At 64.6% G+C, this 56988-nt stretch carries 51 protein-coding genes, 1 tRNA gene and 1 other RNA gene (2 of these 53 running past the window's edge); 30 read left to right on the top strand and 23 right to left on the bottom strand.

Translation table 11 applies throughout. The features are described 5' to 3' along the window. Window positions 1-130, top strand: the 3' portion of a protein-coding gene (locus E3O65_RS11285) for a DUF3145 domain-containing protein (RefSeq protein WP_134363810.1). It extends 392 nt beyond the left edge of the window; the window shows 130 of its 522 coding nt (coding positions 393-522); the start codon falls outside the window, past its left edge; its stop codon occupies window positions 128-130. Between the two features lie 95 nt (window positions 131-225). Here E3O65_RS11285 and E3O65_RS11280 read toward each other — a convergent pair whose 3' ends face one another. The 6 genes from E3O65_RS11280 to aceE all read right to left on the bottom strand — a co-directional run bounded on the left by E3O65_RS11280 (window position 226) and on the right by aceE (window position 7867). Then, entirely contained in the window at window positions 226-1461 is a 1236-nt protein-coding gene (locus E3O65_RS11280) for a beta-ketoacyl-[acyl-carrier-protein] synthase family protein (RefSeq protein WP_134363809.1), read from the bottom strand. Window positions 1462-1551: 90 nt separating this feature from the next. Continuing rightward, window positions 1552-1800 (bottom strand): acyl carrier protein, encoded by a 249-nt coding sequence (locus E3O65_RS11275; RefSeq protein ID WP_134363808.1) that lies wholly within the window; start codon window positions 1798-1800, stop codon window positions 1552-1554. Between the two features lie 62 nt (window positions 1801-1862). Next, complete coding sequence (locus E3O65_RS11270; protein WP_134363807.1) at window positions 1863-2867, bottom strand: beta-ketoacyl-ACP synthase III; 1005 nt, start codon at window positions 2865-2867, stop codon at window positions 1863-1865. A 12-nt stretch (window positions 2868-2879) separates the two neighbouring features. Beyond that, entirely contained in the window at window positions 2880-3806 is a 927-nt protein-coding gene (locus E3O65_RS11265) for an ACP S-malonyltransferase (protein ID WP_134363806.1), read from the bottom strand. 120 nt (window positions 3807-3926) lie between these two features. Continuing rightward, entirely contained in the window at window positions 3927-5132 is a 1206-nt protein-coding gene (locus tag E3O65_RS11260) for a PucR family transcriptional regulator (RefSeq protein WP_134363805.1), read from the bottom strand. 8 nt (window positions 5133-5140) lie between these two features. After that, on the bottom strand, window positions 5141-7867 hold the full coding sequence (gene aceE, locus E3O65_RS11255) for a pyruvate dehydrogenase (acetyl-transferring), homodimeric type (RefSeq protein WP_134363804.1): 2727 nt from the start codon (window positions 7865-7867) through the stop codon (window positions 5141-5143). Window positions 7868-8123: 256 nt separating this feature from the next. Between aceE and E3O65_RS11250 the strand changes: the two genes are divergently transcribed. The 5 genes from E3O65_RS11250 to E3O65_RS11230 all read left to right on the top strand — a co-directional run bounded on the left by E3O65_RS11250 (window position 8124) and on the right by E3O65_RS11230 (window position 10681). Continuing rightward, the gene (locus E3O65_RS11250; protein WP_134363803.1) at window positions 8124-8591 is read left to right on the top strand and encodes a peroxiredoxin; all 468 of its coding nucleotides are present in this window, start codon (window positions 8124-8126) and stop codon (window positions 8589-8591) included. An 83-nt stretch (window positions 8592-8674) separates the two neighbouring features. Continuing rightward, a tRNA-Val gene (locus E3O65_RS11245) sits at window positions 8675-8747 on the top strand. 88 nt (window positions 8748-8835) lie between these two features. Beyond that, window positions 8836-9507, top strand: coding sequence for a GAF and ANTAR domain-containing protein (locus E3O65_RS11240; RefSeq protein ID WP_134363802.1), 672 nt, complete (start codon window positions 8836-8838; stop codon window positions 9505-9507). Between the two features lie 9 nt (window positions 9508-9516). Further along, window positions 9517-10233 carry a GAF and ANTAR domain-containing protein gene (locus E3O65_RS11235; RefSeq protein ID WP_134363801.1) on the top strand — a complete coding sequence of 239 codons (717 nt, stop codon included), beginning with the start codon at window positions 9517-9519 and terminating at the stop codon, window positions 10231-10233. A gap of 109 nt (window positions 10234-10342) precedes the next feature. Continuing rightward, window positions 10343-10681 (top strand): hypothetical protein, encoded by a 339-nt coding sequence (locus tag E3O65_RS11230; protein WP_134363800.1) that lies wholly within the window; start codon window positions 10343-10345, stop codon window positions 10679-10681. Between the two features lie 451 nt (window positions 10682-11132). Here the strand turns inward: E3O65_RS11230 and E3O65_RS11225 are convergent, their stop codons facing one another. Next, the gene (locus E3O65_RS11225) at window positions 11133-12044 is read right to left on the bottom strand and encodes a universal stress protein (RefSeq protein ID WP_134363799.1); all 912 of its coding nucleotides are present in this window, start codon (window positions 12042-12044) and stop codon (window positions 11133-11135) included. 141 nt (window positions 12045-12185) lie between these two features. Between E3O65_RS11225 and E3O65_RS11220 the strand changes: the two genes are divergently transcribed. From E3O65_RS11220 to rnpB, 7 genes are all read left to right on the top strand, one after another. Next, entirely contained in the window at window positions 12186-13451 is a 1266-nt protein-coding gene (locus tag E3O65_RS11220; protein WP_134363798.1) for a sensor histidine kinase, read from the top strand. Next, entirely contained in the window at window positions 13448-14128 is a 681-nt protein-coding gene (locus tag E3O65_RS11215) for a response regulator (RefSeq protein WP_134363797.1), read from the top strand. Before E3O65_RS11220 ends, E3O65_RS11215 begins: the two co-directional genes overlap by 4 nt. After that, the gene (locus E3O65_RS11210; protein ID WP_134363796.1) at window positions 14125-14628 is read left to right on the top strand and encodes a DUF427 domain-containing protein; all 504 of its coding nucleotides are present in this window, start codon (window positions 14125-14127) and stop codon (window positions 14626-14628) included. Before E3O65_RS11215 ends, E3O65_RS11210 begins: the two co-directional genes overlap by 4 nt. Then, window positions 14625-15524 carry a DMT family transporter gene (locus E3O65_RS11205; RefSeq protein ID WP_241985587.1) on the top strand — a complete coding sequence of 300 codons (900 nt, stop codon included), beginning with the start codon at window positions 14625-14627 and terminating at the stop codon, window positions 15522-15524. The genes E3O65_RS11210 and E3O65_RS11205 overlap by 4 nt, the downstream gene beginning before the upstream one ends. 82 nt (window positions 15525-15606) lie before the next feature. Beyond that, entirely contained in the window at window positions 15607-16428 is an 822-nt protein-coding gene (locus tag E3O65_RS11200) for a Nif3-like dinuclear metal center hexameric protein (protein WP_134363794.1), read from the top strand. Window positions 16429-16496: 68 nt separating this feature from the next. Next, entirely contained in the window at window positions 16497-17234 is a 738-nt protein-coding gene (locus E3O65_RS11195; protein WP_134363793.1) for a zinc ribbon domain-containing protein, read from the top strand. Window positions 17235-17278: 44 nt separating this feature from the next. Further along, window positions 17279-17656: RNase P RNA component class A (gene rnpB, locus E3O65_RS11190), an RNA gene on the top strand. 94 nt (window positions 17657-17750) lie between these two features. Here rnpB and ppgK read toward each other — a convergent pair. Together ppgK and map are read right to left on the bottom strand one after the other, a co-directional pair. Then, on the bottom strand, window positions 17751-18515 hold the full coding sequence (gene ppgK / locus E3O65_RS11185) for a polyphosphate--glucose phosphotransferase (protein WP_134363792.1): 765 nt from the start codon (window positions 18513-18515) through the stop codon (window positions 17751-17753). 17 nt (window positions 18516-18532) lie between these two features. Next, a complete protein-coding gene (map, locus tag E3O65_RS11180) occupies window positions 18533-19399 on the bottom strand; it encodes a type I methionyl aminopeptidase (protein ID WP_134363791.1) in 867 nt (288 codons plus the stop codon). Window positions 19400-19411: 12 nt separating this feature from the next. Between map and E3O65_RS11175 the strand changes: the two genes are divergently transcribed. Further along, the gene (locus E3O65_RS11175) at window positions 19412-19600 is read left to right on the top strand and encodes an SPOR domain-containing protein (RefSeq protein WP_134363790.1); all 189 of its coding nucleotides are present in this window, start codon (window positions 19412-19414) and stop codon (window positions 19598-19600) included. Between the two features lie 16 nt (window positions 19601-19616). Here the strand turns inward: E3O65_RS11175 and panB are convergent, their stop codons facing one another. Next, complete coding sequence (gene panB / locus E3O65_RS11170; protein ID WP_134363789.1) at window positions 19617-20489, bottom strand: 3-methyl-2-oxobutanoate hydroxymethyltransferase; 873 nt, start codon at window positions 20487-20489, stop codon at window positions 19617-19619. Between the two features lie 101 nt (window positions 20490-20590). Here panB and E3O65_RS11165 point away from each other — a divergent pair, with 101 nt between their 5' ends. Continuing rightward, window positions 20591-21928: a glutamine synthetase family protein gene (locus tag E3O65_RS11165; RefSeq protein WP_134363788.1), complete on the top strand. Its 1338-nt coding sequence runs from the start codon at window positions 20591-20593 to the stop codon at window positions 21926-21928. Window positions 21929-21949: 21 nt separating this feature from the next. Further along, window positions 21950-24985, top strand: a complete 3036-nt coding sequence (locus E3O65_RS11160) for a bifunctional [glutamine synthetase] adenylyltransferase/[glutamine synthetase]-adenylyl-L-tyrosine phosphorylase (protein ID WP_134363787.1) — start codon at window positions 21950-21952, stop codon at window positions 24983-24985. 102 nt (window positions 24986-25087) lie between these two features. On the opposite strand, the gene glnA is transcribed toward E3O65_RS11160, so the two are convergent. Next, window positions 25088-26512, bottom strand: coding sequence for a type I glutamate--ammonia ligase (glnA, locus tag E3O65_RS11155; protein ID WP_134363786.1), 1425 nt, complete (start codon window positions 26510-26512; stop codon window positions 25088-25090). 143 nt (window positions 26513-26655) lie between these two features. Between glnA and E3O65_RS11150 the strand changes: the two genes are divergently transcribed. Next, complete coding sequence (locus E3O65_RS11150; RefSeq protein WP_134363785.1) at window positions 26656-27096, top strand: RDD family protein; 441 nt, start codon at window positions 26656-26658, stop codon at window positions 27094-27096. Window positions 27097-27134: 38 nt separating this feature from the next. On the opposite strand, the gene E3O65_RS11145 is transcribed toward E3O65_RS11150, so the two are convergent. The 3 genes from E3O65_RS11145 to lipB are packed head-to-tail and all read right to left on the bottom strand — an operon-like array spanning window position 27135 to window position 29515. Next, complete coding sequence (locus E3O65_RS11145; RefSeq protein WP_134363784.1) at window positions 27135-27845, bottom strand: DUF4191 domain-containing protein; 711 nt, start codon at window positions 27843-27845, stop codon at window positions 27135-27137. 48 nt (window positions 27846-27893) lie between these two features. Further along, a complete protein-coding gene (gene lipA / locus E3O65_RS11140) occupies window positions 27894-28883 on the bottom strand; it encodes a lipoyl synthase (protein WP_174722296.1) in 990 nt (329 codons plus the stop codon). Continuing rightward, a complete protein-coding gene (gene lipB, locus E3O65_RS11135) occupies window positions 28880-29515 on the bottom strand; it encodes a lipoyl(octanoyl) transferase LipB (RefSeq protein WP_134363782.1) in 636 nt (211 codons plus the stop codon). Before lipB ends, lipA begins: the two co-directional genes overlap by 4 nt. Before the next feature lie 32 nt (window positions 29516-29547). On the opposite strand from lipB, the gene E3O65_RS11130 reads away from it, so the two are divergent. Further along, window positions 29548-31179 (top strand): protein kinase domain-containing protein, encoded by a 1632-nt coding sequence (locus tag E3O65_RS11130; protein ID WP_134363781.1) that lies wholly within the window; start codon window positions 29548-29550, stop codon window positions 31177-31179. 48 nt (window positions 31180-31227) lie between these two features. Here E3O65_RS11130 and E3O65_RS11125 read toward each other — a convergent pair whose 3' ends face one another. The 3 genes from E3O65_RS11125 to E3O65_RS11115 all read right to left on the bottom strand — a co-directional run bounded on the left by E3O65_RS11125 (window position 31228) and on the right by E3O65_RS11115 (window position 35673). Then, a complete protein-coding gene (locus E3O65_RS11125; protein WP_134363780.1) occupies window positions 31228-32628 on the bottom strand; it encodes a 2-oxo acid dehydrogenase subunit E2 in 1401 nt (466 codons plus the stop codon). 86 nt (window positions 32629-32714) lie between these two features. After that, window positions 32715-34085, bottom strand: coding sequence for a dihydrolipoyl dehydrogenase (lpdA, locus tag E3O65_RS11120; RefSeq protein ID WP_134363779.1), 1371 nt, complete (start codon window positions 34083-34085; stop codon window positions 32715-32717). A 100-nt stretch (window positions 34086-34185) separates the two neighbouring features. Then, entirely contained in the window at window positions 34186-35673 is a 1488-nt protein-coding gene (locus E3O65_RS11115; protein WP_134363778.1) for a leucyl aminopeptidase, read from the bottom strand. A 95-nt stretch (window positions 35674-35768) separates the two neighbouring features. Between E3O65_RS11115 and E3O65_RS11110 the strand changes: the two genes are divergently transcribed. The 5 genes from E3O65_RS11110 to E3O65_RS11090 all read left to right on the top strand — a co-directional run bounded on the left by E3O65_RS11110 (window position 35769) and on the right by E3O65_RS11090 (window position 41630). Next, entirely contained in the window at window positions 35769-36692 is a 924-nt protein-coding gene (locus E3O65_RS11110) for a proteasome assembly chaperone family protein (protein WP_134363777.1), read from the top strand. Window positions 36693-36751: 59 nt separating this feature from the next. Next, window positions 36752-38086, top strand: a complete 1335-nt coding sequence (locus tag E3O65_RS11105; RefSeq protein ID WP_134363776.1) for an MFS transporter — start codon at window positions 36752-36754, stop codon at window positions 38084-38086. Window positions 38087-38317: 231 nt separating this feature from the next. After that, window positions 38318-39628: an RNA polymerase sigma factor gene (locus tag E3O65_RS11100; protein WP_241985588.1), complete on the top strand. Its 1311-nt coding sequence runs from the start codon at window positions 38318-38320 to the stop codon at window positions 39626-39628. Window positions 39629-39636: 8 nt separating this feature from the next. Then, on the top strand, window positions 39637-40899 hold the full coding sequence (locus tag E3O65_RS11095) for a Mur ligase family protein (RefSeq protein ID WP_134363775.1): 1263 nt from the start codon (window positions 39637-39639) through the stop codon (window positions 40897-40899). A 2-nt stretch (window positions 40900-40901) separates the two neighbouring features. Next, window positions 40902-41630, top strand: coding sequence for a type 1 glutamine amidotransferase (locus E3O65_RS11090; RefSeq protein WP_134363774.1), 729 nt, complete (start codon window positions 40902-40904; stop codon window positions 41628-41630). A 61-nt stretch (window positions 41631-41691) separates the two neighbouring features. On the opposite strand, the gene E3O65_RS11085 is transcribed toward E3O65_RS11090, so the two are convergent. Further along, the gene (locus E3O65_RS11085) at window positions 41692-41928 is read right to left on the bottom strand and encodes a DUF7455 domain-containing protein (RefSeq protein WP_134363773.1); all 237 of its coding nucleotides are present in this window, start codon (window positions 41926-41928) and stop codon (window positions 41692-41694) included. Between the two features lie 172 nt (window positions 41929-42100). Between E3O65_RS11085 and E3O65_RS11080 the strand changes: the two genes are divergently transcribed. Next, window positions 42101-44182: a DNA gyrase/topoisomerase IV subunit B gene (locus E3O65_RS11080; protein ID WP_134363772.1), complete on the top strand. Its 2082-nt coding sequence runs from the start codon at window positions 42101-42103 to the stop codon at window positions 44180-44182. A 17-nt stretch (window positions 44183-44199) separates the two neighbouring features. Here E3O65_RS11080 and E3O65_RS11075 read toward each other — a convergent pair whose 3' ends face one another. After that, a complete protein-coding gene (locus E3O65_RS11075; RefSeq protein WP_134363771.1) occupies window positions 44200-44898 on the bottom strand; it encodes an SDR family NAD(P)-dependent oxidoreductase in 699 nt (232 codons plus the stop codon). A 37-nt stretch (window positions 44899-44935) separates the two neighbouring features. Continuing rightward, complete coding sequence (locus E3O65_RS11070) at window positions 44936-47419, bottom strand: DNA gyrase/topoisomerase IV subunit A (RefSeq protein ID WP_134363770.1); 2484 nt, start codon at window positions 47417-47419, stop codon at window positions 44936-44938. A gap of 91 nt (window positions 47420-47510) precedes the next feature. Here E3O65_RS11070 and E3O65_RS11065 point away from each other — a divergent pair, with 91 nt between their 5' ends. Then, complete coding sequence (locus E3O65_RS11065) at window positions 47511-48656, top strand: alkaline phosphatase family protein (protein WP_134363769.1); 1146 nt, start codon at window positions 47511-47513, stop codon at window positions 48654-48656. A gap of 17 nt (window positions 48657-48673) precedes the next feature. Here E3O65_RS11065 and E3O65_RS11060 read toward each other — a convergent pair whose 3' ends face one another. Then, entirely contained in the window at window positions 48674-49270 is a 597-nt protein-coding gene (locus E3O65_RS11060; protein WP_338419185.1) for a DUF3043 domain-containing protein, read from the bottom strand. A 37-nt stretch (window positions 49271-49307) separates the two neighbouring features. On the opposite strand from E3O65_RS11060, the gene E3O65_RS11055 reads away from it, so the two are divergent. The 5 genes from E3O65_RS11055 to ctaF all read left to right on the top strand — a co-directional run bounded on the left by E3O65_RS11055 (window position 49308) and on the right by ctaF (window position 54452). After that, window positions 49308-50729: a dipeptidase gene (locus tag E3O65_RS11055; protein WP_134363768.1), complete on the top strand. Its 1422-nt coding sequence runs from the start codon at window positions 49308-49310 to the stop codon at window positions 50727-50729. 136 nt (window positions 50730-50865) lie between these two features. Then, entirely contained in the window at window positions 50866-51222 is a 357-nt protein-coding gene (gene erpA, locus E3O65_RS11050) for an iron-sulfur cluster insertion protein ErpA (protein WP_134363767.1), read from the top strand. A gap of 176 nt (window positions 51223-51398) precedes the next feature. After that, window positions 51399-52286 (top strand): aa3-type cytochrome oxidase subunit II, encoded by an 888-nt coding sequence (gene ctaC / locus E3O65_RS11045; protein ID WP_134363766.1) that lies wholly within the window; start codon window positions 51399-51401, stop codon window positions 52284-52286. Window positions 52287-52289: 3 nt separating this feature from the next. After that, window positions 52290-54029, top strand: a complete 1740-nt coding sequence (gene ctaD, locus E3O65_RS11040) for an aa3-type cytochrome oxidase subunit I (RefSeq protein WP_134363765.1) — start codon at window positions 52290-52292, stop codon at window positions 54027-54029. Next, a complete protein-coding gene (ctaF, locus tag E3O65_RS11035; protein WP_134363764.1) occupies window positions 54030-54452 on the top strand; it encodes an aa3-type cytochrome oxidase subunit IV in 423 nt (140 codons plus the stop codon). A gap of 367 nt (window positions 54453-54819) precedes the next feature. Here ctaF and E3O65_RS11030 read toward each other — a convergent pair whose 3' ends face one another. Then, a complete protein-coding gene (locus tag E3O65_RS11030; RefSeq protein ID WP_166785728.1) occupies window positions 54820-55476 on the bottom strand; it encodes a methyltransferase domain-containing protein in 657 nt (218 codons plus the stop codon). Between the two features lie 205 nt (window positions 55477-55681). After that, window positions 55682-56988, bottom strand: partial view of a cytochrome bc1 complex cytochrome b subunit gene (gene qcrB, locus E3O65_RS11025; protein WP_174722294.1) — the 3' portion only. It continues 313 nt past the right edge of the window; the window shows 1307 of its 1620 coding nt (coding positions 314-1620); the start codon falls outside the window, past its right edge; its stop codon occupies window positions 55682-55684.

Below are 56988 nucleotides of genomic sequence, written 5' to 3'. Positions count from 1 at the left end.
GGGGGCGAACGCTTTCGAGTTGCACCGGGAACTGCGGGTTGCGCTTGGACAGGCCTGGGACGACGAGCTCGAACCGTTCCGTCACGCGAGCGATTTCACATCCGTGGTCTGGCTGCATCAGGTTGGCTAGTAGTGGACGAGACGATCCCGGGACCGCAGGCTGTCCCACAGCCAGGGAGACCCCGCGCGGAACCGCTTGGGGTTCTCCCTGAGTTTCCGTCGCGCCTAGATCGAACGGAAGGCAACGACGGCGTTGTGGCCGCCGAACCCGAACGAGTTGCTGAGCGCAAGCAGGTCGCCTGACGGCAGCGTGCGCGGCATCGTCACGACGTCGAGCGGGATGCTCGGGTCCTGGTTCGCCAGATTGATCGTCGGCGGCGCCATGCGCTCCGCCAAAGCGAGAACCGTGAAAAGGGCCTCGATCGCACCCGCACCGCCGAGGAGGTGGCCGGTGGACGCCTTGGTCGCCGACACCGGGATGCCGTCGAGCAGGGAGCCGAACACACGGCGCAGAGCGTTGTACTCTGCGATGTCACCCACGGGCGTGCTGGTCGCGTGCGCGTTGATGTGGGAAACATCCGCGAGGCTCGCGCCGGCGTTGTTGATCGCGGTGATCATCGCGCGAGCCGCCGCCGAGCCCTCGGGGTCCGGAGCTGTGATGTGATAAGCGTCGCTGGTCACGGCGCCGCCGAGGAGCTCGGCGTAGATGCGCGCGCCGCGGGCCTTGGCATGTTCTTCCGTTTCGACGACGAGTGCCGCGGCACCCTCGCCGAGAACGAAGCCGTCCCGGGTGATGTCATAGGGGCGTGATGCGGTGGCCGGATCGTCGTTGCGCTTGGACAGGGCCTGCATTGCAGCGAAGGATGCGATCGGAAGAGGGTGAATTGCGGCCTCGGATCCGCCCGCGATGACGACGTCGGCGAGTCCCGCCTGCAGGCGGTTGTAGGCGTTCACCAGGGACTCCGTGCTCGATGCGCAGGCCGAGACGACGGTGGTGATTCCGGCTCGGGCATGCAGGTCCATGCCGATGGCCGCTCCTGGGCCATTCGGCATGAGCATGGGAACCGTCATCGGCAGGACGCGGCGCGGACCGCGTTCGCGCAGGGTGTCCCACGCGTCGAGGAGAGTCCAGACTCCGCCGATGCCGGTGGCCCAGTCGACGGCTAGTCGTTCGGGGTCTGCCTCGGGGGACCCGGCATCAGCCCAGGCTTCCCGCCCGGCAATGAGGGCGAATTGGCTGGAGGGGTCGAGACGTTTCGTCTCGTGACGGGCCAGGACGTCGACGGACGGAACTCTGGCCTGGGCAGCGAAGGTCACCGGGAGCTGAGTCCGGGCTACCCATTCGTGGTCGAGGGTGCTCGAGCCTGATTCACCGGCGAGCAGGGCCGACCAACTGTCGGCAGCCGTGCCGCCGAGAGGGGAGGTCGCACCGATGCCGGTGATAACGATTTTTTTGGTCATAGCGTTAACTCTCCGTGAAGCGTGCAGACGTGGGTGTCACCCACAGATCAGGCCGACCGGAGGATGCCGGCCGGCCTGTTCGTTTGTGGGTTAGACCTGAGCCTTGACGATGAAGTCGACGGCATCGCCGACGGACTTGAGGTTCTTGACCTCTTCGTCGGGGATCTTGACGTCGAACTTCTCCTCGGCGTTGACGACGATGGTCATCATCGAGATGGAATCGATGTCCAGATCATCGGTGAATGACTTCCCCATCTCTACCGTGTCGGTCGCGATGCCAGTCTCGTCGTTAATGAGTTCGGCCAGGCCGGCAAGAACTTCTTCGGTGGACAATGCCATTTTTTTCTCCTTGGGGGTGTCTCGTATGACCGAGATTCAGTTTAGAGGGGGTTCGATGAAATCTAGGGAAGTACGACGACCTGCGCGCCGAACACCAGTCCGGCGCCGAAGCCGATCTGAAGGGCGAGACCGCCGCTGAGTTCAGGGTGCTCTTCCAGCAGGCGGTGGGTGGCCAGCGGGATCGACGCTGAGGACGTGTTGCCGGTGGTGGCCACGTCCCGGGCGATCACGACGGATTCCGGAAGCTTGAGCTGCTTGGCGAATTCGTCGATGATGCGCATATTGGCCTGGTGCGGGATGAAGGCCGCGAGCTGGTCGCTTTGGATTCCCGCCACTTGGAGGGCTTCCTGGGCCACCTTTGCCATGTTCCAGACGGCCCAGCGGAAGACCGTCTGGCCTTCCTGGCGCAGAGTGGGCCATTCGGATTCACCGCGGCGGTATTCCTGCAGGGTGTGGTTCATCGTGATGGCGTCGGCCTTAGAGCCGTCTGAACCCCAAACCGTGGGGGAGATGCCCGGATAGTCGCTCGGGCCGATGACCACGGCGCCGGCGCCGTCGCCGAGAAGGAAAGAGATGCTTCGGTCCGTGGGGTCGACGAGGTCGGACAGCTTCTCTGCGCCGATAACGAGGGCATAGTGGGCGGTGCCCGTTCGGATCAGGGAATCGGCCTGCGCAATGGCGTAGGTATAGCCGGCGCAGGCCGCGTTGACATCGTAGGCGGCGGCGGGGTTGGCGCCGACCCGGTCGGCGACCACGGCAGCGATGGACGGCGTCTGCCGACCGTTGCTGATGGTGGCCACGATGACCGCGTCGATCAGATGCGGTTCGACACCGGAGCGTTCGATCGCCTCGCGGGCGGCGTCGGTCGCAAGGTCGACGGCCTGGATCTCCTGGCTCGCCCGAGTGCGGGTAATGATGCCGGTCCGTTGCTGGATCCACTCATCGGAGGAATCGATCGGGCCGACCAGATCATCGTTGGGAACGACGAGGTCGCCGCGGGCGGCGCCGATGGAGAGAATTCGGGTGTACTGCGGGCCGTGCGATTGCTGGAGTGTTGGCTTGGACATATTCTCTTTCGGTCAGACTAGGGTCTGCTGGTCGATCAGGTCGAACGCAGCGGGCAGGTCGTCCGGCGTCTTGATCGCGACGCTGGGCACACCTTTGAGTGCACGTTTGGCGAGGCCGACGAGGGCCCCGGCCGGTGCGACCTCGATGATTCCGGTCACTCCGGCCTCTGCGAAGGAACGCATGCACATGTCCCACCGTACCGGCGAGGACACCTGATCAACCAGTAACTCTACGAACCGGGCGCCGTGGGAGACCAGGCTGCCGTCCCGGTTCGACCAGATCGGAACCGAGGGATCGGCGGGTGTGAACTGCGCGGCGACCTGCTTCATGTGCTGCACCGCCGGTTGCATATACCGCGTGTGGAATGCTCCCGCGACCTGCAGCGGAATGACCCGGGTGCGCGGCGGCGGGTTCTCTGCGAGGGCGGAGAGGGCTTCAAGGGAGCCTGCGACAACGAGCTGCCCGCCGCCGTTGAAGTTCGCTGGGGCGAGGCCGAGTTTGTCCAGCCGGGCCAGCAGATCCGCTTCGTCGCCGCCGAGCACGGCGCTCATGCCGGAGGGTTCCAGCGCCGAGGCCTCAGCCATTGCGTTTCCGCGCTCGCTCACGAAGTGCACGGCATCGGCTGCGCTGAGGATTCCGGCACCGGCGGCGGCCGTGATTTCGCCCACGGAATGCCCGGCGATCCCGGCGATCCGGTCACGCCGACCGTCGGCTAGGAGAGCGTTCAGGGTGAGGAGCCCGGCGGCCACGATCAGCGGCTGGGCGATGCGCGTGTCGCGGATCGTGTCGGCGTCGCTCACGGTGCCGTAGCGCAGGAGATCAAGCCCGCATGCCGCGGAGATCTCGTCCAGACCCGCCGCGAAGGTGGGGTTATGAAGCCAGGGATCAAGAAAACCAGGGGTTTGAGAGCCCTGACCGGGGCACACGACAACAATCATTGAATCAGTCTCCCAAGCTCGTCAACCGTTGAGGTGTCGGAATTCTACCAACTATCCGAAGATCGCTTGTCGGAAACCGCCAATTCCGCCTGGTCCAGCTGATTCTCCGGGGGATTACCTTCAGCGGCGGCGGGTAGAACCGTCGTGGTCGCTGATCGATCCGATGATGAGCGCGGCCTGCAGGATGAGTGCCTCCCGGGCCCCGGTAGCGTCGTATCCGATGACCTCCGACACCCGCTTGAGTCGGTAACGCACAGTGTTCGGGTGCACGAACAGCTCGCGCGCGGTGGCCTCTAACGAGCGTCCGTTGTCCAGGTAACACCAGAGCGTTGTGAGCAGCTCGGTCGAATGCGCCTGCAGTGGCCGGTAGATGCGGTGGATCAGCGTCGCCCGAGCGAGCGGGTCGCCGGCGAGGGCGCGTTCGGGTAGCAGGTCGTCGGCCTGCACCGGGCGCGGGGCGTTGCGCCAAGAGCGGGCCACGGCAAACCCGGCCAGGGCGGCCTTCGCACTCTTGGAAGCGTCCACCAGGTTGGGTACCTCGTGGCCGAGAACCAGATGTCCCGCACCGAAGCTCGGCTCGAGTTGCACGGCGATCTCCATGAAACTGAGAGCGGATGCCGTGCCGATCGCCTCTTCCGCATCGGTCGGGGTCGGGTGGGCGCGGCCGATCACCAGCACAAGGCGGTTGCCCTGCACGCCGATCAGCACATCGGCAGCCATGTGCCGAGCGGAGCGGCGCAGCTGATCGACGTCGAGCATCTTGGGTGTGGTGCCCACCAGCACACAGACCTCGCCGTGCCCGTGCCAGCCGAGGGCCGCGATGCGGCTCGGCAGTTCGTCGTCGTACTCACCGCTCAGGATCGAGTCGACGACGAGAGCCTCGAGGCGCACGTCCCAGAGGCCTCGTGCCTCGGCTGCCCGCGCGTAGACATCCGCCGCACCGAAGGCGATTTCGCGGGAGTACAGCAGGATGGCTTCGCGCAGGATTTCGCCACCGTCTTTCACGCGTTCCTCGACCACCTCGACGGTCACGCGGATCAGCTGCAGCGTCTGCTGCAGGCTGATCGAGCGCAGGAGTTCACGCGGGGCAGCACCGAAGACGTCGGCTGCGATCCAGGGGGTGGACCGAGGGTCGTCGAACCAGGAGATGAACGACGTGATCCCGGCCTGCGCGACTAGACCCACGGCGGACCGCCGCCCTGGAGGCATATCGCCGTACCAGGGCAGCGTGTCTTCAAGACGTTTCAGCGTCGCCGTCGACAGCTCACCGGAAATCGTTCGCAACCAGCTGAGCGTCTGTTCCTTCGTCTTCGGTGTGGGTGCCACGGGGGCGGTTAGCTCTCGCCCCCGGCGGAACCGGTGGTTCCCGCCGTCACATCGTGCAACCGGTACTTCGCAATGGCCTGGCCGACCACGCTGTGGTCGACCTCACCGCGGCGAGCGAGGAGTTCGAGCGCACGCACGACCATTGACGGGCCGTCGATCTTGAAGAAGCGGCGAGCGGCCGGCCGGGTGTCGGAGAACCCGAACCCGTCAGCGCCGAGTGTCGCGAAGTCACCGGGTACGAACTGCCGGATCTGGTCGGGAACGGCGTGCATGAAGTCGGTCACGGCGATGAACGGTCCTGCGGTGCCCGCCAGCTTCTCCGTCACATACGGGATGAGCGGGGCGTCGTCGGGGTAAAGGAAGTTGTGTTCTTCCGCAGCAATGCCGTCGCGACGAAGCTCGGCCCACGAGGTTACCGACCAGACGTCGGCGGACACTCCCCAGTCCTCGGCCAACAGCGCTTGAGCTTCGAGTGCCCACGGCACCGAGACGCCGGAAGCCAGCAACTGCGCTTTAGGACCGGGTGCGTCAGACACGCTGACGCGGTGGATGCCGCGCACAATTCCGTCCACGTCAACGTCCTCGGGCTCTCGGGGCTGAACCTGCGGCTCGTTGTAGACCGTGATGTAGTACATGACGTTGGGATCGCTGTGCGTTCCTCCGTACATCCGCTCGAGGCCCGAGCGCACGATGTGCCCGATCTCGTAGCCGTAGGCCGGGTCGTACGAAACCACGGCCGGGTTCGTCGAAGCCAGCAACGGCGAATGGCCGTCGGCGTGCTGCAGGCCTTCACCGGTGAGGGTGGTGCGGCCGGCGGTGGCGCCGATCATGAACCCGCGCGCCATCTGGTCGCCAGCCGCCCACATGGCGTCGCCCGTGCGCTGGAAGCCGAACATCGAGTAGAACACGTAGATCGGGATGAGCGGCTCACCCTGAGTGGCATAGGAGGTGCCCACATTGGTGAAGGCCGCCATGGCGCCGGCCTCGTTGATCCCCACGTGCAGGATCTGGCCTTGAGGGCTTTCCTTGTACGCGAGAAGTTGCGCATGGTCTACCGAGGTGTACTGCTGGCCGCTGGGGTTGTAGATCTTGGCATTCGGGAAGAACGCGTCGATTCCAAAGGTGCGGGCCTCGTCCGGGATGATCGGCACGATGCGGTGTCCGAAGTCCTTCGCACGCAGCAATTCCTTGAGCAGACGCACGAATGCCATGGTGGTGGCGATCTCCTGCGTGCCGGAGCCCTTTTTGGTGGGGGCGTAGGTCGCGTCGTCGGGGAGGTTGACCTGCGTGTACTTGCTGCGTCGCTCGGGGACGTATCCCCCGAGTGCGCGGCGACGCTCATGCAGGTACTGGATGGCCTCGTCGTTCTCGTCTGGCTTGAAGTACGGCGGGAGGTAGGGGTTCTCCTCGAGCTGGGCATCCGTGATCGGCATGTGCGTGCTGTCGCGGAAGGTCTTCAGGTTGTCCAGGGTGAACTTCTTCATCTGGTGGGTCGCGTTGCGGCCCTCGAAGCTCGGGCCAAGGGCGTAACCCTTGACCGTCTTCGCCAGGATGACGGTCGGCTGGCCCTTGTGCTCGGAGGCCGCCTTGAAGGCCGCGTAGACCTTGCGGTAGTCGTGGCCGCCGCGCTTGAGGTTCCAGATGTCGTCGTCGGTGTAGCCTTCAACGAGCTTGAGCGCGCGCGGGTCCCGGCCGAAGAAGTGCTCGCGCACGTAGGCGCCGCTCTCGGCCTTGTAGGTCTGGTAGTCACCGTCGGGCGTGGCGTTCATCAGATCGCGCAGTGCGCCGTCGGTGTCGCGGGACAGTAGTTCGTCCCACTCGCGGCCCCAGACGACCTTGATGACGTTCCAGCCTGCGCCGCGGAAGAAGCTCTCCAGCTCCTGGATGATCTTGCCGTTTCCGCGAACCGGGCCGTCAAGGCGCTGGAGGTTGCAGTTGACGATGAAGTTGAGGTTGTCGAGACCCTCGTTGGCGGCCACCTGCAGCTGCCCGCGGCTCTCGACCTCGTCCATCTCACCGTCGCCGAGGAAAGCCCAGACTTGCTGATCGCTGGCGTCCTTGATGCCACGGTTGGTGAGGTAGCGGTTCGTCTGCGCCTGGTAGATGGCGTTGATCGGGCCGAGTCCCATGGAGACGGTCGGGAACTGCCAGAACTCGGGCATCAGACGCGGGTGCGGGTAGGACGATAGTCCGTTGGCGGCGTGCGACTTCTCCTGGCGGAAGCCGTCGAGCTGGTCTGCGGTCAGTCGGCCCTCGAGGAAGGCTCGCGCGTAGGTGCCGGGGGAGGCGTGGCCCTGGATGAAGATCTGGTCTCCGCCACCCGGGTGGTCCTGGCCACGGAAGAAGTGATTGAAGCCGACCTCGTAGAGGGCGGCGGACGACGCATATGTCGAGATGTGACCGCCGACGGAGATGCCGGGGCGCTGTGCGCGGTGCACGAGGACGGCCGCATTCCAGCGGATCCAGGCACGGTAGCGGCGTTCGATGTCTTCATCACCGGGGAAGTCGGGCTCGTTGCCGGCGGCGATGGTGTTGATGTAATCCGTGGTCGGCACCATGGGTACGCCCAGGTGCAGTTCCTTGGATCGTTTCAGAAGCGACAGCATGATCTCGCGACCGCGCTGGTGGCCGTGAGCCGCTACGAGCGAGTCCAGCGAGTCCGACCATTCGGCCGTCTCCTCCGGGTCCGCATCCGTGCTGTTAACCGAATACGGGTCCTGGTCGTTGACAGTCACACTCGACCTCTCTCTGTTGGGCAGACCTGTTGGACGAAGCTGCCGGGTTAGCGGTACCGGTTCACGGTCGGGTGACGACCGACGGCACCACGCAAGCCTACAGATTATGCCTTCGGTCTGTGCACGAACGGTGAGCGCAGGTCGAGCGGGGGTTCGGCGTCGTAGAGACAGGTCATCTTGGTTCCTCGCAGTCGGCGGGGCTAGGCTGTGGCGTCGCCTTGCACTGTTCCGGTGGGCGCACGAAAGGACGCGCTCCATGGCTTTGGAAAATGACACGCAGGCTCCGGATTTCGAGCTCGTCAACCAGTTCGGCGAACGGGTACAGCTCAGCGAGTTCCGCGGAAAGAAGTCGGTCGCCCTGGTCTTCTTTCCTCTCGCATTTTCCGGGATCTGCAGCGGCGAACTCTGTGAGCTGCGGGACAATCTGTCGCTGTTCGCTGCCAGCGGGGTGGAGTTGCTCGGCATCTCCGTCGACTCGCGTCACACGCTGCGCGCCTGGGGTGAGCAGGAGGGCTACACCTTCGACCTTCTGGCCGACTTCTGGCCGCACGGGGCGGTCGCCAAGGAATATGGGGTCTTCCTCGAGGAGAAGGGCTTTGCGAACCGGGCCACTTTCCTGATCGATCCTGAGGGGATCATTCGCGCCAGTTTCATCACGGCACCCGGCGAGGCACGGTCGATAGATGCCTATCGCGCCGCGATCGGCGACCTCCAGCCGGCCTGAGTCGAGTCTGGGGCCCACCGTGCGATCGGTCGGCACGCAGAGTCGGTATAGTAGTGGACGGCCTTCATCGGCCATAGTGTCAGGGGCCTTTAGCTCAGTTGGTAGAGCGCCACGTTTACACCGTGGATGTCATCGGTTCGAGCCCGGTAGGGCCCACAACAAACCCCCTGGCCCGCTCCATGAATCCCGGGGGGTGATCTGAGCATTGTCCCGGTCTGACCGGTCGTCTTTCGGCGCCGCCGTCATGGAGCTGTCCAACGCTCATCTGACCCGAACCGATCTGTGCTCGCCTTTTCTGAGCGTGCTGCCGATCACGGGGGTGGCGATCTGCACTCTCGGCGCGCCCTTCGGCAACGAAACCATCTGCGCGAGCGATGCTTCCGCTGCCCGACTCGACGAGCTGCAGTTCGATCTGGGCGAAGGCCCCTGCTGGGACGCCCTGGCGACGCGTCGTCCGGTACTGACCTCCGACATCCGGCGGCACCGAAACCCGAATTGGCCCGTCTTTCGCCACACCATCGACGAGACCGACATCGGAGGCCTGTTCGCATTCCCGATGAGCGTCGGGTCGCTCGACATCGGAGCCGTCGACCTGTACTCCCATCGGCCACGCTGCCTGACCGGGGCGGAGGTGGCAGACGCCACGGCTTTGGTTCGCATCGCCGCACGGCAGGTGCTCCGACGAGTTCTGCTGTCGCATACGATGAAGCCGGACCCTGGCGCCGACGCGGGATACTCCCGTCGTGTCGTGCATCAGGCCACCGGGATGGTGCTTGCCCAAGTCGACCTGTCAGCTTCGGATGCCCTGCTCATCCTCCAGGGATATGCCTTCTCACACGGACGCACGGTCCGTGAGGTCGCGGAGGAAGTAGTGTCGCGAAACCTTGATTTCACTTCAGAATTAGACGGGTCTTAGGATGGAAACATGGTGACCAGGACACGTGAAGGTCAGCTGGTAGAGACTTTCGTCACTCTGGCAGACACGCTTGTCGTCGGGTACGACGTCGTCGACCTGCTGCACACCCTCGTCGAGACGTGTGCCAGTCTCTTTGAAGCCTCGGCGGTCGGAATCATCCTGTCCGCCGGCGGGGAAAATGACCTCGAAGTCGTGGCCTCGACGAACGAGCGCAGCCGCCTGATCGAGATCCTCCAACTGCGGGCAGGGAACGGGCCGTGCGTGGAGTGCTACACGACAGGCAAACCGGTGGCCATCCCCGACCTCGACGTCCTGGCCCCGGCCTGGCCTCGTTTCCGTGCTGGCGCCATCGAGCTGGGGTTCAGATCAATGCACTCCGTCCCCCTCAGGCTCCGTGCGACGACAATCGGTTCGCTCAATCTGTTCTGGGATCGCCTCGGCGGGCTCGGGGTCGAGGACCTGCGCACGGTGCAGGCGCTGGCGGACACGGCGACGATCGGCATCCTGCAAGAACGTGCCATCCGCGAGAGCGACGTCGCTCGAGTTCAACTGCAGCACGCGCTCAGCAGCCGCGTCTTGATCGAGCAGGCGAAGGGCGTCGTGGCCTTCACGCACACTGTCGACATGGAGGAAGCGTTCGCTCTCCTGCGCAATCATGCCCGCAACAACGGCAAGCCTCTGGTCGAGGTCGCCGAGCAGGTCGTGACCCGCACCCTCTTGCTGTGAACACGGTGCATTGAAATCTCTGGCTCTCCTACCCCGAGCGGTCTACAATTAGGGCATGCCCCAGACCTTGGCAGCACGTGTTCTTTCCGTGACAAGGCAGAGGTTACCCATGAAGCGCATATTTCACCCCGGAGGATCGATAGTCACGGGCGATGAACTCGCGGACGCCGTGATGCACTATGCCGAGGCTCTCACCCGCCGTAGCCAAGTCGACGTGGTCGATTTCCCAATCCTCGGCGAATTCGGAACGCTCGATCGGGCCCAGATCCTGATCGGCGCACCGGGCGGGTTGACCTGCGTCGGCGCCGAGTCCAGCTACCCGGACCTCCTCGAAGCGGACACCGTGGATACGTTTCGCCACAAGGCTCTCGCCGGCACCGCATCAGGGCGCGCGTCCTGGACGGGTGACGGTCTGGACTCTCCCCAGTTCGACGAGTTCGACTATTGACCCTGGCCGCCGAACTGGCGGCTTGCATTCGGCGCAGTGGGCGGTGTTGATGTCGTGGAACTGAGGTCCACCGGGACTCTGGGCCCTGTCCGGACAGGACAAGCGCCCGACGGACTCGCATGCTTCTGGCTGCGCCCGGTCAGTCCGGTGCTCGTTCTGGGAGTATCAGACTGCCCGGAGTGGTCGCGGTCGCCAGCGTCGTCGCCGCAGCAGGACGGACGGGGCTGTCCGGTCTCCTTTAGGCACGACGGGCGATTCGGGGACGACGCCCGACGTGCAGTCGGCGTCAGCAGCACTCGGAGCGCTGCGTGGTTCCAGTACCTTCCCGTTCAGGAGTCCGGTCTCGTGGTTCCCGACGACGAGTAGGTCGTCGAATACCGGCACGTGCGCCAAGGCCCAGCGCATGGCGGCCCGCTGGGACCGGAGCCGTCCGATCCGATGTATGAGGTGGTCATCGTTCCGCGCCGGAGGGCGCTGCCGACTTCGAACCGGAGAGTTCGCCGGCGGGCCGGGGGATCACCGCAACCGGGCAGGGAAGGTTCATGAGTACGTCATGGCTGACCGAACCGAGGAAGAGGCTGCCCAGGGTGCCGCGGCCGTGGGTGCCGACGACGAGGAGTGCGGCCGACCGGGATACGTCGACGAGAACGGATGCCGCCGGTCCCTCGTTCAGGATCTCGGTGATGTGCAGCCGCGGGTGGGCATCTCGCACCACTCGGGTTGCCCCGGACAGGATTCTCCCGTGGGCGTCTCGCATCTCGTCATAGGGCAGGACCGCGCCGTACTCTACCGCGACAGTGGCCGGAATGGACCAGGCGTGCACGATGTCCAGTGGCAAGGCGAACCGCTCGGCCTCCCGCGCCGCGAAGGCCACGGCGACCAGTGCGGTGACGTCGTCCTCCATCCCCACCACGATGCGGCCGGGGCGCGCCTGCCAGTTGGTCGGGACGACGATGACAGGGCAGGCGGCGTGCGCAGCGAGGCGAAGGGGCAGGGTACCGAACACGGTTCCCGCGAGTACTCCGGTTTTCCGGGTGCCGACGACGAGAAGGTTGGCGGTCGCCGAGGCGCGCACCAGCTCGTCGATCGGCACCCCATGGCGGATGTAGCTGGTCTTCCTACACGTGGGTGCCACCTGCTCAACCCGACGGATGGCTTCGGCCAGGGCTCGCTCGTAGGCAGGCTGGACGTCGTAGCTCGGGCCATCGGCGGGGGTCCACCCGAGTTCCACCACGGCGGTTAGCTCGAGGGTGACGGGTGTGCCCTGAGTTCGTTCAATCGTCAGGACCCGATGGAGGGCCCACTCCAGGGCGGCCTTGCTGGCTGTGCCTCCGTCAATGGCGACGATAACTTTTTCGACCATGGAAAGGCTCTCCTGCTCTCGGGGACATCACACCGCACCGCTCGACCTCCGTCATGGTGACAGTGTCGGCGGTGACTGGACAGGGCCGAAGGTCCTATCCGGGTACACTTCCCGCTATCAGACGAGAGGCGGATATCGGCCATGCTCCACGAACCCAGGCTAGCGGTGCCGGACGGCAGGCCTGTCTACGGGGAGATCGGCCACAGCGCCGCCCCGAGCCGTGACTCCCGGCGGCGGTGGGCGGCCGCGGCCGCTGCCCTGGTCGACGCTCTTGTGGCCGAGCCGGCTGCTGACCGGCTGGGGGTGCTCGCCGATTGCGTCGCGGCCGCATCCGCTGCCGATCTGACCTGCGCGATCGTGCCGTGGTGGGGCGACCAGGCCGGCGGGGCCGAAGTCGCAACAGAGAGCATCGTTGGAGCGGCACGGGGCTCTCGCGCCGCGAATGTGAACGGTTTGGTCTTCGCTTCGACCGGGAGCATAACCGGGCGCGCGTTCGACGGCGGTCGACCATTCCTGTTCGATAGGCCGGACGGCGATGGCGGATACGGGTTTGGTGTCGGCCTACCGCTGTATAGCGATTCCACGGTCGTGATCGGTCCGACGATGGTCGTTCCTCTGACCGGACCGCAACGGCCGACCGTGGTTGTCACCGCATCTCGGGCCCCGGGGACGGAGCCGTTCACCGCCGGGGATCTGGAGGCCGCCTCTGAGTTCGGCAGGCTGGCCTGCGCGGCCCTTCACGTGGACTCCGGCCATGGTGAGCGGGAGCGCCAGGCGCTCCAACTGGATCGGGACCGGATCGGCCGAGACCTGCACGACCGGGTCGTCCAACGCATCTACGCGGCCGGACTCGCCGTGCAGGCTGTCGGTAGGCTAACCGCGGACCTGGCCCTCCGTCAGCGCCTGACCGACGAGGTGGCGGCCTTGGATACCGTCATAGCCGAGATTCGTGCTGCCGTCTTCTCACTGTCGGCACCGGCACCCACCGGGCGGGTATCCGTGCGCCGCGGCATCCGGGACCTGCTCGAGGAACTCCGGACGCTATTCCCACGGCCACCGATTCTGTCCTTCTCCGGTGCGATCGATCTGCTCGTTCCCGCCGCGCTGACCGAGGATGTCCTCGCCGTCGTGCGAGAAGGACTGACCAATGTTGTCAGGCACGCCCAGGCGCAGGAGACCTGGGTATGCGCATCGGTGACCGCGCAGGTACTCACCGTCGAGATCAGCGACGACGGGGACGGCGTGTCCGGTTCGAGACGGCTCAGCGGTATCGCGAACCTGTCGGTGCGAGCGGAGAGATGGCAGGGGATGCTGTCGCTCACCGACCGCAGGCCACGCGGCACCCGGCTGCGCTGGACGGCGAGTTTGCCCGACGTGCCCGACGGTGCCGATCGGTTCCTCCGATGATCCGGGTGTTTGTGGTCGACGACCATGAAATCGTGCGTCGTGGCCTGGCCGACCTGATCCGCGCGGAAGCCGATCTCGAGGTGGTGGGGGAAGCGGCGACGAAACGGCAGGCCGTGGCCCGGGTGGCCGCGACAAGGCCGGACGTCGCGGTGTTAGACCTTCGGCTGCCCGACGGAAGCGGCATCGACGCGTGCCGGGAGATACGCTCCCTGGATTTCGGTGTCCAGTGCCTGATCTTCACGGCCTTCGACGACGATGAGGCGGGCCGCGCCGCGGTCTTGGCCGGAGCGTCGGGCTACGTGCTCAAGGACATCCGCGGCGAGCGTCTGATCGAGGCTATCCGCCGGGTGGCTCTGGGCGAGTCGCTGTTCATCCCCCGGGTCGCGGGCCGGGTGGCCGTTTCCCTAGGGGTGCGCGGAGGGGGCCCGGCCCGCGACCTGACCACTCGGGAGCTCCAGGTTCTCGAACTGATCTCCCGGGGACTGACCAACCGCCAGATCGGCGAGAGCCTCAACCTGACGGAGAAGACGGTCAAGAACTATGTCTCCAACCTGCTCAGCAAGCTCGGAATGAATCACAGAACGCAGGCCGCTGTCTTCGGTGCGGAGTTGCACCGCCGGCGGAGGGAGTCGCAGACCTCGATTCAGGCGGCGTCACCCGGTACGCTGGCCGGATGAAGCCGCATCGCATCACCCGGGCCTTGCCCGGCCCCGGTCAGGAATCGGTGTGGGACTATCCTCGGCCTCCTCTGGTCGAGAAGAGCTCCGACCGGGTCGTCGTCACCATCGGCGGCGTGGTAATCGCCGACACCATCGACACGGTCCGGGTACTGGAGACCAGCCATCCTCCCGTGTACTACCTGCCTCGGGCCGCGTTCCGGGCGGGGAGCCTGGAGCCAGCTCCCGGCCGCTCCTATTGCGAGTTCAAGGGTGAGGCGTCCTATTTGAGCGTGGTCGCTCCGGGACGGATCGAGAAATCAGCGGCCTGGTACTACGCAGCCCCGACCCGCGGCTTCGAGGAGCTCGTCGAGCGCATCGCCCTGTACCCCGGCCGCATGGACCGCTGCACCGTGAACGGGGAACGGGTCGAGCCGCAGCCAGGGGACTTCTACGGCGGCTGGATCACGTCGCGGGTGGTCGGACCGTTCAAGGGGGCGCCGGGCAGCCTGGGTTGGTGACGCCGCCGACGCGTGCCGACGAACGACCGGCAGGTGTCATCCCGATCCTCCTGGCCGGACTGCTCTGGGGCACGACGGGAACGGCGGCTCATTTTCTGCCCCCTGACGTCAGCCCTCTGGCGACGGGGGCAGCCACGATAGCCGGAGGTGGTGTCCTCCTCTGGATGCTGTCGGCCCGACGCGCCCGACGCGTTGTGCGGGACCGCTCAGTGCGCTTCTGGCTGCTGGGTGGGGTCACCGGAATCGTCGTCTACCCCCTTTCATTTTACAGTTCGATGCACTTGGCCGGGGTCGCGGTGGGCACCGTCGTCTCCCTCGGGTCGGCACCGGTCTTCGCCGCAGGCATCGAGCTCCTGGCGGAGCGTCGGGGCGCCACCCGGCACTGGGCCCTGTGCACTCTGGCGGCGCTGACCGGCACGGCTCTCCTGGTCGCCGGGCGCGCGTCCGATCCGACGGCATCTGAGGTCCCGGTCGGCGTCCTGCTCGGTCTGCTGGCCGGACTCAGCTATGCGCTCTATACCCACGCGTCGCACCGGGTGATCGCGGCCGGGCACAGTTCGCGGGCCACGGTCGGAGCTCTGTTCGGAGTGGGGGCGGTGTGCCTGGCCCCCGTCCTGGCGGCCACGGGAGCGCCGCTGCTTCAGAGCGCAGGCAGCCTGGGCATCACCGCTTACCTCGTGATCGGACCCATGTTCGTGGCCTATCTGCTGTTCAGCCAGGGCCTGCGCACTGTGCGGGGCAGCACCGCCACCAGCATCACCCTGGTCGAACCGCTTGTAGCCACGGTCTTGGCGATCGTGGTTGTGGGCGAACGACTACCTCCATCCGGTTGGGCGGGGCTCGCTCTGGTCCTGTTGGCGGTGACGGCGCTGGTGAGGGCACCGCGGCCGAAATAGGGAACCTGCAGCCTCAGAGCACTCCGGATGCGGCAATCGTCCTCAGGAGGAATCCCCGCCCAGTCACCGGTAAGCTGACGAGGTGCCCGTCTCGCTCGCCGATGTAACTCGGATCCTCCATGAATTGTGGCCGTTGTCCGGTGCCGAAGACTGGGACGCCCCCGGATTGGTGAGTGGCAACCCCGCCCAGCCGATCGAATCGATTCACTTGGCCGTCGACGCGGTGTCCGCGACGGTCGACGAGGCGGTCAGGACTGGGGCCGACCTGCTCCTGGTCCACCATCCGCTACTGCTGCGCGGTGTGACGTCGATTGCTGAAGACAGGTACAAGGGCGCCCTGCTCGGTCGGCTGATCCGTGCCGATTGTGCACTTTTGGCCGCTCACACCAACGCTGACGTCGTCGTGGACGGCGTCTCGGACATCATTGCCACCCGGCTCGGCCTCATGGAGGCCCGCCCGATCACGGCCGGCGCGGCTCCGGGCACGGGCCTCGGCCGCGTGGGGCGGCTGGCCCAGCCGCTCACGCTGGGCCAGCTCGCCCACCGCATCGCCGATATCCTTCCGGCGACCGCATCGGGCGTGCGCGTCTCAGGGGAGTACAGCCGCTTGGTCGAGACCGTCTCATTGTGCGGGGGAGCCGGGGATTCCCTGCTCGCGCATCCTTCGGTTCGGTCCTCGGACGTCTACATCACGGCCGACCTTCGGCACCACCCGGCGTCGGAGGCACGCGAACAGGCCGGGCTGAGCGGCGGCACGCCCGCGCTGATCGACGTGTCACACTGGGCCAGCGAATGGCTCTGGCTGGAGCCCGCCGCCGACCAGCTGCGGGTGCTCCTTCCCGGCGTGCGCGTGACCTGCAGTTCCCTGCGCACGGATCCCTGGGACTTTGCGATCGTGCAGTAACCTGCCGATGAGTTCGGATCCACCCCCAACGCTCGTTCATATTCAATATTCGCAAAGGTCAGGACATCGTGAAGGCATCTCCAGTAGCACAGAAGGAGCTTCTCCGGCTTCAGGCCCTCGACATCAAGTTGCAGCAGGTCGAGCACCAGACGAAGGCACTTCCCCAGCACACCGAGCTCCGGGGTCTCTCCACGCTGTTCGACACGACTCGGATGACGCTGAGTACCCGGGCGGGCGAACGGGACGACGTCCGCACCGAGCTGTCTCGGATCGAGTCCGACGTCGAGGTGGTCGAGAAGCGCATCGCGCGCGATTCCGAACGGGTGCAGCACACGTCCTCGGTGAAGGATGTGCAGGCGCTGGAGACAGAACTTACCTCCTTGCGGAAGCGGCTCCTTGCCCTTGAGGAAATCGAGATCGCCGTCATGGAACGGCTCGAAGAGCGCGACGCGGCCGTGGCTGCGGTCGAGTCAGAGCGCAACATGATCGCGAAGCAGGTCCACGCGGCGGAGCTGTCCCGCGATGAGGCCCTCGCCGATTTGTCCCGTCAGCTCGGTGAACTTCGCCGGGACCGTGCGGCGGTTGCCGGCAGCATCTCGGAAGACCTCGCGGTTCTCTACGAGAAGCGGTTCGTGTCCGGGCGGGGCAACGCCGCGGCGCTGCTGCGTGCTCGCACCTGCAGTGGCTGCACGATGACGCTCACGGGCAGCGACTTGGACGCAGTACGCTCTTCACCGGCCGATGACGTGCTGTTTTGCCCGGACTGCGGCGCGATTCTGGTGCGCACGGAGGAGTCCGGCATCTAGGTGGAGCACGGCCGGGGCCAAGGCCTGTATCCTGAACAGTGGAATGGGTCGGCAAGACGGTCGCGTCATCCGTCGTCCTTCGGGTCAGCGGATGCCGAGGAACGTCCGGGCTCCGCAGAGCAGGACGGTGGGCAACACCCACCCGGGGTAACCCGCGAGACAGTGCCACAGAAAGTAGACCGCCTTCGGCTTCGGCCAGAGGTAAGGGTGAAACGGTGGTGTAAGAGACCACCAGAGGCCAGGGTGACCTGGTTGGCTAGGTAAACCTCGTCCGGAGCAAGGTCAGACAGGAAACGCAAAGGCGGCTCGCCGAGTTTCCGGGTAGACCGCTAGAGGGCTGCGGCAACGCAGTCCCGAGATAGATGGCCGTCCAAGGTGTTTCGGCACCGGGACAGAACCCGGCGTAATAGCCGGCCCATTCCCCCAGCTGACAAGGGTAGATCCTCCGCGGGGTACCTACCGCACGGAGGATCTACTGGTTCGCACGCGTCCAGCCGGGCGATTTCGACCGAAGCCTCAGACCGCGTGCCTGACGGCCAAAGCGGCGGCACCGAGGATGCCGGCGTTGTTGCGGTGAACGGCGGGGATGATGGGCGTCTTCAAGCGCAGTAGAGGCAGGAAGTCCTGGTGGTGCTTGGACACGCCGCCGCCGACGATGAACAGGTCTGGGGAGAGCAGCGCTTCCACGGTGGCATAGTACTTCTGCAGCCGGCCGGCCCACTTCTCCCAGCTCAGGTGCTCGCGCTCCTTGGCGGAGTACGCGGCCTTGGTCTCGTAATCGACGCCTTCGATCTGCAGGTGTCCGAGTTCGGTGTTCGGCACGAGGACACCGTCGTTCAGCAGGGCCGTTCCGATCCCGGTGCCCAGGGTCGTCATGATGACTACGCCGTTCACACCCTTAGCCGCGCCGAACTGCGACTCAGCGTAACCGGCCGCATCAGCATCGTTGACGAAGTGGATTGGCTGACCGAGTCCCTTCTCGAAGAGCTTCTCGGCGGCGAGACCGATCCACTTGTCGGACACATTGGCGGCCGACATGGTGTGACCGTTCTTAACGATGGCGGGAAAGCAGATTCCTACCGGGAGCGCGCCGGCCCCCTCTTCTGCGGAGACCGTGGCCAGTAGGGCCCGAGTGGTCTCGATGATGTCGGTCGGGCGACCGCCCTTGGGTGTGGGCAGCTTCACCCGGTCGGAGAGGAGCGTGCCGGTGGACAGGTCCACCACCGCCCCTTTGATGCCGGTGCCGCCAATGTCGATTCCGATGGCCATGGTTGAACTCATAGTGAAAACCTAACGGGTCAGGGGAGGGTGAGAATTTCGGCGCCGCGTTCGGTCACAACGAGGGTGTGCTCGAACTGGGCTGTGATGCTCTTATCGCGGGTCGTCACGGTCCAGTCGTCCTCCCACATGTCCCAGTCCGTGCCGCCGAGAGTCAGCATCGGTTCGATCGTGAAGACCATTCCGACCTCCATCACGGTGTCGTACACGGGGGCGGAGTCGTAGTGCGGCACGATCAGACCGGAGTGGAAAGCCTCCCCGACGCCGTGGCCGGTGAAGTCGCGCACGACACCGTAGTTGAACCGCTTGGCGTAGGACTCGATCGTTCGGCCGATCACGTTGACCTGACGGCCCGGTGCGACGGCCTTGATGCCACGGGCGAGCGCCTCCCGGGTACGGTCGACCAGGAGCCGCACGTCGTCGCGTGTTTCGCCGACGGTGAAGGTGGCGTTCGTGTCGCCGTGCACGCCGTTCTTGTACGCGGTGATGTCGATGTTGACGATGTCGCCGTCCTCGAGGACGGTGTCGTCGGGGATGCCGTGGCAGATGACCTCGTTCACGGAGCTGCAGAGCGATTTGGGAAAGCCCCGGTAGCCGAGTGTCGACGGGTATGAGTCGCGTTCGATCATGAACTCATGACCGATCCGGTCGAGCTCCTCGGTCGTCACGCCGGGACGGATGGCCCGTCCGACAGCCTCGATGGCCTGTGCGGCGATGCGACCCGACTCCCGGATCAGCTCGATCCGGTCGGGGGAGTAGATATCCGACCCGGTGAACGAAGCGGGAGAGACCTTCCCGACGTATTCCGGGCGCACGATATGGCGCGGAACGGCGCGGAGCGGCGAGACCGTTCCCGGGAGAAGGTGACCAGCTGAATCCTTAGGCATAGGATCAACCCTATGTCCGAAGACACCAAGCACCAGTACTGGTACAACATGCGCACGGCAGCGGTGGAGCAGGGGATGCAGTCGCCGTCGGCCGACCGGGTCGGTCCGTTCGTCACCCGCGCGGAAGCCGAGAACGCGCTGGAGAAGTTGCGGGCGAATAGCGCCAAGTGGGCGGCCGAAGAGGCCGAGAACGACCGCTAGCCCGGCCGACGCGGCGTTACTCGTAGCTGTGCTCCGGCCCCGGGTAGGCTCCGGAGTCGACGTCCTCCTTGAACCGGTGCACGGCATCCGTGAGCACACTGCGCAGGTTGGCGTACTGCTGCACGAAACGCGGGACCCGCCCGTCGGTCAATCCGGCGAAATCCGTCCAGACCATCAGCTGACCATCAACGTCGGGACCGGCACCGACACCGATGGTGGGGATGTCGAGCCGAGCGGTGACCAGGGCTGCCACCGTGGCGGGAACCATCTCGAGCACGACGGCGAAGGCGCCGGCGTCCTGCACGGCGAGAGCGTCTTCAATCAGCTGGTCCGCCGACTCACCGCGCCCCTGGATGATGTGTCCGCCTAGGCCGTGTTCGCTCTGCGGGGTAAAGCCGATATGACCCATTACGGGGATCCCCGACGCCACGATGCGTTTGATCTGCTTGTGACTGCGCACCCCGCCCTCCAGCTTGACGGCGTGTGCCTGCGCCTCCTTCATGAAGCGAACAGCGGTGTGCAATGCCTCGGTCTGCCCGGTCTCGTAGGAGCCGAAGGGCATGTCCGCGACCACGAGTGCGCGGGTGACCGCGCGGGCAACGGCGCGGGTGAGCGGGATGAGTTCGTCGACCGTCACGGGCAGGGTCGTCTCGTAGCCGAAGACGTTGTTGCCAGCCGAATCGCCCACGAGAAGGAAGTCGATGCCAGCCTGGTCGAAGATCTGGGCCGTGAGCATGTCGTAGCTGGTGAGCCCGGTAATCGGGATTCCCTGCTGCTTCGCGGTCTGGAAATGTCGCGTGCGCACTCGTTTCGGGCCCGCAGGCTCGGGGGCGAACGGATTCTGCTCGTTGATGGGCCGGGGCGCATCGGGAACGGTCGATTCAGGCATGCATTGAGTCTAGTCAGCGTGCGTTCGAGCCGATCGGCGGCCTGATTCACCCGCGGTGCGACGCCAGACAGTAGCCTAGGAAGCGACAAGAAAGGGCGTGAATGGACAAGCAGCGCGACTTCGTTCTTCGGACCATCGAGGAGCGGGGAATCAAGTTCATCCGACTCTGGTTCACGGATGTGGTCGGTACCCTCAAATCGGTGGCAATCGCGCCCGCCGAGGTCGAGGGTGCCTTCGCTGAGGGACTCGGTTTCGACGGCTCGGCCATCGAGGGCCTGACCAGGTCCTTCGAGGCGGACGTGCTGGCTCACCCTGACCCCACCACCTTCCAGATCCTGCCCTGGCGTGGGGAGATCGATCCGACCGCCCGCATGTTCTGCGACATCATGACACCGGACGGGCAGCCCGCCGTGGCCGACCCGCGGAATGTGCTCAAGCGCACCCTGGCGAAGGCGGCGGATCGCGGCTTCACGTTCTACACGCATCCGGAGATCGAGTTCTACCTGCTGAAGTCGTCCAAGTACGGCAAGAACGGTCCCGTGCCGGTGGACCATGCCGGATACTTCGACAACGTGCCCGGAGGTACGGCCCACGATTTCCGTCGTCGTTCGGTCCGGATGCTCGAAGACCTCGGCATTTCCGTGGAGTTCAGCCATCACGAGGCAGGCCCCGGTCAGAATGAGATCGACCTGCGCTATGCGGACGCCCTCACGACCGCGGACAACATCATGACCTTCCGCACCGTCATCAAGGAGGTTGCGATCGAGCAGGGCGTCTATGCCACGTTCATGCCGAAGCCCATGTCAGAGCATCCCGGTTCCGGCATGCACACGCACCTGTCGCTCTTCGAAGGTGACACCAACGCCTTCTACGAGGCCGGCGCCCAGTATCAGCTCTCCAAGACCGGTCGGCAGTTCATCGCGGGGCTTCTCAAACACGCTCCGGAGATCACCGCCGTGACGAACCAATTCGTCAACTCCTACAAGCGACTGTGGGGTGGGGACGAGGCCCCCAGCTTCGTCTGCTGGGGCCACAACAACCGTTCGGCCCTGATCCGGGTCCCGCTCTACAAGCCCAACAAGGGCCAAAGTGCCCGCGTTGAGTATCGAGCCATCGACTCGGCAGCGAACCCGTATCTCGCGTACTCGCTGATGCTGGCTGCAGGATTGAAGGGGATCGAAGAGGGCTACGAACTTCCTCCCGAAGCCGAGGACAACGTCTGGGGACTGAGCGACACCGAACGGCGCGCGCTCGGATATCGGCAGCTTCCGGCGAGCCTGGACCACGCAATCCAGTACATGGAGGAGTCAGAGCTGGTTGCCGAGACGCTGGGTGAGCACGTGTTCAACTACGTGTTGCTGAACAAGCGTCAAGAGTGGAAGGAGTACCGCTCCCAGGTGACTCCGTTCGAGCTCGATAAGAACCTCGAGATGCTCTAGCGGCGCTGGAAACGAGACCCGATGGCACGGGAACAGCTGACTCTGACCGATCTCGCTCGGGTGGGTTTTGTGGAGCTCCGGGAGGTGCGGATCCGGCTGGAGGAAGTGGTGGGTCTGGGGGGCCCCGCACCGGAGGTCCTCCTGCCCCTTCTCGCGAAGACGGCGAACCCGGATGCCGCCCTCCTGGCTCTCGTCTCGTTGTTGCGCCAGGCACCGCTTGAGTTGCGGGCGCTGCTGGCCCAGTCGGAACCGACCCAGCGGCTCCTGCGTGTCGCGGGGGCGTCAAGCGGCCTGTCGGAGTTCTTCCTTCGCCATCCGGAGGAATTGACGATCCTCGAGAAACGACGGTCGGTTCTGCCTGACCTGGCGGAGCTGACCGCTGACCTGCTCGACTCGGTCGGCAGCCGGGACGGCTTTGCCACCGTGGTCGACGACGAGGGCTGGGTGGCGTTGCGGGTGCGCTACCGCCGTCGCCTCGCGGAACTCGCTGCCTTCGACCTCGAGCAGACCGACCCCGTCGCCGGCCTCGACTCCGTCGCCCGCACTCTCGCAGACCTCGCGGCAGCCGCCCTCGAGGCATCCCTCGCCGTTGCGCGCAGCATGTCATCCGGTGACGTGGCCGGTCGGGGTGTCTTCCCGGCGGCCGAGGTTCGGGCGACCCGGCTCGCGGTCATCGGCATGGGCAAGGCCGGAGCCGGCGAGCTCAACTATGTGAGCGATGTCGACGTGATTTTCGTCGCCGAGGGAAACCCGGAAGTCGGGCTGGAAGCGCCCCGAGCTGTCGACATCGCCACCCGTCTCGCCATTCTGCTCATGCGGGGGCTCAACCAGCCGACCGTCGAACCCGAGCTCTGGGAGGTTGACCCCAATCTTCGCCCTGAGGGCAAGTCCGGGGCCCTTGTTCGCTCACTCGAGTCCCATTTGGCATACTACGACCGCTGGGCCAAGAGCTGGGAGTTTCAGGCACTGCTGAAGGCCCGGCCGCTGGCCGGTGACCTTGAGCTCGGCAGTCGCTATGTCGCAGCGGTCTCCCCAAAAGTGTGGACCAGCGCGAGCCGGGAGAACTTCGTCGAGTCCGTACAGCGGATGCGAGAGCGGGTCACCAAGAATATCCCTGACGACGAAGTCGCTGTTCAACTCAAACTGGGCCCCGGGGGGCTGCGCGACATCGAGTTCACCGTGCAGCTGCTTCAGCTTGTGCACGGCCAGGCTGATCCGACAGTCCGACAGGCCGGCACCCTCCCGGCGCTGACGGCACTGGCCGAGAGCGGATACGTCGGACGTGCCGAAGCGGCAGAGTTCGCCCACGAGTACCGGATCCTCCGGCTGATGGAGCACCGCCTGCAACTGGAAAGGCTCCGGCGTACCCATTTGGTGCCGCGAGACGAGGCGAGCCTTCGCATCCTGGCGCGGTCCACCGGCCTGGCCCCGAACGCCGCCCAACTGACCACGCGCTGGGTGAACACCAAACACCGCGTCCGCGGTTTGCACGAGCGACTCTTCTACCGCCCTCTCCTGTCTGCCGTGGCGGCGCTGCCGGCTGAGGGGCTGGGGCTCACCAGCGCGCAGGCCGAGGCGCGCCTGGCTGCGATCGGTTTCCGCAACACGAAGGGGGCCCTCGGCCACATCGCGGCGCTCACCGGCGGGGTATCACGACGAGCCACCATTCAGCGCAACCTACTGCCCGTGCTGCTGCAGTGGTTCTCCGAGGGTGCCGACCCGGACTACGGCCTGCTGGCCTTCCGACGCCTCAGCGACAGTCTGGGCACGACCTACTGGTTCCTGCGCATGCTCCGGGACTCCTCGGGGGCGGCCGAGCGCCTCACCCGGGTACTCTCCTCATCCCGGTTCGTCGGCGAACTCCTCGAGACGATCCCGGAGTCCGTCGCCTGGCTGGAAGACGAGGACGATCTGCGCCCGCGCAGCTCCGCCACACTCCGGGAGGAGGCCCGTGCCGTCCTGGCCCGGCATGAGAGCCCGGATGCGGCCGCCTCGATCCTACGGACGGCCCGGCGTCGGGAGATGCTCCGACTGGCATTCTCGGCGATCCTGGGCCAGGTCAGCATCGACGAACTGGCTACCGGCCTCACCGACGTCACCGCGACGGTCATCCAGGGTGTGCTGGCCGCCATCCGTGGCACCACTCTCGACGGCGCCGTCGTCGGCCAGAGCCAGGACGGCATTGAATTCGCCGTGATCGGCATGGGGCGCTTCGGCGGTGCGGAACTGGGATTCGGATCCGACGCGGACGTGATGTACGTGTTTCGACCGGGGACTCTGACCGGCGAGGCAGCCCATGACCGTGCGAAGTTCATCGCGAAGGAACTCTCCCGGCTGACCGACGACAACCGCCTTCCGCTCGACCTGGACATCGGACTGCGCCCGGAGGGCAAGAACGGTTCCGTCGCTCGTTCCCTCGAGTCCTACGAGGCCTACTACCGTCGTTGGTCTCTCACCTGGGAGGCGCAGGCCCTGCTTCGGGGGAGAGGCGTCGCGGGCGACCCCGCGCTCTTGGCTGACTTCGAAGCTGTCGCCGACGACGTGCGGTATCCGGAGGCCATCAGTGTTCAGGCCGTCCGAGAGGTCAAGCGCATCAAGGCGCGCGTTGAGAACGAGCGTCTCCCGCAGGGAGCCGATCCCAACCGCCACCTCAAACTGGGCCGCGGGTCGCTGAGCGACGTGGAATGGTTCGTGCAGTTGCTGCAGCTTCAGCACGCGGCCGAGGTCCCGGCCCTGCGCACATCGTCGACGCTCGGCGCATTGCGCGCCGCAGTCGCTGCGGGGCTCGTGGGGGAGGCCGATGCCGATACCCTCACCGCTGCCTGGATCTTCGCATCCCGCTGCCGATCCGCGATCACACTGTGGACCAACAAAACCGCCGATGTGCTTCCGACTGATCGCGTGCAGCTCGAGGGCGTGGCCCGGGTGCTGGAATACCCGCCTGGATCGGGGAACCAGCTCGAGGAAGACTACCTGTCGGTGACCCGTCGCGCACGGTCGGTGTTCGAGCGGCTGTTCTATGGGCCGGCGGAACGGAGCGGCCCCTTCGGCGGGTAGGCCGGGCAGGCACGGCCGGATACAGCGTTGGCGGCCACAGACAAAAGACCGCACCCCCGGAGGGGTGCGGTCCTTGTGTACGTTACCGGTCTCGGATACGACTTAGACGCCGTAGTAGAGCTCGAACTCAAACGGGTGCGGACGCTGCGCCAGCGGCTTGATTTCCATCTCGCGCTTGTAGTCGATCCAGGTCTCGATCAGTTCGGGCGTGAAGACGTTGCCTGCCAGCAGGAAGTCGTGGTCGTTCTCAAGAGCCGTGAGTGCCTCACCGAGGGACGCCGGAACCTGCGGGATGTTCTTCGCCTCTTCGGGCGGAAGCTCGTAGAGGTCCTTGTCAACCGGCTCGTGTGGTTCGATCCGGTTCTTGATCCCGTCAAGGCCGGCCATGAGCTGGGCGGCGAAGGCGAGGTACGGGTTGCCTGAGGCGTCCGGAGCGCGGAACTCGATGCGCTTGGCCTTCGGGTTGGTGCCCGTGATCGGGATCCGGATGGAGGCCGATCGGTTACCGGCCGAGTAGACCAGGTTCACGGGAGCTTCGAACCCGGGCACCAGTCGGTGGTAGGAGTTGACGCTGGGGTTCGTGAACGCGAGCACGGCGGCGGCGTGCTTGAGCAGGCCTCCGATGTACCAGCGTGCGACGTCGGACAGCCCTCCGTAGCCGGCCTCATCGTAGAAGAGAGGCTTGCCGTCGGCCCAGAGGGACTGGTGCGTGTGCATACCGGAGCCGTTGTCGCCGAACAGGGGTTTCGGCATGAAGGTGGCGGTCTTACCCCACTCGGCCGAGGTGTTCTTCACGATGTACTTGAATTTGAGGAGGTCGTCCGCCGCGTGCACCATGGTGTCGAAGCGGTAGTTGATCTCGCCCTGACCGCCGGTGCCTACCTCGTGGTGGCTGCGCTCGAGGATGAGCCCGGCGTCGATCAGTTTCAGGCAGATGTCGTCGCGCAGGTCGGCGTGCTGGTCGACCGGGCTGACCGGGAAGTACCCGCCCTTGAACGGAGTCTTATTGGCGAGGTTGCCGCCGACCTCTTCCTTTCCGGAGTTCCACGCACCCTCGCTGGAGTCAACGGAGTAGAAACTGGAGTGCTGGTTCACTTCATAGCGAACGTCGTCGAAGATGTAGAACTCGGCCTCGGGCGCGAAGAATGCAGTGTCGGCGATCCCGGTCGACGCGAGGTACTTCTCGGCCTTCTTGGCCACCTGACGCGGATCCTTCGAGTAGATCTCACCATTGCGCGGGTTGTAGATGTCGAAGAGCATGATCAGCGTGCGCTCCGTGCGGAACGCGTCGATGTAGGCCGTGGTGACGTCCGGGATCAGCTGCATGTCGGATTCGTGGATCGATGCGAAACCGCGGATCGAGGAACCGTCAAACATCTGCCCGACCGTGAAGAACTCTTCATCGACGGTCGACGCGGGGATGTTGAAGTGCTGCTGCACACCCGGCAGATCGGTGAAACGGATGTCAAGAAACTTGACGTCCGTGTCCTTGATGAATTTGAGTACTTCTGACGAATCGCGGAACATGCGGTTTTACTCCAAACGACGTGGGCGTTGATCTTGACAGTCGCGCACTGCGGCTCCTTTGAGGCTACTCACGTGCCATTACCCAGCAGTGACGCTTGTGTTTCACACATGTTACAGCGAGGCCTGCTCGGTAGACTCATCCTGTGTCTGCCGCAGCCTCGAAATCGACCACTTTTGGACAGCTACCGCCGAGCCGATGGCCGGGGGAGAGGCTCGGCCTGCCGAACGAGGGCATCCGCTCTGTGGGCCGGGTCGGTCGCAGAATCGGCGCCCTGGCGATCGACTGGTCCATGGCTTACGGCGCTGGCGCGCTGTTCTTTAGCTCTGATGGTGTGGTCAATGGCTTCGCCGTGTCCGGCCTGTTCGTCGCCCTGCAGATCGTGTTCATCCCGACCATCGGTGGCAGCATCGGCCACCGTCTTTTCGGTCTCCGAGTGGTACCGCTGCAGCGTGGATGGGTGGGCGTCTGGCGTCCGGTTGTGCGTTCCGTATTGCTCGGTCTCGCGGTTCCCGCCCTGGTCTGGGACTCAGATCAACGCGGCTTCCACGACAAGGTCGCCGGAACCGTCTTGATCCGCGGCTGAACTCTGCCCAGAAGGGGGGAAAAGAGTCGCGAGCCTGGTTAGTTTCCGCGTTGGGGGCGGGCTTTCATCGGGTCGACGCCCTTGGGAATGGGCAGCTTTTTGGTCATGGAGTTCAACCGGTTGTTCACGGCGAGCACTTCGGCCTTGGTCAGCGTGGGCTTGATGCGCGTGAGCCGGCGGGCGAGCTTATGCAATGGCACAGCGTCGGTGTCCGGGCCAACGCTGATAACCGTGATGGCGATGTTTCCGCCGAGTCGGGCAACCATGCGACGTTCTTCCTCGAGCATGCGCGCCGTACGGGTGCGCGGACCCTCGCTGATCAGAACGACCCCGCCACGGCCGACCGCGCGGTAGACGGCGTCCTGGGTCTTGCCGTTGACGGCCACAGGCATTTCGCTTCCGACCCAACCACGCTTGAGGGAGCTGCGCAGCACCGCGCCGACGGCGCCTGGCTGTCCTTCGATCTGGGAGTATGCGGCCTTTTCGGCACGCCGTCCGAGAATGATGAGCATGGCCAGGATGCCGGCGAGCACACCCGAGATGGCCCACAGCACAAGGTTGAGTACGTTACCGGGGGACAGGATGAGGGCCAGCCCCACGGAAACAGTGACGGGCACCACGAACCCGAGAATCATGAACAACACGATTTTCGAGTCGTAGCGCCGCGTCATCTGGAACACCTGCCACATTTGCTTCAGGCGGCCGGGCTGTTTGGGGGGGCGGGGAGTCTTGTCCTTGCTGCGTGCCATGGTTCCAAGACTACCGAGTCACCTGAATGTCGCGTGACCGATTTTGGGTCAGGAGACCGCCTGGGCAAACCCGAGGGATGCATCCGCCAAGTGGCGCAGTTGCAGCGGAACCTCCCGGCCCGTCGCGAGCATGGACTGCGCCCAGAGGCGACCCGCCCGATAGGAGGACCGCACGAGGGGACCGGAGAGCACGCCGAGGAATCCGATGGCCTCGGCCTCGTCCTTGAGCTCCACGAACTCTTCCGGCTTCACCCAGCGGGCAACGGGCAGGTGCCGCGCACTCGGCCGCAGGTACTGGGTGATCGTGATGATGTCGGTTCCGGCATCGTGTAGGTCCTGCAGTGCCTGGCTGACCTCCGCGCGTTCTTCGCCCATACCCAGGATGAGGTTCGACTTCGTGATCAGGCCGGCATTCCGACCCTGAGAGATGACATCGAGCGATCGGTCATACCGGAACGCCGGGCGAATGCGTTTGAAGATGCGCGGAACAGTTTCGACGTTGTGCGCGAACACCTCCGGCTGCGCGGAGAAGACCTCTTCCAGATGGTCCGGATTGCCGGAGAAATCCGGGACCAAAATTTCAACACCTGTTCCGGGACTCTGACGGTGGATCTGGCGAATGGTCTCAGCATAGAGCCAGGAGCCCTCGTCAGGCAGGTCGTCCCTGGCCACGCCCGTGACCGTGGCGTAGCGCAGGTTCATTTTGACGACGGATTCGGCCACTCGGCGGGGCTCATCCGTGTCATACTCGGCCGGCTTTCCGGTGTCGATCTGACAGAAGTCGCAGCGTCTCGTGCACTGTGATCCGCCGATCAGGAACGTCGCTTCGCGATCCTCCCAGCATTCGAAGATGTTCGGGCAGCCGGCTTCCTGACACACGGTGTGCAAGTTTTCGCCCTTGACCAGGTCCTGGAGTTTGCGGTATTCAGGCCCCATCCGCGCCACCGTCTTGATCCAGGCCGGCTTACGTTCAATCGGGGTTTCCATATTGCGAATTTCGAGTCGGAGCATTTTGCGACCCTCGGGTGCCGCGCTCATGCGTGCACCGCCAGGGTGGCCTGGAAGCGGGCGGTGATGGAGGCTATGAGATCGATGGGGCTGACGTCGCGGCCGATTACGGCGGACATGGTGGTGACACCGGCATCCTTGATGCCGCAGGCGATGATGTGATCGTAGGGCTCGAGTGAGTTGTTGCAATTGAGGGCGAAACCGTGCATTGTGACTCCTTCCGCGACGCGGATTCCGATAGCGGCGATCTTGTCTTCCTGCCCGTCCGGGCCGACCCATACACCAGACCGGCCTGGGACGCGGTGGCCGACGACATCGAAGTCGCTGAGTGCGTCGATCAGGACGCCCTCCAGGTGGCGTACATAGCCGACCACGTCGATCGGTTCCCGAAGGCGCAGGATTGGATAGCCGACGAGTTGGCCGGGGCCGTGCCATGTGATCTTGCCGCCGCGGTCCGCGTCGATGACTGGGGTCCCGTTGGTTGGCCGCTCCTCGGGTGAGGTTCGCTTACCGGCGGTGTACACACTCGGATGTTCGAGAAAGATGACGGTGTCCGGTTTCTCTCCGGAGACGACGGAACGATGGACTGCGCGTTGGAGCTCTAGGCCCTCAACATACGGCACGGAGTTGGCGCTTAGCCCCGCGACGACAAAGTCGAGCATGCAGTCAGTCTAATCCCCGGGCCGTCCTCCCCATGGTGGTCGTTGACGGGGTGTCCCCGAACGGAACCCGGTGCAGCCCGGAGGCAATTCGAACCGTCCAGTATTCCTGCATGAGACCTCTCGCGCGATTCACACGTGGCCCCGCCGGTCCGCCTCTGCCCCTGGAACCTGACGTCACCCTGGCCTTGATTGCCGGATACCGAGTGGTGCGACGCGTGGCGTCCAGCGAGCGTTCCGATGTGTATGTGGGCGTTGCGCCGGTCCGGCCGACGGTGACGGCGGCCGGAGGTGCTGTGCCGGAACCGAATGATCGAGGTGTTCCGGTGATTCTGAAGGTATTTCGCTCGGCAGCGGAGCAGTCGGGCGTCGAACGGGAGGTCCGCGCATTGACGATGTTGGGCTCCGGTCAGTTGGCCACGCTTCTCGACCTGGGCACCCTTCCGGACGGCCGCACCGTTCTGGTTCTCGAACATGTCACGGGTGGGTCACTCAGCCGCCATCTGGAGCAACAACGATGGGTCCGGCCGGGGGAAGCGGTCACGATCCTGGCTCCGGTCGTGGCCGCCCTGGCCCAGCTGCACCGGATTGGGCTCGTCCACACCGGCCTGAACCTGTCGTCGGTGCTCTTCGATTCCACCGGTCGGCCTGTGGTGACCGGGCTCGGTGCGCTCAGAGACCTGCCCGGCCCCGGCCCGCGACGCATGGATGCGCTCGGCTCGGTGAGGGCTCAGGTCGGCCTGCTGGTGTGCGCCGTTCTGGATCACGTGCATCCCGGAGACGCGGCCGGGGACGCACGCCAGGCTCTGAGCCGGTGGTGCGCTCCACTCGGCCTACGCGAACGAGCCAGCACCGTCGACGAGCTCGAGCACCTGCTCTTTGCCTGGGCCGAGGCAGTCCCGGTGCGGCCGAACCGGGGCCGTGCACGGGCCGGCGCTACTCAGCCGGAAGTGTCGGGTCAGCTGCTGCGACGGGCACTCCCGGATGCGCACACAGGGCAGCCGCCCACCGCGTCGGCGGGCGGGAGAGAGCGCCAATCAGGCTTCGAACGAGCTCTGTACGCGCTCTCCAGTCATGGCAGGGCCGTCGCAGTCCGGCTGCGGAATCTGAAAATGCCCGAGCCTCTCAGCAGGACGATCAGCGCCGGGCGCTTTGCCCGCCGCGGCCCGCTCTTCCTCGCGGTCGCCGTTGCGGTCGCCGTTGCGGTCGCAGCAGCCGGACTGGCCTTCATCGCCTTCGGAACTCCCAAATCCATGAACGCACCTAAGGCTCAGACACCGTCGATATCCGCTTCGAGCGCGCACGCCACACCGGCGGACCTGACCGATGAGGCGGTATCGGACGACGACCCTGTGCTGGCAGTCCCGGCCCTGTTGGAACGCCGGTCTCAGTGCTTGCACGAAGCCTCAGTGATCTGCCTCGACGGCGTGCATCAGGCCCAATCGGCTGCGCTGACGGAAGACACGTACGCTCTGCGCATGATTCAGCAGGGCGGAGAGGCGCCCGACCGGGATCCTCTCGAAACGTGGACGGTTGCACTGGTGGAACGCGCAGGCGATGCCGCCCTGGTCTCATTGCAGGCACCTGACCCGAAACGCCAGCCGGCCTCGATCCTTGTAGTCAAGGGCGAGGCCGGCTGGCGGATCAGAGCGATTTTTGACTACTAGTCGGGACGCGCGATTCGCTTACGGTGTGCGGAATCGGGTCGTCGGCGACTACATGCCGAGGTTCGCCTCGAAATCACCAGCCTCGAGACGCTGCTTCATCGTGACGAGGAAACGTGACGCATCCGCGCCGTCGATGATGCGGTGGTCGTAGGACAGAGCCAGGAACACGGTCGAGCGGATTGCGATCGCATCGAGTCCACCCTGGCTGACGACGATCGGCTTTTTGTAGACGACACCGGTGCCGAGGATGGCGCTCTGCGGCAGGAAAACGACCGGGGTGTCGAAGAGTGCGCCGCGCGAACCGGTGTTGGTGAGCGTGAATGTGCCACCGGATAGCTCGTCTGGCTTGAGCTTGTTGTCGCGGGTGCGCTGGGCGAGGTCGGCGATCTGGGCGGCGAAGCCGGCCAGATCGAGGTCGCCCGCGTTGCGCACCACGGGGGTCAACAGGCCGCGCTCGGTGTCGACCGCGATGCTGATGTTCTCCTGGCTCGGGTACACGATCGTGTCACCGTCGATGGTGGCGTTGATGATCGGGTTGGCCTGGAGCGCCTCGGCAGCGGCCAACGCAAAGAACGGCAGGAAGGACAGTTTGTTGCCGGTCTTGGCCTGGAAGTCGGCTTTCACCTTGTCGCGCAGGATCGCGACCCGGGTGACGTCGACCTCAACGACGGTCGTCAGCTGCGCCGACGACTGCATCGAGATGACGGCGCGCTCGGCGACAACCTTGCGAAGGCGCGACATGGGCTGCGTGGTCCCGCGCAGAGCCGAAACCTCGACAGCCGGTGCTGATGCCGCTGCCGCGCCGGCCGGAGCGGCAGACTGGGCGAGCACGATGTCTTCCTTGCGAATGCGTCCGCCAACGCCGGTCCCTACAACGCGGGACAGGTCGACGCCGGCCTCATTCGCGAGCTTGCGCACGATGGGAGTGACATAGCCGGAGGTGCCGGCGTGCGATCCACGCGCCTCGGACTCTGCCACGGGCTCCGGAGCAACCGGGGCCGCGACGGGCGTTTGAACGACGGGTGTCGGCGCGAAGACCGGCGCCGGCGCTACCACCGGAGGGGCGACCGGTGCGGGTACCGCAGCTGGTGTTGCAGCCGGTGCTGCCACAGGGGCGGAGGCCTCGACCGGGGCCGGAGCCTCGACCTGCGCCGGGGCCGCAACCGGCGCCGGGGCCTCAACGGGTGTCGCGGCTGGCGCGGCGGCGGCGGAACCGTCACCGATGGTGACCAAAGGGGTGCCGACCTCGACGGTCTCGTCTTCCTGAACCAGGATCGCCTCGATCACACCGGCAATGGGAGACGGGATTTCTGTGTCCACCTTGTCGGTCGATACTTCCAGCAGCGGCTCGTCGACTTCGACGCGGTCTCCCACGTTCTTCAGCCAGCGTGTGACCGTACCCTCTGTGACACTCTCGCCGAGTGCCGGGAGGTTAACGGATTCGCTCATGCGATTGTCTCCTTCAAAGCCATTTGTCTGTGTTTAGTGTTCTGAATGTCTGAATGTCTGGATGTCTGGATGTCTGAATCCGACGGCTAGGCGTGCAGGGGCTTGCCGGCCAGGGCAAGGAATGCTTCGCCGAGTGCCTCGTTCTGGGTGGGGTGGGCGTGCAGGAACGGGGCGATATCCTCAGGGTAGGCCTCCCAGTTCACAACGAGCTGGCCCTCGCCGATCAGCTCACCGACTCGGGCCCCGATCATGTGCACACCGAGGATGGGGCCGTCTTTCACCCGGACGAGCTTGATCGAACCACTCGTTCCGAGGATGGAGCTTTTACCGTTTCCACCGAGGTTGTACTCGAAGGTCGAGATCTGGTCGGCGCCGAACTTCTCGGCGGCCTTGGCCTCCGAATAGCCCACGGACGCGATCTCGGGGTCGCAATAGGTCACCTTGGGGATGTTGAGATCATCAACGACGATCGGGTTCAGGCCCGCGATCTCCTCGGCGACAAAAATGCCCTGCTGGAATCCACGATGGGCGAGCTGCAGGCCAGGGACGATGTCGCCCACAGCGAAGACGCCGGGGATGTTCGTCGCGAGGCGCTCGTCGGTCAGGACGAACCCGCGGTCCATGGCGACACCGACCTCTTCGAAGCCAAGGCCGGCGGTCGAGGGGCCACGGCCGACGGCGACGAGCAGGATCTCGGCCTCGATGACCGTGCCATTCTCCAGGGTGATGACGACGCCGTTCTCATGCTGGGTGACGCTCTGGAACCGGACGCCGAGCGAGTACTCGATGCCGCGCTTGCGGAACGCTCGCTCCAACTGCTTGGAGATGGACTCTTCCTCGTTGGGGACGAGGTGGGGCAGGGCCTCGATTACCGTGACGTCCGCTCCGAAGGACTTCCACACGCTGGCGAACTCAACGCCGATCACGCCGCCACCAAGGATGGCGACCTTCTGGGGAACGAACTCGAGTTCGAGGGCGTGCTCGCTGGTCATAACCCGGCCGCCGATGGCGAGCCCTGGCAGTGAGCGTGAGTATGACCCGGTCGCGAGCACGACGTTCTTGCCCACGATGGTGTCAGCGCCGACCTGCACGGTGTTCGGGGCGACGAGGCGACCTTCGCCCTCGATCACGGTGATGCCTCGTGATTTGATCAGGCCCTGCAGTCCCTTGAACTTCGACGCCACGATGCCCTTGCGGAACGCGTTGACGGCCGGCATGTCGATGCCGTCGAACTGAGTCCTCACACCGTACTTCGCGGCTTCGCGACTGACGTCGGCAACCTCGGCGGAATGCAGGAGCGCCTTGGTCGGGATGCAGCCAAGGTGCAAGCAGGTGCCGCCGAGCTTTCCCTTCTCGATCAGGCCAACGGTGAGGCCGAGCTGAACGGCACGCAACGCGGCCGCGTAGCCGCCGCTTCCGCCGCCGAGAACGACAAGGTCAAAATTCTGTTCCGACACCCAGATACTCCCTTATGCATTACTACCCGGACCGCCCGGAGCGAGAAGACGCATCCGGGCAGGCGAAGAGCGGGCAAGCTTTCTCGCCCACTCGACTGTACTACGAGCGCGAAAAATCCTCGGCCAGTCGCAACAGCGTCCGAACCGAGATTCCGGTCGGTCCAGTATTCGTGAAGCCCCAGGCGCTACCCGTGTTGTGCGCCGGGCCGGCGATGTCCAGGTGTGCCCACGGGATCGTCTCGGCGGCGTCTCCGTCGCCGCGCGTGCCGATGAACTCCTGAAGGAAGACACCGGCGAGGAGCATGCCTCCATGGGCACTGCCGATTTTGGCGTTGGCGATGTCGGCCACGTCCGAGTTGAGCAGGGGACGGAGTTCCTCGGGGAGCGGCATGGGCCACACGAGTTCGCCGACCGCCTTGCCTGCCGTGAGCACCCGGGCGACAAGTGCGTCCTCACCCATGGCTGCGTAGTAACGGGTGCCGAGGGCGACGAGAGCGGCTCCCGTCAACGTGGCGACGTCGACGATCGCATCCGGGCCCTCTTCGCCGGCGGCGACGAGCCCATCTGCCAGGACCAGGCGACCCTCGGCATCCGTGTTCAGCACCTCCACCGTTCGGCCTCCGCGGATCCGCAACACATCGTTCGGCCGGATGGCCGAGCCGGACGGCATGTTCTCCGCGATGCACAGCCAGGCGGTGATGCGCACGTTCAATTTCAGGCGGGCCGCCGCCAGAGTCACGGCCAGCACGGTGGCTGCCCCTGTCATGTCGTACTTCATACCGACCATGGATGCTGGCGGCTTGAGGGAGAGTCCGCCGGTGTCGAAGGTGATGCCCTTGCCGACCAGAGCGAGGTGCGGTGTCGCCCCCTCTGGCGCGTAGCTGACCTTGACCAGACGAGGAGGCCTGGTCGATCCCTGGCCGACGCCCGCGATTCCGCCGAAGCCGTCGACAGCGAGCTGTTCTTCGTCCCACACTCGCACGTCGACGGGGAGACCGGCCGCTGCGTCGACGGCCTGGCGGGCCAGCGAGTCGGGATAGAGATCGGATGGGGGCATGTTGACCAGGTCCTTGACCAACCTGACCGCCTCGGCAATGACGGAGACGCGTTCGACGGCACCGGCCGGCTCATCGGCTGCGTGAACCGTGATCTCTGTGGCCGGCAGCTTGGTCGCGGCAAGGGAGCTCTGACGGTATGCCGTGTAGGAGTACGCGCCGAGGGCCGCACCCTCCAGTACTGCCTCGACTTCGGCATCCGACATAGTCGGGAAGGCAAAGGCCACCGAGGTGACCCCGGTGAGCTGGCGGACCGCGGAACCCGCCGCTTGGCGCAAGGTGTCGATGGTTGCTTCCGTGCCGATTCCGACGACGGCGATACTCCGAGCGTCGCCAATCGAAGCGGAGAGGCGCACGACCTGGTCGCGTCTGCCGGTGATGCCCAGCGGTGCGAGCTGATCCGCGAGACCGGCGAAGGCCCGGTCGGCGAATAGCGAGGCGGAGTCGCCGGACTGGAGCGCGCCGACAATGAGTACGTCCGCCTCCGATGCCAAAGCGGGTCCTGCGGATATGGTCAGGCGAGGTGCGGTCATCCATTGATCGTACGCGCCGGGCCTGTTCGCTCTGGGCATCACGTCGTGGCCGCCGATTCCCGCTCACCTCCGAAATTGGCGCTTACAGTTAAAACATGCGTGATCCTGGAGACATCTATGAGCTGAGTACGGACGTCGTGAGCGTCCCGGAAGGGCTTCACCTTGTCGCGGGTTTGACCGGGTTCGCGGATGCCGGCGGCGCAGTATCCCAGTTCACCGAGTATCTCCTCGCCACTCTCGAGCACAACGTCGTCGCGACCTTCGACGCTGACGTGCTGCTCGACTATCGGGCGCGACGGCCGATCATATATTTCGACCAGGACCATCTCACCGACTTTCAGCCTCCGGCGCTGCGACTGTACCTGGCCACGGACGAGATCGGCCAGCCCTTCCTGCTGCTGGCCGGCTACGAGCCGGACTTCCGCTGGGAGCAGTTCACCGCGGCGGTGCAGCAGCTCGAGCGCCGCTTCAAGGTGGCCTCGACCACGTGGGTGCACGCGATTCCGATGCCCGTCCCGCATACGCGCCCCATCGGGGTCACCGTCAGCGGTACCCGATCCGATCTGATCGAGACCATGTCCGTATGGCGTCCCCACACGCAAGTGCCCGCGAACGCCCTCCACCTGCTTGAATTCCGGCTGCAGGAGAGTGGAGCCTCGGTTGCGGGTTTCGTGCTGCTCATCCCGCACTATCTGGCGGATACGGAGTTCCCCTTGGCTGCTCTGGCGGCCCTGGACAGCACGAGCGCCTCCACAGGGTTGATCTTCCCCACCGATCGTGTGCGGGAACAGAATCGTGAGTTCGTCGCCCGAATCGACGAACAGGTGCACGACAATCCCGAGCTGGCCAAGCTGGTCGCCACGCTCGAGGAGCGTTACGACACCTATATGGAAGGCAGCACGCTTCGCTCTCCCTTGACGGATGAGGCGGGCGAACTGCCCAGTGCCGATGAGATCGCCGCCGAGCTGGAGAATTTCCTGGCCGCCCGACGCAGTAGAGAAGACGGCTCGCCGGCCTGATCAGGCACCGGGCTCGCCGCCTGCGTTCCGGTGTCTGGGCATGCGAGTACGTTTAATCAATGAACTCGCGCCAGTCCTGGTTGATCTTTTACATCGGGTCGTTCGCATACCTCTCCGCTGTGCTGCAGCGCTCCTCACTCGGCATCGCCGGCGTCGCCGCCACCGAGCGGTTCGGTGGGTCCGCATCACTGCTGTCCAGCCTTGCGGTGGTCCAGCTCGCGGTCTACGCCGCAGCCCAGATACCTGTGGGCGTTCTGATCGACCGCTACGGGGCCCGCGTGCTGGTCATCACGGGTACAGCCCTCATGGTCATCGGCCAGGTCACCCTGGCGTTCGCGCCCAGCATGACCATCGCCGTGATCGGGCGAATCCTTGTCGGTGCCGGGGACGCAGCACTGTTCATCTCCATGATCCGGCTGATCGCATCCTGGTTCACGGGGCGGATCGTTCCGCAGCTCTCGCAGTGGCTGGGCAACATCGGTCAACTCGGCCAGGTCCTGTCGGCCGTGCCTTTAGCCTGGGTGCTGCATACCTGGGGCTGGACGCCCACCTTCCTCTCGGCCGCCTCCGTCGCCATGGTCGCCCTCGTCGTCGTGATCGTGGTCGTGCGGGACCAGCCTGACCGAGCATCCGTTGAAAACAGGCCCAGCAGTTGGCGGGCTGCCCTCGTGCAGCTCAAGCACAGCTTCAAGCGCCCGGGCACCCAACTCGGATTCTGGTCGCACTACGTCACCCAGTCCTCCGGAACGGTGTTCACTCTGCTCTGGGGTTTCCCTTTCATGGTTTACGGGCTCGGCTACAATCCCTCGCTGGCTGCGGCAATGCTCATGGTCCTGGTGGGCGCGGGTATGGTCTGCGGGCCGCTTCTCGGCATTCTGACGGCCCGCTATCCGTTGCGCCGCAGCAATATCGTGCTCGGTGTGGTCACCCTGATGGGTGTCGCCTGGGCAGCAGTCCTGCTGTGGCCAGGGGAGCCGCCGTTCTGGCTCATCGTCCTGCTGCTGATAGCTCTCGGAATTGGCGGCCCTGGCTCACTCATCGGCTTTGATTTCGCACGTACCTTCAATCCCCAACGCAATCACGGGTCTGCGAACGGAGTCGTGAACGTCGGCGGTTTCACCGCCAGCTTCGTGATGGTCTACCTCATCGGGCTGCTGCTCGACCTGCAGGACCAATGGAGAGTCGCTGGCGGAGCGGCAACCGACCTGTACTCGTTGGACTCCTTCCGGGTCGCCTTTTCCGTTCAGTTCGTGGTGGTGGGCATCGGGGTGCTCTTCCTCCTGCGCGCCAGAATGCGCACCCGCGTTAAGCTCTCCCGTGATGAGGGAGTCGAGGTCGCTCCACTCTGGGTGGCCGTGGCGCGCGCCTGGCGCCGACGTCAGAGACCGGAATAGTCATCCGCCTGGCTTGTCTCATACACAAAGCATGCAATAATTGTCAATAGGGCCCGTTCTGGTCCTGGGAGCACCGGCCATAGTGCCGGGGCAAGAAGCCCGGGACTTGACATGGGTCCTAGTACTGCCCAAAATCCACACTGCCCAGGCACAGTTCCCGCCAGACCCATTCGGTCGGGACCCGCCTGGCAGCGCCGCCGGCGTTTACGCCCCGGCATGAGAGGTGTTCGAATGGCAACCCGCACAAAAATCGAGCAGACCGAAGAGCCCACCGTGAACCCCGCAAGCGTTCCTGAGGCCATTGTGGCGCCGCCTAAGGCCGCCGCCGCGAAGAAGCCGACGAAGGCCGCTTTGGCCAAGGCTGCTGCTGCAGCCGCCGCGGCAGCGAACGGTGACGAGAAGCCGGCGCCCCGCAAGCGTGCCGCTAGCACCAAGACGAAGGCCAAGCCGGCGTCGGACGATCATGATGAGGCCGCCCACGGCGATGACACGGATGCCGACGACGACTCCGACGAGGCAAAGAAGAAGCGTGCAGCATCCGCCGAGGCTCTCCCGAGCGGGGCACTGGTTTTGTCCCTGGTCGACGATGACGACGAGGTCCCGGTCTACTCCAGCGCGATCACGGGTGCGACGGCTGACCCGGTCAAGGACTACCTGAAGCAGATCGGCAAGGTTGCCCTGCTGAACGCCGCCGAGGAGGTCGAACTGGCGATGCGAATCGAAGCCGGTCTCTTCGCTGAAGACAAGATGTCGCTGATGACCGACGCCGAGAAGAAGAGCGCCCTCGGCCGCGAACTCATGTGGGTCGCCAAGGACGGCGCCCGTGCGAAGAGCCATCTCCTGGGTGCGAACCTACGCCTGGTCGTCTCGCTCGCCAAACGTTACACGGGCCGTGGAATGCAGTTCCTCGACCTGATCCAGGAAGGCAACCTGGGCCTCATCCGTGCCGTTGAGAAGTTCGACTACACCAAGGGGTTCAAGTTCTCGACCTATGCCACCTGGTGGATCCGCCAGGCGATCACCCGAGCCATGGCCGACCAGGCTCGAACGATCCGCATTCCGGTGCATATGGTCGAGGTCATCAACAAGCTCGCCCGAGTGCAGCGGCAGATGCTTCAGGACCTCGGTCGGGAGCCCACGCCTGAAGAGCTGAGCCGGGAACTGGACATGACACCGGAAAAAGTTGTCGAGGTCCAGAAGTACGGCCGCGAACCAATCTCCCTGCACACCCCGCTCGGCGAGGATGGCGACAGCGAGTTCGGCGACTTGATCGAGGACACAGAAGCCGTCGTCCCCGCGGATGCCGTCGGATTCACCATGCTGCAGAAGCAGCTGGAGAGTCTGCTCGACTCGCTGTCCGAGCGTGAAGCCGGTGTCATTCGTATGCGCTTCGGCTTGGGCGATGGCATGCCGAAGACCCTTGACCAGATCGGTGACACGTTCGGGGTGACGCGTGAGCGCATCCGTCAGATCGAGTCCAAGACCATGGCCAAACTGCGTCACCCCTCGCGGTCGCAGTCCCTACGCGACTACCTCGAATAGAGAGCGGTTTGCGCTACGCGCCAGCAATTCTCCTCGGACGGGTCGTTCGTGTACTGGCCCGATGGCGGAAGCCCGGCGGCGGATCCGCTGTTCCGGGACTCGTCGTCAACAAGGTCGCCCCCGGCTTCCTTCCACGTACCCTGAACAGCTTTCCCGACGGTCTGATCATCGTCACCGGATCAAGCGGTAAATCGACCACCACGAAAATGCTGGTCGCGGCTCTGCGTGCGCACGGGACGGCCGTCTTCACCAACCAGTCCACGGCCAACATCAGTCAGGGACTGACGTCAGCACTGCTCGAACAGGTCAGCCTGAGCGGACGTATCGCCGGGGACATCGCCGTGCTTGAAATGGACGAGGGCCATGGAGCCCTCATTTCCGGTTCGCTGACACCGCGGGTCGTCACTCTCACCAACGTGATGGTCGACCAGATCGATCGTTTCCATGACTCGGACATGGTCGCGGCCATGCTGGCCAAGATCGCGGCCCGCGCCACCGGAACCGTGGTCATTAACGCGGATGACCAGTATCTGGCCAATCTCGCGGACCACCTTGACGGGTCTGCCACCGTGGCACGCTACGGCGTCTCCGCCGAGGTGCTCGCGGCCAACCCCAGGGGTCTGGGCTACAGCGCCACGACGGAAGATCGTCTGGACGCGGGGGAGGGCATGCTCCTAACCCAGGCACAGGGCCGTCGGGCCACGGTCAGTATTTCAGGTCGGGAATTCCCACTCGGGTTGCCGGCACGCGGCACGCACTACGCCGTAGACGCGTTGACTGCCCTCTGCACCGTGCAGGCTGCCCTGGGAGACCGCTTCGACCCTATTCGGGCCATCGACGCCATCTCGGCGATCCCGCCGGTTTTCGGTCGCGGTGAGATCGTCACCGTGCGCGGTCAGCAGGTCGAGTTCGTTCTCGTACAGAATCCGGCCAGTTTTCAGTTGAATGTCGACAGTCTCGAATCAGGCACTGAGCAGATCCTGGTCGCGATCGGGTCCGATGTACGTGACCCCTCCTACTTCTGGCCTGTCATCACCTCCGGGCTCTCCCGGGTCCGGATCGCCTCCGGGTCTAAAGGACACGACATTGCGCTGCAGCTGGCCTACGACGATGTCGTCGTCGACCGCATAGAACTGGATTTGGGCCGGGCTCTGGATGATTTCCTGGCCCTTCCAGAACCGCTGATCGGGATGAAGACGATCATCTTTTCCGCGGATTCGATGCGGCGCACCCGCGCACATCTGGGTCTCGTCACGAACAGTGAGGCTTAGGAATGACACGTCCGCTCACCATCGTCTCGCTGCTGCCGGAGCTCCTGGGCACCAACGGGGACGCCGCCAACGCCCGGGTTCTGGCCCAGCGATCCAGGTGGGCGGGCATCGAAGCCGAAGTGATCGACGTTCGATCGGCAACAGATCTACCTGAGTACGTGGACGCCGTCGTGATCGGGTCTGGCTCAGACTCCGATCTGATCTCTGCGCGGGACATCCTCGCGCCGATGACAACTAATCTTCGAGAGTGGACGACTGCCGGTGTTCCCATTCTGGCTGTCGGCACCGGCTGGGAACTGCTGAGCTGGGGAATCGAGCTCGCTGACGGCACCGCGATCGAGGGGCTCGGCGTCGTGGCAGGCCGCGCCACTCCGATGCCGGAGCGAGCCACGGACGACATCGTGGTCGACTCACGCCACGGGCGTCTCGTTGGCTTTGAAAACCACGCCCGCAACTATGTGGGGGCTGAGGCGTCGCCGCTCGGTCAGGTGCGGACCGGGACCGGAAACGGGGCCGGGACAGAGGGCCTTGTGATGGGCACCCTCATCGGTACGCATCTGCACGGGCCGGTACTGGCCCGGAATCCCGGCCTGGCGGACCATCTTCTGCGTTCTGCTCTCGTCCGAACGGGACAGATGTATGCACCCGGAGTTCGTACGCAAGCCGCAGATGACATCGCACAAGCCGCACGCAATCAGGTTGCGGTACGGCTGGGTCTTTCGGCAGAGTAACGCACTAGAGGGTGTAGGGCAGCAGGAGCTGCCCTACACCCTCATCCTCGACGAGCTTCGATCAGGAGCGCTGATCCTCGAGGAGGCGGCTTGACTCGTCGTGCCAGCTTTCGGCGATGGCGGCAAGCTTTTCTTGGTGCTTGCGGCCGTGGTGTGCGCAGAACAGCAACTCGCTGTTGTTTACGACTACACGAATGTAGGCCTGAGCTCCACAAGCGTCACAGCGGTCTGCTGCAGTGAGCTGGTGGGGTGCCTTCTCTTGGTCGATGGCACCATTTTCGGTTGCGATCTGGGACATGGTTTCCTCCTCCAGACTGATACCAAGTGATACCAATTTAACCTGGACTCAATGTAAACACGGCTTGCCGTCGTTATCGAGTCGGTTTCACGCTATTTCGCTCACCGCGTAGCGCTCATCGATCGGGTGTCGGTGAGAGGGCGACGCTCGACGATCGGTATTCTTAATCGTTGTGAGTTCTTCTGATTATTCTGCCCGCCATCTTTCAGTCCTCGAGGGCCTGGAAGCGGTTCGCAAACGTCCGGGCATGTACATCGGTTCCACCGATTCACGCGGCCTCATGCACTGCCTGTGGGAGATCATCGACAATTCGGTCGACGAAGCCCTAAGCGGCTTCGGGAACAGCATCGACATTGTCCTGCACCCGGACGAAAGTGTCGAAGTGCGGGATACGGCGCGGGGTGTTCCCGTGGACATCGAGCCGAAGACCGGTCTGACCGGCGTTGAGGTCGTCTTCACGAAACTGCACGCCGGCGGCAAGTTCGGCAGCGGGTCCTACGCAGCATCCGGTGGCCTGCACGGTGTGGGTGCCTCCGTGGTCAACGCACTTTCTGAACGACTCGACGTTGAAGTCGATCGCGATGGCAAGACGTGGGCCATGTCGTTCCACCGCGGGGAACCGGGTATTTTTGCGGACGCGGGGGAGAAGAGCCCCGATGCACCGTTTACTCCGTTCGAGAAGCGGAGCGAACTGCGGGTCGTCGGCAAGGTGAAGCGCGGTGTGACGGGAACCCGAGTGCGGTACTGGGCGGACCGGCAGATTTTCACTAAGGGGGCGGCCTTTCAAACCGAGGAACTGCTCGGGCGGGCGCGCCAGACGGCATTCCTCGTGCCCGGTCTGACCATCGAGATTTCCGACCGGCGCACAGACGTCCATGTCCTGGAGTCTTTCAACTTCGAGGGCGGGATCTCGGAATTCGTCGACCATCTCGCGACCGACACCCCGATCACCGACACGTGGCGCCTCACCGGGAGCGGAACCTTCTCGGAGACCGTGCCGGTCCTCACCGACACGGGGGCCATGGTTCCCACCGAGCTGGTTCGCGATTGCATCGTGGACATCGCCCTCCGCTGGGGCACCGGCTATGACACCGTCATCAAAAGTTTCGTGAACATCATCGCGACTCCCAAGGGTGGAACGCACCAGGCCGGCTTTGACGCCGGCCTGCTCAAGTTTCTGCGCGGACAGGTCGAGTTGAACGCCCGCCGCCTCAAAATGGGGTCGGACAAGCTTGATAAGGACGACGTAATGGCAGGCCTCACCGCCGTCCTGACCGTTCGCCTGCCCGAGCCGCAGTTCGAGGGCCAGACCAAGGAGGTCCTTGGCACCCCCGCCGTCCGCGCGATTGTCGCGAATGTCGTGGCCCAGGCCATGAACGAGCGCTTCGTTTCGACGAAACGGGATGACAAAGCGCAGTCAGCGGTGGTGCTCGACAAGATTGTCGCCGAGATGAAGTCTCGCATTTCGGCGCGGGCACACAAGGAGACTCAGCGGCGCAAGAATGCCCTCGAAAGCTCATCGCTGCCGGCCAAACTGGTTGATTGCCGCAGCAACGACGTCTCGACCAGCGAGTTGTTCATCGTCGAGGGCGACTCTGCGCTGGGAACGGCGAAGCTCGCCCGCGACAGCGAGCATCAGGCCCTCCTCCCCATTCGGGGCAAGATCTTAAACGTGCAGAAGGCCTCCGTGGCCGACATGTTGTCGAACGTGGAGTGCGCATCGATCATCCAGGTGATCGGGGCCGGCTCAGGTCGAAGCTTCGACCTGTCCGCCGCGCGTTATGGAAAAGTCATTATCATGAGCGATGCGGATGTCGACGGCGCGCACATCCGCACGCTGCTGCTCACGCTCTTTTTCCGCTACATGCGTCCGATGATCACCGAGGGACGTGTTTTCGCGGCGGTGCCCCCGCTCCACCGGGTCGTGGTGATGAATCCCGGCACCAAGCCCAACGAAACCATCTACACGTATACCGAGCAGGAGCTGCAGGCTGTGCTGGCCGGCCTCAAGAAGAGCGGCAAGCGCTATCAGGATCCGATTCAGCGTTACAAGGGTCTCGGTGAGATGGACGCCGATCAGCTTGCGACGACGACCATGGAGCGCGCGCATCGCACGCTCCGCCGAGTCAGGGTTGCCGACGCCGAGATGGCGGGCAATGTTTTCGAGCTTTTGATGGGCAACGACGTTGCACCACGCAAGGAGTTCATTATTGAGAGTTCGGACAAGCTCAGCCGCGACCGTATCGACGTTTGACGTTCGGACTCAGGCGTCTAGGCCTGAAATGACGTGCTCGGCAGGTCGCGTTCGCCGTCGACGATAGCGGCGACGACGCGCTCGGCCACGGCGACCGGTCGATGCCCAGCTGGCAGGCGTGGTGCCGTGCCCGCGATCGGGTGCGTCGAGAGGTCCGTCTCGGTGTGGCCTGGCCGTGCATCGAGAAGGCGGATGCCGCTCCGGCGAAGTTCCCGGCCTGCGGCCTGACCGAATGCGGCGACGGCGGCCTTCGACGCGGAGTAGGCAGCAAGGTTGGCGGTGGGGCTTTCGCTGACGACGCCGCTGAAGGTGAGTACGAAGGGCTCGCGGCCCTGTTCCGCCGACTCGGTCAGGGCAGCCCGGGCAGCCCGGAGCAGGCGGATGGGGGCGAGAGCGTTCAGGTTGAACAATTCGCTCAGGGTTTCGTCGGTCACCTCGAGTGCAGGTCCGAAGGCGACGACGCCCGAGGCGTTGACGATACCGTCGAGACGTCCGTGCACTCTGATCGCCTCGGCGATGAGGGCCGTGATGGCCGCAGGGTCCGTCAGATCGGCGGCAATAGCCGTTCCAGGGACCGATAGCCCGTCGAGTTTTTCCTGGCTGCGACCGCTGAGGATGAGCAGGGCGCCGTCGCCCGCCAGGAGCCGGGCGATCTCTCGTCCGAGTCCGCCGGAGGCACCGAGCACGAGAATTACCGAATCTGCGAGGTGTGTCATTCGGCCACCCTAGCCCACGAGTCTGCCTGGCTCAGTGTCAGCCGATCGGGGATCCGATGGTGCCGATCACCGAGTCGAGCATGGCCCCGGAGGCGTCTCGCCGGGAGCCGGATTCGGGCAGCGAACGCGGCGTCCCGTCCACGCCGACCGCGCGGGCGGGCAGCGGACCCACCCAGGCGATGGAGACCATGTCTTCGCCCTTCAGGAACCTTTGGGAGCGCACCCCGCCGGTTCCTCGCCCCTTAGCCGGGTATTCGGTGAAATCGGAGACCTTGGCGCTGCCGGGGTCTGTGCCGGGCAGGGTGTGGCTGCCCGTGGCGACCGTGGTCACAACCAGGGTCGCCTCGCTGGACGAGGGCACACTGGTGAAATAGACCACATGGGCGTCGGGAGCCAGTTTGATACCTGCCATTCCGCCGGCCGTACGGCCCTGGGGGCGCACGGAACCGGCGGGGAAACGCAGCAGCTGAGAATCCGAGGCGATGAAGACGAGCTCATCGCTTTCCGAACCCTGCGCTGCACCCACGACCACGTCTTTGGGCTTCAGTCCGATGATTTCAAAGTCGGGTTTGTTGGCCCAGTCGCCCGCGGTCACCCGTTTAACAATGCCTTGCCGGGTTCCGAGGACGATTGACCGCTCGGAGTCGAAAGCGATCAACGCGAGTATCTTCTCCGCCTTGTTGGGGAGCGACAGATAGTCGCCGACGCCGACGCCTGCTGCGAGTTGGATGGACGTCGGCGGCATTACGGGAAGGTCTACGGGGGAGAAACGGATGATCCGGCCCAGGCTGGTGACGGCACCGATCTCGGTGCGGCTAGTGGTGTCCAGAACGGATAGCACGGCGTCATGCTTGCTGCGTCGCTGCGCTGGCGTGATCCTCTCGGGCAGATCCTCACTGTCAGCCGGGAGGTCAACCCGCGCAATTCTGCCGGTCGTGCTGAGGTAGACCCTGGTGGGAGTGTCCGTCACCTCGAGGATGGCGGCCTTGCGCTTGGCGGCGGCGCTGTTTGCACCCGCGATGCTCGGCTTGGCCTCGGTCAGCAGCGTGCGCCGCGGTGTTCCGAATCGCTCAGCTGTCGACGCGAGCTCGTCTGACACCAGGGTACGGATGGCTGCTTTGCTGCCGAGAAGCTTCTCTAGGGCGGCGATCTCAGCCATCAACTGGTCGCGTTCCGTTTCGAGTTCGATCCGCGAGAAGCGGGTCAGGCGCCGCAGTCTGAGTTCGAGGATGTACTCGGCCTGGATCTGGCTGAGGTCGAAGACGTCGATCAGTCTGGTCCGCGCCTGTTCGCTGTCGTCGCTGGCACGGATGACCTGGATCACCTCATCGATGTCGACGATTGCCACCAGCAGCCCTTCGACCAGGTGCAGGCGTTCCTTCCGGCGGGCGAGCCGGTAAGCCGATCGCCGGGTCACGACCTCGATTCTGTGCCCGATGTAGACGAGGAGCAGTTCCCGCAGGCCCAGGGTCTGCGGTCCGCCGTCGACGAGTGCGACGGCATTGATGTTGAAGGAGTCTTCGAGCGGCGTGTAGCGATAGAGCTGTTCCAGAACGGCCTCCGGGCTGAAGCCCGTCTTAATGCCGATGACGAGACGAAGACCCTTGGTGCGGTCGGTCAGGTCGGTGACGTCTGAGATGCCACTCAGCTTCTTCGAAGTGACGCCGTCCTTGATCTTCTCGATGACACGCTCTGGTCCGACGAGGTAAGGGAGTTCGGTGACGACGAGGCCCGCCTTGCGGGCGGTGATCGCCTCAACGGATACGCGGGCCCTGGTCTTGAACCCCCCTCGGCCGGTCGCGTACGCATCCTTGATCCCCGCCAGCCCCACAATCGTTCCACCGGTGGGCAGGTCGGGGCCGGGGACGAACTCCATCAGGTCGTCCAAGGTGGCAGTGGGGTGGGCTAGCAGATGCCGCGCAGCGCCGACGACCTCGATCAGGTTGTGCGGGGCCATATTCGTGGCCATTCCCACCGCGATGCCGCTCGCGCCGTTAACCAGCAGATTCGGGTACGCCGCCGGGAGAACATCCGGCTGGGTGAGCTGGTTGTCGTAGTTGGGAACGAAATCGACAACGTCCTCGTCGAGATTCTCCGTCATGGCGAGAGCCGGTGCGGCCAGCCGAGCCTCGGTGTACCGCGGGGCGGCTGGCCCGTCGTCGAGCGAGCCGAAGTTGCCGTGACCGTCGATGAGGGGAACCCGCAACGTGAACGCCTGGGCCATGCGTACGAGCGCGTCGTAGATCGCCGTGTCGCCATGGGGATGTAACTTGCCCATGACCTCGCCCACCACCCGGGCCGACTTCACGTGGCCGCGATCGGGGCGCAGCCCCATCTCGCTCATTTGGTAAAGGATGCGTCGCTGCACAGGCTTGAGGCCGTCGCGGGCGTCCGGAAGCGCCCGGGAGTAGATGACCGAGTAGGCATACTCGAGGAACGAGCCCTGCATCTCTGTGGAGACATCGACGTCTTCGATGCGTTCGGTGAACGTGGCGGGCGGGGTGCTGTCTGAACGGCTCATTCGTGGATTCTGCTGAGGCGTGCGTTATGGGACGCGCGCTGTCGGGTAGGCGCTGGATCGATCCGGCCGGGTCTATGTCAGACTTGGCCCGATGCCCTCCATGCTACCGGCCCGCCAATTCAGCACCCTGCGCCTTGCCGATGTCCTCGCAAGTTCACTCTCGTCGATCCAGGGGCTCTCGAACACCCTGGGTCTCGGCCCGGCGAACAAGTCGGTCATCGTGCTGGCCGACGGCCTCGGCGTCAGCTCGCTCCGTGCTCGGGCCGGCCACGCCAGGTTCTTGAATTCGTTGCTGACCAAGGCCAGCGTCGTCGACGGCGTCTTCCCGTCCACCACGGCCGCTGGAATCACGACCCTCACCACAGGCGTCGCACCGGGCGAGCATGGCCTGGTCGGCTACCGGGTCCGCGACGTCGACCGGGACCGTGTGGTCAATCAACTGACCGGCTGGGATACCGACATGCGACCGGAAACCTGGCAGCGCTCGCGAACCGTCTTCGAGCGGGCCGCGGATGCCGGCGTCCCCGGTTTCGCGATCGGCCCTCGCCGCTACGCCACCTCCGGATTCACCCAGGCGGCTCTCCGCGGTGCGCGCTACGTGTCCGCCGAGAGCGTCTCGGACCGGTTCGCCGCTGCAAGACACCTTTTGGACACCGAGCCGCGCGCCCTCGTCTACCTCTATGTTCCCGAGTTGGATGTGGCGGCGCACGCGCACGGATGGGAGTCCGACCGCTGGTTGGCCGCTCTGGAGAATCTCGACGGCGTGGCTGGCCGCTTCGCCGGCGGGCTGAAGGCCGATGAGGGGCTGCTTCTCACGGCCGACCACGGCATCATCGACGTTCCGGCCGCGAAACACGTGCTCTTCGACACTGTGTCGGCGCTCGTCGGCGGAGTCCGCCACATCGGCGGGGACCCCCGGTGCCTGCATCTCTACCTCGAACCAGACCTCGAGCCCAACTCCGCTGACGATCTTGCGGCCGCGTGGCGCGAGATCGAGGGCCACCGCGCCTGGGTGTTCACCCGCACAGAGGCGGTCGCAGCAGATCTGTTCGGCACGGTCGCCCCCGAGGTCCTGCCGCGCATCGGCGACGTCATCGTCGCTGCGCGCAAGCAGATCGCGTACTACGACTCCCGCGAACCCAATCAATCAGCCCGATCGATGGTCGGCCAGCACGGATCGCTGACAGACGAGGAACTCCGTGTGCCCCTGATCCGGTCCGGGGCATACTCCCTCTAGCATCGCTGGCCGGTGGGTCAGGCGGGGTACTGGCCGCGCTTGACCTGCGGCTTCGGCAAGCGCATGGGACGCAGCTGCAGTGCCCGCATGGCTGAATACCACCGCACGCGTTCCACCTTGCCGGCACCGAACTTGGCGGTCAGCTTGCGCGTGACCGTGAAGCCCAGAATGACACTGTCGACGACGGCAACGAGGAAGAACGCCCACAAGGCGAGGATGCCGTAGGTCTGTACCGACGGGTCGGGAAAGAAGGTCAGCAGGATCACCAGGAACATCACCGGGATCATGAACTCACCGACGTTGAACCGGGCATCGACGTAGTCACGCACGTACCGCTTCTGAGGACCACGTTCCCGGACCGGGAGGTACTTCTCATCGCCGGCTGCCATGCCGACACGGGCGCGGTCACGGGCCTCGGCAGCTTTCCCTCTGGCCTGCTTGGCGGCAAGCTTCCGATCGTCGGGAACGAGTGGGCGCTTGTTCAGTGCTTCCTGCTGCCTGCGGCTGGGCGTCGCCTGCCCCTTTCCGGCAGGCGGGAGGCCCGCCAGGCGAGACTTGGTCTCTTCCGAAGTCTCCATGGATGGTTGTGCGTCTGGGTTCACTGGCTTAGCCACATCAGTTCCTTGCAATTGGTTGGATTAAGATTACCCGATGACCGATATTCGAGAAACAGCGCCCGCGACACTCTCGCCGGCCGCCCAGGAACTTCGCACCGCCGTCGAGCGGGGCCTGCCCACGACCATCGCCGACCTGTGCGCGCTGGTGCGGATTCCCTCCGTTTCGTGGGACGCCTTCGACGCCGATCAAGTGGCCCGGAGCGCGGATGCCGTCGCGGCACTGGTGCGCGACCTCGGCGTGTTCGAATCGGTTGAGATCAAAACAGCCGCCATCCCGGGCGGGGCCGAACTCGGCCATCCGGCAATTCTCGCCACACGGGCGGCCCGAGGCGGCCGTCCGACAGTCCTTCTCTACGCGCACCACGACGTCCAACCCCCCGGACAGGACGAAGACTGGGAGTCAAGCCCGTTCGAGCCGACAGTTCGCGGCGACCGCCTGTACGGACGCGGAGCGGCGGACGACAAGGCTGGAGTCATGGCCCACATCGCCGCGATCCGCGCGTTGGTCGAGGCGATTGGCCCGGACTTCGACCTGGGCCTGGCCCTCTTCATCGAGGGGGAGGAGGAATTCGGCAGCCGTTCCTTCGCGACCTTCCTCGAGGAGAACCGGGAGTCCCTGCGCGCGGATGCAATCGTCGTCGCGGACTCGAACAACTGGGACGTGTCCACCCCCGCACTCACCACAGCGCTCCGCGGCAACGTCACCTTCCGCCTCACGGTTCGCACCCTCGACCACGCGTCACACTCGGGCATGTTCGGGGGAGCGGTTCCGGATGCGATGATGGCCACCGTCCGCCTCCTCGCCTCTCTCTACGCTGACGATGGTTCGGTCGCCGTCGCTGGGCTGACAAGCATCGATGTCCCGACCCCCGACTATTCCGTCGGGCAACTGCGCCTGGAGACGGGCCTCACCGAAGGCGTCAGTCCGATCGGTCATGGCACGGTACTCAGCCGGATCTGGTCGCAGCCGGCCATTACCGTAACGGGTATCGACGCTCCCTCCGTGGCCAACGCCTCCAACACGCTCACTCCGGTAGTGAGCGTGCGTGTCAGCACTCGCATCGCTCCGGGCCAGCCGGCAGGTGAAGCGTACGCGGCCCTCGAGGCTCACCTTCTCGCACACACGCCATGGGGCGCCCATGTCGAGATTGACGACGTCGACACGGGGGAGGCCTTCCTGGTTGACACGGCAGGGTGGGCCGTTGCTGAGACGCGCAGCGCCATGGCTGAAGCATGGGGTGTCGATCCGGTGGACATCGGAGTGGGAGGGTCGATCCCGTTCATCGCCGATCTGGTGCGGGTGTTCCCCGAGGCCCAGATATTGGTCACCGGGGTTGAGGACCCCGATTCCCGAGCGCACAGCCCCAATGAATCCCTGCATCTGGGCGTGTTCAAGCGGGCGATTCTTAGCGAAGCCTTCTTGCTGGGCCGCTTGAACCAACGTTCGGCGAACTGACCTCTCCCCGGCGCGACTGCCGGGAATGCCAGGGGTGCATTCCCGGTTGCAGTGGGTAAAATCTAACGTGGAGTCCACGGGTGAAATCACCGCAGGGACAGACCGCGCGAACACAACACGTCAAATAAGGAGCATCATGACCGACACAGTAGCCACCAGCACCGCTGCCCATGGCGTGGGTCTGAGCGCGACCGCCGCCGAAAAGGTTCGCAGCTTACTCGCCCAGGAAGGCCGCGAAGACCTCCGCCTTCGCGTCGCCGTTCAGCCCGGTGGCTGTTCCGGACTTATCTACCAACTGTATTTCGACGAGCGCGTCTTGGACGGTGATGCTCTGGTCGACTTCGACGGCGTCGAGGTTGTCGTCGACAAAATGAGCGTGCCGTACCTCGATGGCGCGTCCATCGATTTCGAGGACACCATCCAGAAACAGGGGTTCACCATCGACAACCCCAACGCTGGGGGCAGCTGCGCGTGTGGAGATTCATTCAGCTGATCTAGACGGGCCGGTTCATTGACATGGGCATTGGCCACAAAGTGTGACTGGCGGCGAATTCGTTACCTTCACCGGCACGTTCGTGCACAACGGAACGTGTCCTTCGCAGTAGGCTGGAAACCTGTAAATATCACTTCCAGCGAAGTGTGTCGTCGAGTCCCACCGAAAGGTTACTGGTGCGCAAAAACCATCGTCTCCGATGGGCTGCAATTCCGATCGCAGCGTCGTTGGCCATTGTTCTAGCGGGGTGCTCTCAAGCCCAGCTTCACGGCTACCTTCCCGGCTTCGTCGAGGGGCAGCCGGCGGTGACCAACCAAACCGAACGGGTCGCAGGTCTGTGGACCACCTCCTGGATCGTTCTGATGATCGTGGGTCTCATCACCTGGGGACTCACCATCTGGGCCGTCGTCGTCTACCGACGACGCAAGGGCCAGACCGGGCTGCCCGTCCAACTGCGCTACAACATGCCGATCGAAATCTTCTATACGGTCGTTCCACTCATCCTCGTGGTGGGTTTCTTCGCCTTCACAGCGCGGGACCAGGCCGAGATCGAGGCGCGCTTCGACGCCCCTGACGTAAAAATCCAGGTCATCGGAAAGCAATGGGCGTGGGACTTCAACTACATCGATGAGGATGTCTATTCCGTCGGCATCCAGGGTCAGCCTGATGTCGAGGGCCCTGCCGGTTCGCTGGTGCAGTCCGAGATCCCGACGCTGGTTCTCCCCGTCGGGAAGAAGATCGAGCTGGCGCTCGACGCCCGCGACGTCATCCACTCGTTCTGGGTCGTCGACTTCTTGTACAAGAAAGACATGATTCCGGGCAAGACCAACTACATGTCGGTCATCCCGGAACGCATCGGCACCTACGCCGGCAAGTGCGCTGAGCTGTGCGGCGAATACCATTCGCTGATGCTCTTCAACGTCGAGGTCGTCTCCGAATCCGACTATGACACCTATATCGACTCCCTGCGCGCAGCGGGCAACGACGGCCAGCTCGGCCTCGAGTACGAACGCAACCAGAATCTGCCGGGCACATCAGCTCCGACCGAGCAGGAGGGCAACTAGGCCATGAGCACTGCTACCGCGGCACCTACCGCACCCACCACGCCCCCAGCGCCGCGTAAGCCCATCGGCGTCGAGCGCAAGGGCAACATCATCGTTCGCTGGATCACGTCCACCGACCACAAGGTGATCGGGTACATGTACCTGATCACGTCGTTCGTCTATTTTTGCCTCGCCGGCGTCATGGCCCTGGTCATCCGCGCTCAGCTCTTCGCACCCGGCCTCGAGGTCGTTCAGACTAAGGAGCAGTACAACCAGCTGTTCACGATGCACGGAACGATCATGCTGCTGATGTTCGCGACGCCACTGTTCTTCGGATTTGCCAACTCGCTCATGCCGCTGCAGATCGGCGCCCCCGATGTGGCATTCCCCCGCTTGAACGCCTTCTCCTTCTGGGCATTCTTCTTCGGCAGCCTCGTCGCCGTCGGCGGATTCCTCACCCCCCAAGGCGCGGCATCCTTCGGCTGGTTTGCCTACCAGCCGCTCGCCAGCACGACGTTCTCACCGGGCGTCGGGGGCAACCTCTGGATGGTCGGGCTCGGGCTGAGCGGGTTCGGCACCATCCTTGGAGCGGTGAACTTCATCACCACAGTGATCACGATGCGTGCACCCGGAATGACCATGTTCCGCATGCCCATCTTCACGTGGAACACTCTGGTCACCTCGCTCCTCATCCTGATGGCGTTCCCGGTTCTGGCCGCCGCCCTTCTGGCCGCCGCATCCGACCGCATCTTCCTCTCACACATCTACGATCCGGCAAACGGCGGCGCCATCCTCTGGCAGCACCTGTTCTGGTTCTTCGGTCACCCTGAGGTGTACATCATCGCGCTGCCGTTCTTCGGCATAGTTTCTGAGGTCTTCCCTGTCTTCAGCCGTAAGCCCATCTTTGGCTACAAGACGCTGATCTACGCAACTATTTCCATTGCGGCTCTATCCGTGGCGGTCTGGGCTCACCACATGTATGTCACCGGTTCCGTTCTGTTGCCGTTCTTCTCGCTGATGACCATGCTGATTGCTGTGCCGACCGGAGTGAAGATCTTCAACTGGATCGGTACCATGTGGCGCGGCTCCTTGACGTTCGAGACCCCCATGCTGTGGGCCCTCGGCTTCCTGGTCACCTTCACCTTCGGTGGACTCACGGGTGTCATCCTGGCCTCACCGCCCCTCGATTTCCACGTCTCGGACACGTACTTCGTGGTCGCGCATTTCCACTACGTCATCTTCGGCACCGTTGTCTTCGCCATGTTCAGCGGATTCTACTTCTGGTGGCCCAAGTGGACCGGAAAGATGCTGAACGAAAGCCTCGGCAAATGGCACTTCTGGATTCTCTTCATCGGTTTCCACACGACGTTCCTGGTGCAGCACTGGCTGGGAGTCGTGGGGATGCCTCGACGCTACGCGTCGTATCTGCCTGAAGACGGATTCACCTGGATGAACCAGCTGTCCACCATCGGTTCGGTCATTCTCGCGATCTCGATGATTCCGTTCTTCCTGAACGTGTACATCACGGCGCGGAATGCACCCAAGGTCACTGTGAATGACCCATGGGGCTTCGGTGCCTCCCTGGAGTGGGCTACGTCCTGCCCGCCGCCGCGGCACAACTTCACCTCAATCCCGCGCATTCGGTCCGAGCGTCCCGCTTTCGATCTGAACCACCCGGAAGCGGCCATGACCGTCGGTATCGGTCCCGGCAAGGACGCACCAGACGCCCCTACGTATGACGCAGCCGCGCAAAGGACGAAGTAAATGAGAGCCAACGTCAATCTCCTCTGGATTCTCAGTGGTTTCTTCGTCGTCGTCACTGCGGCCTATGTGATCTGGGGATTGGTTGACCCCACTCAGAACAAGATCGAATGGGCGGGCACGTTCGCGCTTGGGCTATCTGCAATCTTCGTCAGCTTCGTGGCCTTCTACCTCAGCCGGGTGCACGTCGCCCAGGGCGGGGAGCTCCCGGAGGACCGCCTCGATGCCAACATTGACGATGGAGACCCTGAGGTCGGCTTCTACAGCCCTTGGAGCTGGTGGCCGATCCTTCTCGCGGCCAGCGCCGCCCTGCTCTTCCTAGGGCTCGCAGTCGGCGTCTGGATCTCAATCATCGCTCTGGGCGTCGGCGTCATTTGTCTCGTCGGCTGGGTCTACGAGTACTACCGCGGCAACTTCGCGCGGTGATTTGAACAGCAGCGCCCCGGAGCGCACGGCGGCGTCCAGGACCCTCAGGTCCCGGGCGCCGTTTTTTTTGACGTGTCCGGTTTGGATGGAATAGTCGACGCCGCCGGCCCCAATGCCGCTCGTGTCGGTGAGATGCCGCCTGCTCAGGGCCTCTGGGGGCGCACAGCCTTCGTCGAGGAGGTCGACCTTGGCCAGTGAAAAGCAGGCAGGGTCAGTGCGGCGGCGACGGTGAGCTCGTCGATGGTATCGCCCCTGGCAACCACGAGCGGCCCACTTCTATGTGCGTGGGCGACACGACCGCGGAATTTGCGTGATCGCCGTCACCCGCGGGTGATCGGGTCTCCCGCCTCGGCCACGGTGAATAGGTTCACATTGGGCGGCGGCGGAAGCTGAGGACCTCGAACGACGCTGTTACCGTCTGTTCAGGGTCCAGGTGCCCCGCAACGTCGGCATCCATGTGGTGGGAGGACGGCCCCATTCCGATCAGAGCGGTGGCCTGAGCCTGATCCAGGACGAGGGAAGCGCTCAGCGTATCGTGTGTTTGCAGGTCGAAGCCCTGGGCGGCCAGCGTCTCCGAGAGGTGCACCGCCTTGTTCGCCGGAACGTCGAGAGCCAGCCCTGCGGCTCGCAGCTCCTGCAGGTGGGATTCCTGAGGCACCACCACCATCAGCACGCCCGACGGGCGCAGTACGCGATGGAACTCCGGCGGGTTGCGGGGAGCGAAGACGTTGAGGATGACGTCCGCCGCTGCGTCCCGGACCGGGAGGGCTGACCAGACGTCGGCGACCAGGCCGGAAACGTTGTCGTGGCCGGTCACCGTGCGAGCAACGGCCACCGGAGAAAGGTCCATGCCCAGCGCCTGAGCGTCGGGGGTGTGGCCCAGGACGCCCTGAAGGTAGTACCCCGTACCACAGCCGACGTCCAGAATGCGGCTAGGTTCACCCTCGGCGACACGCCTGGCCAGACATTCACGAAGCGGGGCGTACCACCCTGCGGATAGGAAGAGTGCCCGGGCATCCACCATGGCGGTACTATCGCCAATCAGCCGTCGTGCGCCGCCGACCAGCGAGATGTACCCACGTTTGTTTGCATCGAAGGAATGCCGGGACGCGCACCCCAACGTGAGTGGACCGGACGGAGCCAGAGGGAGAAAACAATTCGGGCACCGAAGCCACTCCGACAAGGTCTGGAGCGACATCGATGCCCGTTCTGTAGTTGCGGCCGTCAGCCTAGTGGTGGTCGCCGTGCGTGCGCTCGAGTTCCGTGCTGGAAACCGGTTCGATCCGATCTTCAAAGAACCACCGGGACAGACCCGCTCTGGCCTTCTGGCCGACCGTGATCTTACCATTTGCATTCGGCCGGATCATGAGCGGCTTGTAGTCGTTGTAGCTGACCAGCTTCCAGCGCTCGTACTCGTCCACCGGCTGGTGAACCTCGATGTACTCTCCACCGGGGAGCCGAACGATTCGCCCCGACTCATAGCCGTGCAGAACGATCTCCCGATCCTTCTTCTGAAGTGCAAGGCAGATCCTCTTGGTCACGAAGAAGGCGATGAAGGGGCCCACGATGACCATGAACTGCATGGTGTGGATCACGCCTTCCATCGTCACCTTGAAATGGGTGGCGATGATGTCGGAGGAGGCCGTCGCCCACAGCGCCGCGTAGAACGTGACGCCGGCAGCGCCGATGGCGGTACGCGTCGGCGCGTTCCGCGGACGATCCAGGATGTGGTGTTCGCGCTTATCCCCGGTGACCCAGGCCTCTATGAACGGGTAGATGAGAACCACAAGAATGAACAGGCCGAGTGCCACAAGCGGGATCAGGATGTTGAACGACCAGGTGCGATCAAGCCACACGAACTCGAGCCCCGGCGGAATCAGGCGGAGTGCGCCATCGGCGAAACCGATGTACCAGTCCGGTTGCGTTCCCGCCGAGACGGGGGAAGGGTCGTAGGGACCGTAGTTCCAGATGGGGTTGATCGTGAACAGCGACGCCATCAGCATGACGATCCCGAAGACGATGAAGAAGAACCCACCGGCCTTGGCCGCGTACACGGGGAGGACCGGATAACCGACCACGTTTTGATTGGTGCGCCCGGCGCCTGGGTACTGCGTGTGCTTATGCACGACCACGAAGAGCAGGTGCATGGCGATCAACGCGACGATGATGGCTGGCAGCAGCAGGATATGGAGCGAGTAAAGCCGCCCGACAATCTGCTCACCCGGGAATTCTCCGCCGAAGAGAAGGAACGAGATCCAGGTACCCACCACCGGGATGCCCTTCACCATTCCGTCGATGATGCGCAGGCCATTGCCTGAGAGCAGATCGTCGGGCAAGGAGTAGCCGGTGAATCCCTCAGCCATGGCGAGGATGAAGAGAATGAAGCCGATGACCCAATTCAACTCGCGGGGCTTGCGGAACGCGCCCGTGAAGTAGATGCGGAGCATATGCAGGCCGATCGCAGCCACGAAGAGCAGTGCGGCCCAATGGTGGACCTGACGCATCAGGAGTCCGCCGCGGATGTCGAAGGAGATGT

Origin of the sequence: Cryobacterium breve (assembly GCF_004402375.1) — a bacterium.
GTDB lineage: Bacteria > Actinomycetota > Actinomycetes > Actinomycetales > Microbacteriaceae > Cryobacterium > Cryobacterium breve.
This window is presented reverse-complemented; position numbering and strand designations above follow the sequence as displayed.

Excerpts from the sequence above, each read along its gene's own strand:
- E3O65_RS11275 (WP_134363808.1), bottom strand. The coding sequence starts at position 1,800 with ATGGCATTGTCCACCGAAGAAGTTCTTGCCGGCCTGGCCGAACTCATT.
- E3O65_RS11090 (WP_134363774.1), top strand. The coding sequence starts at position 40,902 with ATGACACGTCCGCTCACCATCGTCTCGCTGCTGCCGGAGCTCCTGGGC.
- E3O65_RS11085 (WP_134363773.1), bottom strand. The coding sequence starts at position 41,928 with ATGTCCCAGATCGCAACCGAAAATGGTGCCATCGACCAAGAGAAGGCA.
- E3O65_RS11220 (WP_134363798.1), top strand. The coding sequence starts at position 12,186 with ATGCTCCACGAACCCAGGCTAGCGGTGCCGGACGGCAGGCCTGTCTAC.
- ctaF (WP_134363764.1), top strand. The coding sequence starts at position 54,030 with ATGAGAGCCAACGTCAATCTCCTCTGGATTCTCAGTGGTTTCTTCGTC.
- ppgK (WP_134363792.1), bottom strand. The coding sequence starts at position 18,515 with ATGAGTTCAACCATGGCCATCGGAATCGACATTGGCGGCACCGGCATC.
- E3O65_RS11225 (WP_134363799.1), bottom strand. The coding sequence starts at position 12,044 with ATGGTCGAAAAAGTTATCGTCGCCATTGACGGAGGCACAGCCAGCAAG.
- map (WP_134363791.1), bottom strand. The coding sequence starts at position 19,399 with ATGCCTAAGGATTCAGCTGGTCACCTTCTCCCGGGAACGGTCTCGCCG.
- E3O65_RS11240 (WP_134363802.1), top strand. The coding sequence starts at position 8,836 with ATGGAGCTGTCCAACGCTCATCTGACCCGAACCGATCTGTGCTCGCCT.
- E3O65_RS11055 (WP_134363768.1), top strand. The coding sequence starts at position 49,308 with ATGACCGATATTCGAGAAACAGCGCCCGCGACACTCTCGCCGGCCGCC.
- E3O65_RS11230 (WP_134363800.1), top strand. The coding sequence starts at position 10,343 with ATGAAGCGCATATTTCACCCCGGAGGATCGATAGTCACGGGCGATGAA.
- E3O65_RS11235 (WP_134363801.1), top strand. The coding sequence starts at position 9,517 with ATGGTGACCAGGACACGTGAAGGTCAGCTGGTAGAGACTTTCGTCACT.
- E3O65_RS11145 (WP_134363784.1), bottom strand. The coding sequence starts at position 27,845 with ATGGCACGCAGCAAGGACAAGACTCCCCGCCCCCCCAAACAGCCCGGC.
- E3O65_RS11250 (WP_134363803.1), top strand. The coding sequence starts at position 8,124 with ATGGCTTTGGAAAATGACACGCAGGCTCCGGATTTCGAGCTCGTCAAC.
- E3O65_RS11065 (WP_134363769.1), top strand. The coding sequence starts at position 47,511 with ATGCCCTCCATGCTACCGGCCCGCCAATTCAGCACCCTGCGCCTTGCC.
- E3O65_RS11215 (WP_134363797.1), top strand. The coding sequence starts at position 13,448 with ATGATCCGGGTGTTTGTGGTCGACGACCATGAAATCGTGCGTCGTGGC.
- E3O65_RS11270 (WP_134363807.1), bottom strand. The coding sequence starts at position 2,867 with ATGTCCAAGCCAACACTCCAGCAATCGCACGGCCCGCAGTACACCCGA.
- E3O65_RS11100 (WP_241985588.1), top strand. The coding sequence starts at position 38,318 with ATGGCAACCCGCACAAAAATCGAGCAGACCGAAGAGCCCACCGTGAAC.
- E3O65_RS11030 (WP_166785728.1), bottom strand. The coding sequence starts at position 55,476 with ATGGTGGATGCCCGGGCACTCTTCCTATCCGCAGGGTGGTACGCCCCG.
- E3O65_RS11165 (WP_134363788.1), top strand. The coding sequence starts at position 20,591 with ATGGACAAGCAGCGCGACTTCGTTCTTCGGACCATCGAGGAGCGGGGA.
- E3O65_RS11125 (WP_134363780.1), bottom strand. The coding sequence starts at position 32,628 with ATGAGCGAATCCGTTAACCTCCCGGCACTCGGCGAGAGTGTCACAGAG.
- E3O65_RS11160 (WP_134363787.1), top strand. The coding sequence starts at position 21,950 with ATGGCACGGGAACAGCTGACTCTGACCGATCTCGCTCGGGTGGGTTTT.
- E3O65_RS11265 (WP_134363806.1), bottom strand. The coding sequence starts at position 3,806 with ATGATTGTTGTCGTGTGCCCCGGTCAGGGCTCTCAAACCCCTGGTTTT.
- E3O65_RS11175 (WP_134363790.1), top strand. The coding sequence starts at position 19,412 with ATGTCCGAAGACACCAAGCACCAGTACTGGTACAACATGCGCACGGCA.
- E3O65_RS11105 (WP_134363776.1), top strand. The coding sequence starts at position 36,752 with ATGAACTCGCGCCAGTCCTGGTTGATCTTTTACATCGGGTCGTTCGCA.
- E3O65_RS11130 (WP_134363781.1), top strand. The coding sequence starts at position 29,548 with ATGGTGGTCGTTGACGGGGTGTCCCCGAACGGAACCCGGTGCAGCCCG.
- lipA (WP_174722296.1), bottom strand. The coding sequence starts at position 28,883 with ATGAGCGCGGCACCCGAGGGTCGCAAAATGCTCCGACTCGAAATTCGC.
- E3O65_RS11075 (WP_134363771.1), bottom strand. The coding sequence starts at position 44,898 with ATGACACACCTCGCAGATTCGGTAATTCTCGTGCTCGGTGCCTCCGGC.
- ctaD (WP_134363765.1), top strand. The coding sequence starts at position 52,290 with ATGAGCACTGCTACCGCGGCACCTACCGCACCCACCACGCCCCCAGCG.
- E3O65_RS11110 (WP_134363777.1), top strand. The coding sequence starts at position 35,769 with ATGCGTGATCCTGGAGACATCTATGAGCTGAGTACGGACGTCGTGAGC.
- E3O65_RS11115 (WP_134363778.1), bottom strand. The coding sequence starts at position 35,673 with ATGACCGCACCTCGCCTGACCATATCCGCAGGACCCGCTTTGGCATCG.
- E3O65_RS11210 (WP_134363796.1), top strand. The coding sequence starts at position 14,125 with ATGAAGCCGCATCGCATCACCCGGGCCTTGCCCGGCCCCGGTCAGGAA.
- glnA (WP_134363786.1), bottom strand. The coding sequence starts at position 26,512 with ATGTTCCGCGATTCGTCAGAAGTACTCAAATTCATCAAGGACACGGAC.
- lipB (WP_134363782.1), bottom strand. The coding sequence starts at position 29,515 with ATGCTCGACTTTGTCGTCGCGGGGCTAAGCGCCAACTCCGTGCCGTAT.
- E3O65_RS11280 (WP_134363809.1), bottom strand. The coding sequence starts at position 1,461 with ATGACCAAAAAAATCGTTATCACCGGCATCGGTGCGACCTCCCCTCTC.
- erpA (WP_134363767.1), top strand. The coding sequence starts at position 50,866 with ATGACCGACACAGTAGCCACCAGCACCGCTGCCCATGGCGTGGGTCTG.
- panB (WP_134363789.1), bottom strand. The coding sequence starts at position 20,489 with ATGCCTGAATCGACCGTTCCCGATGCGCCCCGGCCCATCAACGAGCAG.
- E3O65_RS11070 (WP_134363770.1), bottom strand. The coding sequence starts at position 47,419 with ATGAGCCGTTCAGACAGCACCCCGCCCGCCACGTTCACCGAACGCATC.